The sequence below is a fragment of the Treponema sp. OMZ 803 genome (assembly GCF_024181165.1).
In the GTDB taxonomy this organism is placed as follows: domain Bacteria; phylum Spirochaetota; class Spirochaetia; order Treponematales; family Treponemataceae; genus Treponema.
Genome location: NZ_CP051195.1, coordinates 1,268,771 through 1,326,441 on the forward strand (window position 1 = coordinate 1,268,771; position 57,671 = coordinate 1,326,441).

The following is a 57,671-nucleotide window of genomic DNA, read 5'->3' on the forward strand; positions in this document are numbered from 1 at the left end:
TATGTACTTTTTCGGTTGCTTGCAATAAGCTGGTAAAACTTTCATTGATTTTGTTTCTTAGTTCAGATACCTCGGTTTGTTCCTCTTGAACATCAACGGATTGATCAGCCAGCGATTGCATAGCGCTGTTCATTTTTTCTGCCTGTATATCGACGTCTTTTAAAAATGATGAAATATCTCCTAATATCGTCTGGAAGTTATTGACCTGTGTATTGATATTGTCAAAGCTTTTTCGCAACACATCCGAAGCTTCTGCAGAGTCTTTAATGCTTTTATTGATATGCTTTAAAATCTTACCGGTATTATCAGCTTCATACGCAGAGTTTTCTGCAAGTTTTCGTATCTCATCGGCAACGACGGCAAATCCTTTTCCCGCTTCTCCGGCATGGGCAGATTCTATTGCCGCATTCATAGCCAATAAATTCGTTTGCTCTGCGATAGCGGTAATAATTTGGTTTGTTTCCAGCAGGCTTTCCGAACTTTCGTAAATCGCATTGATAATATCCGTAACCGTTATTAAATGATGTTTACCGGCATCACTTGCTTCACGGATGTAAGAAAAGTTATGATTTATTTCGTTGAACTTTTCCGTTAGTCCGTTAGTAGCATTATTCAACTGTTTAATTTGTGTTACCGTTTCTTCCGCCGCATCGGATTGCCGTTCAATTCCTTGGCGCATCGTATTCAAGAAAGCGTTAAAGCTGTCGGTTGCATTTTGCGTACTGCGGAGCTGATTGCTTTGTTCGGACATTTCAGATTTTAAGGTTTGCACTTGAACCGATAATGCCTGCATTGCCTGTTCTGCTCCGTCCATGTTTTGTGACAGAACCGTTTCTTGTTGTTGTAGTTTATCGCTGGTGTGTCTTATTTCATTAAATAAAAGTGTTTTCTGTTTATCCGAATCCGACAGTTGTATTTTTATCTCCTCGCTTTGACGATTGTAAATATGTGTTTTCCATGCAAAACCGAATGCCTGCGCTAATAAAAATGCGGAAAAACCGAAAGGCAGAAGGTTGCCTGTAGAAATAATCAGCATACTATAAAGTAAATCATTGACAGTAAATAATATTAACGCAACGATACCGACGATAATAAATATCGCCCCTTCCCGTTTACGCATAAGCAGCTTGATGATCAAATAAATGACATACACGATAATCATGACAATCACGAATTGGTGAACTTGTATGAGTTTTCCGTATATATAAGACGGTGTTACACAAATAAAGGCGGTGTATGTCAACGCTTCGATCATAATGATACGGTTAATAATTTTATGAGTATCTTTAGGATAGAGCGTAGCAAAATAACCGACTACGGAAAAACCGAGCAGGGCAAAGGTAAGGTAGTCGATTTTAGTATCAATACTCCACGGTAAAGAAGAAAAAAGGATTCTAAAGACCGGACCCTTTACCATGTTGCGGAGAACAACAAGGATGCTGAAGAATACGAACCATAGGATACTTTTATTATCCGGTTGAAATAGATAGAGCGCAAGGTGATACAGAATAATTGCTGCACCAAAACCGAAAACAAAAATCTCAATAAAGAGAAATGCAAAATTGGCGCTGTCGGCTTTTGCCTTTGTCGAAAATCTAATGGTTTGGTAAATACCGCCGCGCGAATGAAAAAAGTTTGAAACTTGAATGGCAAGGAATACTTCAGTGATGTCTTTTGGAATATAATAGAGAATATCTGCTTCGCCGCGGATCGATGCTTCTCGTGAAGCTCCAACTCGTCCTGAATGGTCTTGTAATTCTCCATTCACATAGAGACTCCATGCTGAAACCGGAGAAGGAATTTGTATTGCCAATTCTGGGTGTCGTTCCGGTAATAAAATCTGCAGCGTATAGGTACCGTATCCGAAAGCGGACATCTTTGTTCCGTCGGATAAAACGGTTGCGCTCCATTCTTTAGGACATTCGATAAATACTGCAGGGTTACGCACATCTTCCGGTGAAGAAAGTAGCTGACGATTATAGAATCCCATCTTACCGCTTATCGCAATAGTTTTAGCGCTGTTGAAGTTATTCCCGCGGAGATCGAGTACCCCGTTCTGAATGGTTTGGGAAAACACGGGGGCAAAGCATATACTCAAGATTAAAAACGCTGTAAGTCTTTTTATATGTTTCATTGTCTCTCTCCTTTTAAATTTACCGAGGCTGCATAGAGTGAGCAGCCTTGGTAATCCTTTGTTTCTATTCTTTGATACGGGCAGCAAGCGCTTGGGCGGTAAATCCGAGATGCTCTGCAACTTTTTTTGCGGGTCCCGATTCGCCGAAACGTTCTATCGAGAAAATATCTTTTTCCGGTGACTGTACCCAACCTGCCCAGCCCTGTTTAACTCCGGCTTCTGCAACCATTACACGGGTGGTGCTGCTTCCCACCAACTGCTCTTTATATGAAGATGTTTGCGCTTCCAGAAGTTCTTTTGACGGAACGGAAACCACCCGTACTTTTTTCGGGGCTGCAAGCTGAGCAGCTTCGCAGGCGAGGCTAACCTCGGAACCGGTTGCAAGTATCGTTACATCGGGCGTACCGATCGTGTCTTTTACGATATAGCTGCCGGCGGCTCTCATCAGAGCTTTCCACTGAGGTTCGGCTTTTTCCTGTATGGGCAAATTCTGGCGGCTCAGTATTAAACAGACCGGCCGGTCTTTCTGCTCAAGCGCAATTCTCCATGCGACGGCGGTTTCTTCCGCATCGGCAGGGCGGAGTACCAACAGATTAGGAATGGCGCGGAGGCTTGCGAGTGTTTCCACCGGTTGATGGGTCGGGCCGTCTTCGCCGACAAAGATGGAGTCGTGGGTCAATACAAAAATAGAAGGGATGCGCATCAGAGCCGCGAGCCGGAGCGCCGGACGCAGATAGTCGGAGAACACGGCAAAGGTTGCGCAGAAGGCGCGGAAGCCGCCGTGCAGCTGAATACCGTTGGTAATCGTTGCCATCGCGAATTCTCTGATACCGAAGTGGATGTATCGTCCCTGCGGCGTTGCTGCGGTAAAGGATTGGGCATCCTGCAAGGCAACCGCATTCGGCCCCTGCAAGTCCGCCGAACCGCCGACGAGATTCGGGAATGCCTTTGCAAAAGCGTTCAGTGCGGTTTTAGAAGCCGCCCGCGTCGCAATCATTTCATCTTTTTTAAAGACAGGATCGGTAACACCGTCGAGTACGGCTTGATCGATGCCGCCTTGTACAAAGCTGCGATCCCATTCTTTGCGCTGTTCGGGATAGGCGGCGCTCCATGCGGCAAAGCGGCTATTCCAGTCCGCTTCCGCTTGAGCAAACTCCTTTTGCCGCTCTTCAAAATAACGGTAGGCTTCGGGGGCAACAAAGAACTGCTTTGCAGGATCAAGCCCCAACGTCTTCTTTGCCTGCGCCAGCTTCTCTTGACCGAGCGGCGCTCCGTGTGCGGCGGCGGTTCCCTCAACGGCGGGTGCTCCCTTTCCGATCACCGAATCGAGTATGATAAGCGAGGGGCGAGGATCTTTTTTTGCCTCCGCAGTGAGCTTTTCTATATCGCTGTAGGAATACATCGAACCGTGCAGCACCTGCCAACCGTAAGCCTCGTACCGCTTTGTAACATCTTCGGTAAAGGCGATATCGGTGGAGCCGTCTATCGTAATATTGTTTTTATCATAGTATACAATGAGCTTACCGAGTTTCAGCGTACCGGCAAGGCTCGATGCTTCGGAAGAAACGCCTTCCATTAAACAACCTTCTCCCACCAGCGCGTAGGTATAGTGATCGACAATGCGATACTCTTCGGTGTTGAACCGCGCTGCCAGCATCGCTTCGGCAATCGCCATCCCGACTGCGGTAGAAATGCCCTGACCGAGCGGCCCGGTGGTGGCTTCGACGCCGGGGGTGAGGCCGTATTCGGGATGTCCGGCGCAACGGGAACCGATCTGCCGGAACGAGCGGATATCGTCAAGCGAAAGATCGTAACCGGCAAGATGCAGCGCGGCATACAGGAGCATAGACCCGTGCCCCGCCGACAAGATGAACCGGTCGCGGTCTACCCATTGGGGATTTTTCGGATTATGCCGTAAAATTTTTGCGTACAGCACCGCTGCGAGTTCGGCGGCTCCGAGCGGAAGCCCGGGATGGCCGGAATTAGCTTTTTCGATTGCATCGATTGAAAGGCTCCGTATCGAAAGCGCTACGGCGTCAAGTTCTTTATTCATAGTTCCTCCAATATGTTACGGCTGCGGAATAAGTTCGAGCAGCTCGGCGATAATTTCATCTGCACTGATATTTTCCGCGCTCGCTTCATACGAAAGTTTTAAGCGGTGGCGCAGAATAGGGTAGGCAAGGGCTTTTATGTCTTCGGGAAGAACGTAGTCGCGTCCGTTTAAAAATGCCCGTATCTTTGAGCACCGGTAGAGGGCGATGCTCGCGCGGGGAGAGGCTCCGACGGTGATATAGCTAAGATAACTGCCGCGGGGCAGTTCTTCGCGTTTTTCGATAATGGGACGGGTCGCCGTAACCAGCGAGATAATATATTCGTGTAAACCTTCGGTACAGCGGACGGCTTCGGCGCTTTTGCGGATGGTATGGAGCATATCGACGGAAAGAATCGATTCGGTTTCGGATGCTTGCGTTTTTTTTACCGAAGCGGTGATGTTCTCGCTTTTCAGCATGATGACGAGTTCATCGGCCGGTTTAGGGTAGGGGACAAAAAGTTTAAACAGGAAGCGGTCGAGCTCCGCTTCGGGAAGGGGGTAGGTGCCTTCCTGTTCAATCGGATTCTGGGTTGCAAGTACGAAAAACGGTGTGGGGAGCGGATAGCTCGTTTCGCCGATGGTAACCTGTCCTTCCGCCATCGCTTCGAGCAATGCGGATTGAACCTTTGCGGGAGCGCGGTTTATTTCGTCAGCCAGCACTACGTGCGCAAAAAGCGGCCCCTTTCGTACCGCAAAGCGATGCGCGGTAGAATCAAAGATGAGCGTTCCGGTAAGATCGGCAGGCAGCAAGTCGGGCGTGAACTGGATGCGTTTGAAACTTAATTGAGAAAGTTCCGCAAAAGTCCGTACCGTTAAAGTTTTGGCAAGACCGGGCGCCCCCTCCAATAACACGTGTCCGCCTGCAATATAAGCGACGAGAATGTCATCAATCAGCTGCTCCTGCCCAATGACGGATACGGCCATTTGTTGTTTAAATGCAGCAACTCGCTGCAGCACTTCGGTTGGTAAGCTCTCCATAATAACGAAAGTGTACGCATATTTTTCATTCTATGCAAGATAAAGTAATTCTGTAACTTCTTATAATCTTATTCCTTGTATGTAGGCTGCATTTTACTTTTAATCATATTGATAGTGTTAAAAAGATCGATTTTAAAGGAGCCGCGTGTGAAAAGATTTTTTTCCCTTGTTTTTATTCTTGCCGGTGTGTTTATAATTAGCGGGTGTCCTCACTCTCCGAGAATATATAGTGTAACCTTTGATACGCGTGGACTTACCACCCCACCGGCTCCGGTAACTGTTATTAAAAATCATACTATTTCTGCAACTGATATACCGAATCCTACGCATCCGACATGGAATTTTTCCGGCTGGTATAAAGATAAAAATTGCAATGCTCAATGGAATACGGCCTCCGATATCGCTATGGGGAATATGACGCTGTACGCAAAATGGACTCCTAAAACTTTTTTAGAAAAGGAGTTATGGGAAAGTAAGAAAACTGAAGGAGCGACAAACTATTTTCGAATTCCGGCATTGGCACAGACAAAAGACGGGACGCTGATTGCCGTTACGGATTTACGGTACAATCATACTGCCGATATAGGCAGGTTCGGGCCTAATGGGGAGTGGAATCAACACTCCGATATCCATCGTGTGGATGTAATAGTTAAACGCTCTACCGATAACGGCTTGACGTGGGATAACAGCAGTACAAAAATTACAAATACACCGGATAATCCCGTGAAATACGGTTATGGAGATGCCGCTATCGTGGCAGATAGAGAGTCGGATAATGTACTGATTATTTGTGCTCACGGGGACACTCGCTACGGAGATTATACAGCAGGAAATGCAAGTACACGACTTAAAGTTGTTAAGCTCCGTTCCTTAGACAGAGGTAAAACATTTACATCGCCTGAGGAAATTACGACTTCCATTTACGGTTTAAACGACAATTGGGGAACGCTCTTTTTCGGTTCCGGGAAGATTATGCAGTCTCGCAAGATAAAAAAGGGTAGTTATTATCGTATTTATTCAGCAATTTTGATTACAGATACGGCAAAGCACCTCTTCGGAAATGCCGTATTGTACTCTGACGATTTCGGTGAAGCATGGCATGTTCTCGGTGGTGCAACAGTGTCGCCGATACCGACCGGCAATGAAGCCAAGGTTGAAGAGCTTCCCGACGGCAGAGTACTGCTTTCAAGCCGCACTGAGAACGGACGTCTTTTTAATATCTTCACTTATACAAATGAAGGAACTGCAAGCGGGCATTGGGAAAGCGTTCAAACTGCGCCGCTCGGAACGGAACGGGGTACGAACGGTGAAATATGTATTATAAAGGTTCGTAAAGCTGATACGAAAGCGCCGGTATATCTTGCATTACAGTCTATTCCCTTATCCTCAAAACCGCACCCTAAGAGCGGTGAGCCGAACATCCGCAAGGATGTAGGCATCTACTGGCGCGTAATAGAAGAGAACATCGGTCTTTCGGCATTGGCAGACACTACCAAGTGGAAAAAATATCAAGTATTTACCGGAGAGAGCGGGTATTCGACAATGGTGATGCAGCAGGATCACCGGATTGGTTTCTTATATGAAAAATATGATCATGTTACCAACCTTGGCGATATGAATGACGTATACGATATCCGCTATGAGAGTTTACCTATCAGCACTATTACTAACGGCGAATACGAAGCGGCGTTTTTAACGGAGTAGCAACATAGTTTCCGTAAGCCTTTTGAAAATAGACTGTTAAGCAGTTGTACATCCGTGTACAACTGCTTAACGACGAGATTTGTGCATAACACAAATCTCGCTCCTGTATAAACCCACTGCCATCCTTGGCAGTTCTGAAGATGCTAGGAGCGTACAAAAAACACCCGCAGGCACGGTAAAAAATGTACGTCCTGTACATTTTTTACCTACGTGTTTGCTGCGCAAACACGCTGCTGCGTAGAACCACCGCCGTCCATGGCGGTACTGAATAGCCTTTCCGTAAGCCTTTTGAAATAGACTGTTAAGCAGTTGTACATCCGTGTACAACTGCTTAACGACGAGATTTGTGCATAACACAAATCTCGCTCCTGTATAAACCCACTGCCATCCTTGGCAGTTCTGAAGATGCTAGGAGCGTACAAAAAACACCCGCAGGCGTATCTTTGATACGTTGAGGATTTTCAGTAGCGGCACGGATGCCGCTGGTTTATACCAGAAGTGATGTTTCGGCTCTTGCCGAAACTCACAGTCAAAACTATACACGGATGTATAGTTTTGACGATGCGACAACGCAGATGTGCCGTATATTTCAAAAGGTCTAGTAGGTCTTATTATGCGGCAATATAATCGGGAACAGTTTTACATCCTTTGCTTTTGCCGCTTCGATAACTCCCTCTTTCGTAATTGAACCTTGAGGGCGGGGATGGGGCGGGGCATCGCCGATAAGGATCAGTTTACGGTCGGTATCCGCATCGGTGCGCCATTCAAGGTCGAGTCCCGCGTCGATGCCTTCGTAAACCGCTTCGGGGATGTCGCGGCCGCCGAATACGCTAAAACTCCTGAGCGCAGCGGAAAAACGATCGATATCCGAGGTAAAATCGGTTGCGGTTTTAGTCAGAAAATCATCATAGTAGTCCTTATAAAGGACAAGCCCTATCCGGTATGAATCATATTTGGGAAGTACTTTTTTTAACGAAGCCGCAAGTAGCTCTCTGACTTTTTTTATATCATCCTTCATACTTTCGGTCGCATCGATGACAAACACCACATCGAGTTTTTTGTGTTTCTTCGGCGTCAGAATTACTTCAATTGAGGGCATAATACCGTCGACGTTTTCAGAGTAGATCAGTTTATTGCCGCTCAAACGGGCAAGTTCCGAAAAAGAAGCGGCAGCCGGTTCGCTAAAAGCCGGATCATGTACTTCCTTAATCGATTTTTGTGTTACACGGAGGACGAAGGGGTTATCGCTAAAGGAGCCGGTATAATCGGCATACGGCTTCTCAAATGCGCGGATATTAAAAAATGTGCCGTCCAATACCTGCACTTCGCCGTGTCTGTCCCATTCATAGCCGTAACAGATAATGTACGGTACCCAAATATGAAATGCTTCGCCGAGCGGCGTGTCTTTTTCGGGACTGGAGTCTATCAGGCTGTAAAGCCGCTTTCCGCGGGTATCCAGCTCTTTGCCGTTTAGGATACGTTTTTCATCGCCGTTAATGCTGTTGTATTGGAAATCACGGTATGCAAAGTTATCGAGCCGATTTTGAGGATCCTTTGTCGTCTCTGTCATCAAGATGGAAGCGATATCGGGCTTCTTTCGAATATAAAAGTGATATCCGGCGCCCTTGGGGTCTTGAATAACCGCAAGATCGCTTTGGTCAAGCTCTAAATCCGCCCCAAATACGGGAAACAGGAATCCGATAAGCGCAATAACCGTAATAATACCGTTCTTTTTCATATCTTTAATATCGAACGGATTACTTACGCGGCTTAATCTTTTTCTGCGCTTTTTCGAGATTTTTCTGTTTGCTTTCCTTTATATCCCACTCAACGTCGATGAGGCGGGCTTCCAAGTCGGGGATCCTTTTGAGGTTGATACAGTTTTTCCGATGAATGATAACTCCTCTACCGTTGGCGACATAGCCGCAGATGGCAGAATCGGAGGTCGGTTTACAGCACCCTGCAAAACGTACGGGAAAGTTGGTAGAACCGCCGATGCGTATCCGCAATGCGGGGTTCTTCTTGGGATCCTTTTGAGCTGATTCAAGTTCCCGTTTTGCCGTTTCAGCTTCTTCCGGTGTTTCTTTGGGCGGACGCAACGCTTCTTTTGCCGAATCTTCCGTAAGATCCGTTCGCTGTCCTTTTTCTTCTTTTTCACTGCGGAGCAGGTTTTCGTTCAACTGAAGCCAAGCACGGATTTTTTGACGAGCCCGCGTCGTATGGGCGTTTTCGTACTGGTTGTGCGTGGGGTGCGCGTTCGGGTGCGTGATAACCTCTACCACTTGTGTGTTTTTGAGCGGGCGAGAAAGCGGGATGATGGCGCCGTCTGCTTTCGCGGATACGAGCTTTTCTCCTATCGACGAATGGATACGGTATGCAAAATCGACGGCGGTTGCACCGGCCGGCAACTCGATAATATCACCCTTAGGAGTAAACACAAAAATCGAATCGCTTAATAAATCACTCTTGAGTTCCGCGAGGAATTCTTCATTATTAAAACGCTGTTGCGCGAGCGATTTAACCTGCTGCACAAAAGATAATTCCTGCTCGTTCGCCGTTTTGTTCTTGCTGTGTTTTTTATACACCCAGTGGCTTGCAACACCGCGCTCGGCTATTTCGTGCATTTCGTGCGTGCGGATTTGGATTTCTAAGGTTTGCCCGCCTTTGCAGATAACGGTGGTGTGGAGACTTTGATAGCCATTCGCCTTCGGCATCGCGATGTAGTCCTTGAAGCGGCCTTCAAGCGGCTTCCATACCGTATGCATCAGGCCGAGAATGGTATAGCATTCGTTCACTGTGGTGCATAAAATCCGCACGGCGAGGAGGTCGTACAATTCATCCGCCGCCTTGTTCCGCTTTTTCATTTTTTGATAGATAGACCAAAAATGTTTGGCGCGGCTTTGTACCTTAACCTTGATTCCCGCTTTTTCCATCGTTTGATAGATGGTTTTTTCGGCGCTTTGCAAAAAGGCTTCCCGTTCTTTCTTCTTCGCTGCGACAACGGTTTTTATCTGATCGAAGGCTTCGCGGTTGATGTATTTGAGGCTTAAATCTTCAAGCTCATTTTGAACGGTGGAAATACCCATCCGTTGGGCAAGCGGCGCCCAGATTTCACTGATTTCACCGGCGATACTGCGCTGCCGCTCCGCAGGATATTCTGAAATATACCGAATCTTATCGAGCCGGTCGGCAAGTTGGACAATCATAACCCGTAAGTCGCTTACGAGGGAAAAGAACATCTTGCACACAGTGTCGGTATGTTCTTTGCTTTTGCCGTACAGCTTTACGTCGGAAAACTTTGCCGCCGCATTCAGGATGTCCGCTACCGTATCTCCGAATTGTGCGCGCAGTTGATCATCCGGTAAAGTAAAGCTCCCGTCTTCGCTGTACAGCAGTGCACAGATGATACTTTCGGAATCCATTTCAAGCTCGGCAAGACTGTGCGCCATGCGTAGCGAATGAGCGGCGTCATGCGGAATGGGGGCGTCTGCAGCCGTATCGGGTATACGGTTTGCAAGCAAAAGATTCCACGCCGCGGTAATCCGTGCGGCGTCTTCCGCGTTTTCCGCTTCCGCATAACAGGGATACTGCGCAAAAAAATGTTCAAGACTGCTTAAGTTTTCAACTTTTTGTATCATCGTGTCATCCTCAGGGCAATCACAGCAGCCATTTTTTTGATTTTCCCGCAGAATAATGAGGCTGTTCAACCAGAGTTGAACCTCTTCGCGGTTCAAATGGTCTCACAGCCTCATTATTCTGCGATTCTGATCTATATATTGGCTGCTGTGATTGCCCTTCGTTTAAAATAAACTGTGTGAAATTTTTGACAAAATTTCGCACAGAAGGGAACAACCGTTACACTAACCTTAGTGCGGTTGTTCCGATACGCCTTCGATTAGTCTGTCTTGGCCTGCTAAGTCCTGATGGATACGGATGTCCGAAAAGCCTGCGGTTTCAAAGAGCTCGCTTGCGGCTTGGGCATGGTATTGGGGCTGTCTAAAAGCTTCAGCTTTTGGACAGTTTCCTTAGCTTTAGATTCTACATGAAACTATTGATATCCCGTCAGAAAAGCGATATTTCGACGTTGTCGAAATATGCTGGCAAAAACGTATAAGGAGATATACCTTTGGCAATGCGACGCAATAGATGCGCAGTATATTTTCAAAAGAATTTTAACATTCCAAGATAACAAGTCCATCAGGTAGCTCATTGGAATTTTCTGCGTCGCTAGGAAAGTTCTGTTGTAGAATCCTGCCGCATTCCTTTACGGCGGTAACAAAGGCTTGGGCTGCGCGGTGTTCTTTTAATCCTGTGGTCATAATTTCGCAAATGCCGTCCCATTTAGTTTGCGCTACTTTTGCAGCAATTCCCGAATCGGCGATGACAAAGAACTTCCGTTCCAGTACGGATGCAAAGATGAGAACGCCGGAATGTTCCGCTGTTTTATATACGCCGCTTTCGACAAAGTGTTGCAGTGCACGCGCATATACACGACGATTTTTTAAAGTATTCGGAATAATCAACCGGTCGATTGCGGGAATATTTACCAGTAAATAAACAATAAATACAGCAGTAGCTGCACCACCTCCGATGACCGCTGTCAGCTGGGCAGGGGATGGAAACCAAACGGTACGTTCTAAAAGACTCCAGATAGGAGCGGAACATAAAAACAGAATGAAAAAAGAAAGAAACGCCGCGCAACATGCAATGAACAACTCTACAAAGGCATATGAATCGCTTTGGTATACAACCGCAAGGGCAATCTCTCCGGTAGTCTTTTTTTCAACCTCCGCGACCGTATCGGCAATTTCTCTCATTTGAATAGGAGAAATATTCATTAGCTTTAATAGCCTATTTTTTTTCATCGTATCCCTTCCTCATTTAAAGCAATCTGGGGTATCTTCTAAAAACGTCCCGTTTTAAAAAGTACCTATTATGGCATATTTTATGAAAAACGGCATATCACATATTATCCTTTCCGATGCGATTACCCTGCTTTTCTTATCGGCTTTTACGAAAGTTTATATACTGCATAATTGATTAAGTGATATTCCTTCTTGTGCTGTCTGCAATGCCGGTTTTTTACCGGTACTATGCAGTGTTCGTTGTAATAAGGAATTAATGAATCGTGAGTTAGAAAAAGCATGTTTTCAACTTTTGCCTGACATATCAACCTTTACAGTATAGCTCATAGTATGTCTTCCTCTGTATTTATAGTATATGAGAGACATACCTACTGTCAACAACACCGAAACCACAACCTCAATTATTTTGCGGGTTTGATCAATTTAGCTGCTTTGATTACCCTTCGTTAAAATACGCCCTCGATTAGTCTGTCTTGGCTTGCTAAATCTTGGTGGATACGGACATCCGAAAAACCTGCGGTTTCAAAGAGCTTGCTTGCGGCTTGGGCATGGTATTCTCCTACCTCGCTTAAAAGGACACCGTTGCAGTTCAGGACAGTACAGGTATTATTTGTCAAAATCCGTATGAAATCAAGACCGTCGGAGCCGCCGTCGAGGGCTAATGCCGGTTCATTCCGCCCGTCTTTGAGTAGTTCCTGCGTCAGCGTAGAGGGTACATACGGCGGATTGGCAGCGATAAGGTCGAAGCGGATAGGCTTGGAGATCAAGGAAGATGAAGATAGTGATTCTTCAAAACGGGCGATGGTTTCCGGCAATGCGTGCATATCGCCTTCGATGATGTGCAGCCGAGTTTGTGTTTCAGCCGACAGGAGCCGCTCCGCATTGAGGCGGGCTATGGCGAGAGCTGCGGGAGAAATATCGGCGGCAATGCAGCAGAGATTTCGTATGTTTTCAGCTTCAAGCGTATGTAAGATGGAAATTGCAACGCAGCCCGATCCTGTGCAGGGGTCGAGTATGAACAGATTTTGTTCGGGTAGGAGAGCCGCCGCTTTTTCTCTTATGATAGCAAGGCTCCGCTCTACCAGCAGTTCGGTGTCGGGCTTAGGGATCAGCACATCGGGACTCACGTGGAAGGGAAGCCCCCAAAAGTCTTTTTCGCCGGTGATATAGGCAACGGGTAAACCGGTACAGCGCCGCTCTACTGCCGCGCAAAAGGCTTTTCGTATCGAGGAAATATCGGTGTCATCATGGGCAAAAAGCCATGCCCGCGGCTTATTGAGGAAGTGCTGCAGCAGGACGTCCGCATCGAGCGTTAAAGACGAGCGGGGCTGCGTTTTCAGTATTGCCGACTGCATAAACAAATCGACGGCGCAGCGGCGGGCATCGGCGACGGTAAACATCCGGTTATGCTTGGGCTTTCATCATTTGCTCGCGGGCGGCGATGCAGAGCGCTTCGACGATTTCGTTGAGGTCTCCCTGCATAATCGCATCAAGCTTGTAGAGGGTCAGGTTAATCCGGTGGTCTGTTACGCGGTTTTGCGGATAGTTGTAGGTGCGGATTCGTTCCGAACGGTCGCCCGAACCGACTTGATTCTTCCGGTCTTCCGCCCGCTCGGACTGCTTCTTCGCTTCTTCCATATCGTAGAGGCGGCTCCGCAATACGCGCATTGCCTTCGCCTTGTTTTTAATCTGGCTTTTTTCGTCCTGACAGATAACGACAAGCCCTGTCGGGATATGGGTAATACGCACGGCGGAGTCGGTTGTGTTGACGCACTGACCGCCGGGACCGCCTGCGCGCATAACGTCGATGCGCAGGTCTTCCTGTTTGATAACGATTTCCGTTTCCTCAGCTTCGGGTAAAACCGCGACGGTTACCGCACTTGTGTGAATACGCCCCGATCCTTCCGTTTCCGGTACGCGCTGTACGCGGTGTACTCCCGATTCATAGCGGAGGCTTCCGTACACATACTTGCCCGAAATGGACAGCGTTACTTCTTTAAACCCGCCCAGCTCGGTTTCGTTAGAGGAAAGGATTTCGTATTTCCAGTTTTTCAATTCCGCATAGTGCGTGTACATTTTTAACAAATCTGCTGCAAAGAGCGCCGCTTCTTCTCCGCCGGTACCACCGCGTATTTCCATAATGATGTTTTTTTCTTCGAGCGGATCGGGCGGAATGAGCAACACTTTAAGATTGTTCTCGCTTTGCTCCAGCTGCGCTTCGAGGTTATGCAGTTCTTCTCGAGCCATCTCTTTCAGCTCATGGTCGGTTTCCTCCTGCATCATTGTGCGGGTTTGCCCAATGTCTTTTTCCAATCGAAGGTACTGCGCATATTCTTCCATCAGCTTCGAAAGATAGGCATGTTCCCGCATCGCCTCCTTATAGTGGTTTTGATTTTTAATCAACGCAGGGTCTTGTATTTCTTCTTCCAGTTCTTTCCAGCGAATCGATAAACTTTCAAGTTTTTCTTTCATAATTATTCACCTTATAATGCTTTAGCATAATACTTTAGCCGAATAAACGGCTGATACTATTGAAGGACGTTAATGCCGATAAATTGAAACACAGCTAAGGCTGCTGCATGGCTTCTAAAATCTCTTTATTGTTGAACAGTTTTGCGTAACCAAGCGCGGACATGCCCAGTCGGTCGGTGATGTTCCAATCGGCATGATGTTTTATGAGCAATTTTACCATTTTGGCATCCTTTCTGCCGACAGCGAGAATTAATGCCGTTTGTCCGTCTTTGCTTTGAATGTTTGTGTCTGCATTCTTTGAAAGCAGTAATTCTGCAGTTTTTAAATTGCCGATTTGAGCAGCTTCCATTAATGCCGAATAGGAACGATCTTCGGCACAGAGGTTTATCTCTGCTCCATAGTCAAGCAGCAGTGACGCAATTTCATAATGCGAATTTCTAATCGCAAGCGAAAGTACTGGAGTACCGCGTGTGTCGCGCTGCGAAGCATTATAACCCGCCTCTAAAAAGAGCCGAACAATCTCGTATTTTCCTTCTTCTACTGCTGCAGCAAAATTAGACTCACAACAAGGAAAGCCGCTATTCAACAACTTTTCTCGGGCGAGCTGTTTTCGTTCTAGTGCAAGAAAATTCTGTTGTTCTTTAATAAAATAATCTTCGAAAATATCAAGCGCAAGTGGAATGATAAATTGTTTACAGTTTTCCGGCAAAGGCAAGGCGCTTTCCTGTCCAAGTGTTAAAATAGGTAGATTTTTTCCGACGCCGAATCCTAAAAAGAAAATAAACGCAAGGTCTAGCGCTGATGTATTTTTACCGAGCACAAATAGAATATGTGACGCATCCTGCAGCAGTGCGATAGGAGAGCATACACCTTTCTCCCATATTGTATCGACTTGATAGTGTACGACATCGCATTGATGTGATGCAATAATATGAGCGGCAGCTTCGGAAATTTTCTTTTCAGTTTTTTCGTACAGGATAACAATTTTCATGATATTATACGGTAATATATCGTAAAATAGAAATCATTTCAATGATTTTTGATATCCTGAGTCTTAATCGCACCCGACCGTATCAGCGCTATTTTTGCAGTCACCGGTCCCATCAATTCATATAACACCGAAGATGCTAGAATGATATTAAATAGGATAAGGCCGTCCTTTTCCGGCAACATTGCTTTACCCATAAACGCGAGTCCGATTGCAACACCTGCTTGCGGCATTAGCGCAAACCCCATATTTTCCGTTATCTTCTTATCGATTGATAATATTTTACATGATGTGTATGCACCGATATATTTTCCGATTATGCGGATGAAGAAATATGCAACGCCGATAATCCCTGCCGTTACGATAATGCTTAGATCCATATTCATACCGGAGATGATAAAAAAACTGCTCATCACCGGGGGAGAAAAATTATTCATTTGGTCGAATAGGGTTTTATCGTTTGTTCGGTTGTAATACACGGCGCCACACACCATACAGGCAAGCAGTGGGCTTACCTCAAAATATGAGCAGATACCGGAAATCAAAAAAAGAAACGCGACAGCTAAAATCAGCCTGTTATCGAAACTCCGCTTTTCCGTAATGAGAAACTCCATACACAGGGCGGTAAAGAAGCCTAACATCAGCATGGCCGCATTAAGGCCGACCGGGGTTATAATACTCATGATATTAAAGACATCACTTTCTTGCGCATTGACGACGGCAACCATAATACTGAACACAAAAAGGCAGACAACATCATCAAAGGCGGTGATACGCAGCAGCAAATCGACAAACGGCCCTTTGCCGTTGTATTCCTTGATAGTCATAATAGTGCTGGCAGGGGCTGTTGCGGTTGCAATCGCGCCGAGTAAAAGCGAGAAAGAAAGCCTCATCTTAAAGACAAAGAGCATAACGACGGTAACTAAGCATCCCGCTAACAGGGATTCGCAGAGCGTGATAAAGACGACATTCCGGAATTCCTTTCTGCCGTCGCTTCGTTTAAAATATCTTCCCATATCGAAGGCGATAAAGCTGAGCGCGATAACCGAGATAACGTCCAAATTGACAATAAAATGGCGATGAATTAAATGTAATCCGCTCGGGCCGATCAGTATTCCGGCAAGAATATAGCCGCTCACTTTCGGTAGCTGGAGCCTTTTGGTGAATCGAGTGACTAAAAAGCCACTTATCAATATCAGAGAAAAGGATATCAGAATCGTAGTAGGTAAATTGAGGTCTTTAACAATGCTGTAAATAAAATCGATCATATTCATTTTTGCTCATCTCTGATACGCGCAGGTGCGTCGCCGAAAGGGCGATTGTGAATTCAGAGGTGTTTTATACTATAGTATATGGTTAAAAGACGCAACCTCCTTTTGAAAATATACGACGCATCTACTGCGTTTCTCTTATACTGCTGATTTCACTATTCTCTTTATCTTTTTTCCCCATAAAACCGATACATAATTTATATCCATAATGCTCGAGATATCCTCCGCTGTTATATCATATTTAGACCCCCTTTCTCACAATGAGCTTATAAAATTACTCCATTCTTTTGCGATGACGCATGAAGTGGAGTGATACAATAAAAGTGCAGTACTAAAATTGCCGAAAAAAAGAGAAGGAAGGACAATGAAACGGTACGATCAGAATGGAAAACGATAGGGTAATTCGGGACAAAATGTATAAATTATCAATACATTTCCTTGACAATATGTCGAAAGCATTGTAGAATAATTAAAACCGTGCTCGAGCACGGTTTGATATTTTCGATTAGATGTTTTATTAGGAGGAATGTATGAAACGGAAAATCGGTATAGCTCTTATGGTCTTTATGATCGGAATAGGAGCCTTATTTGCGGGGGGCACAACAGAAACGTCAGAAGCACCCAGAATAGGCGTTTCCATGCCTACAAAGGATCTGCAGAGATGGACTCAGGACGGCGACAATATTAAAATGTTGTTGGAAAAATCGGGCTACAAAGTCGATTTGCAATATGCAAACAACGATATAGCCGTACAGGCATCTCAAATTGAAAATATGCTGACTAAAAACTGCAAAGTAATAGTTATAGCAGCAATCGACGGTTCATCGCTCACGGAAGTTCTTAAAACCGCCAAAGAAAACGGCGTTCCCGTTATTGCTTATGACAGACTTATTATGAACAGCGATGCGGTACGCTATTATGCAACATTCGACAACTACAAGGTCGGTCAATTTCAGGGAGCTTACCTGCGCGACACGCTTAAATTGGACACGGCAAAAGAACCTGTATACATCGAATTATTTACCGGCCCCACAGACGATAACAATGTGAACTTCTTTTTCCCGGGTGCAATGGATATTCTAAATCCTTACATCAAAAAAGGCGTCTTGGTCGTCCGTTCAGGACAAACCGAAAAAGCTCAGGTTGCAACACCCAACTGGTCAACTGAAGAAGCACAAAAAAGAATGGAGAATTTGATCAGTGCCTACGGTTACGGTCCGACAGGCACAAAACTGCACGCGGTATTATCATCAAACGATTCCGTTGCGCAGGGGATTACCAATGCACTTGTTGCGGCCGGATACACGAAGGAAAACTTCCCGCTGCTTACGGGACAGGACTGTGATATTACTTCGGTAAAAAATATGTTGAAAGGCCGTCAGAGTATGTCGGTATTTAAAGATACCAGAACACTGGCAGGTAAAGTATCGGAGATGATTGACGCTCTCGTAAAAGGAACAAAACCTCCGATTAACGACACAAAAACATATAACAACGGTACCGGAGTTATTCCTTCATTTTTGTGCGAACCTGTTTTTGCAACAATCGATAACTATAAAAAGTTATTGGTTGAAAGCGGCTATTATACCGAAGCGCAGTTGAAAAACTAAAACCGATTCGTGTTGAGGTCTTAAACAGTGCCGATAAACTGTCGGCACTGTTTTTAGATTGCGATTAAGTACGAAAACAAAATGGAGACTGTTTTGACGGAAACGCTGTTGGAAATAAAAAATGTTACAAAAACATTTGCAGGTATAAAAGCTCTAAATGACGTCAGTCTGAAAATTGCCCGGGGTGAAATCCATGCTCTCGTAGGTGAAAATGGTGCCGGTAAATCAACACTGATGAATATTTTAAGTGGCATTTACCCCTACGGTACCTATACCGGTGATATACTATATGAATCCGAACGGTGTATGTTCCATTCGGTAAAAGACAGTGAACGTAAAGGTATCGCCATTATTCATCAGGAATTGGCTCTTGTTCCCCACCTCAGTATTGCTGAAAATATTTTTTTGGGAAACGAGCAAGGAAAATCATTTAAAATTGATTGGGAAAAAACCTTTGCAAAAGCCGATGCGCTGCTTCGGACGGTAGGGCTGCATGAATCGTCACGGACGCTGATTAAAGATATCGGGATAGGCAAACAGCAATTGGTTGAAATTGCAAAAGCTTTGGCAAAAAATATTACGTTTCTCATTCTTGACGAGCCGACAGCTTCGTTAAATGAAACGGATTCTCAAAAATTATTACATTTATTACTTGAATTTAAAAAGAAAAATATAACGTCAATTATTATCTCACATAAATTGAATGAGGTATCCTTTGTTGCGGACAAAATAACCGTTATCAGAGACGGCTCTGTAATAAAAACTTTTGATAAAAAAACGGATGATTGCAGCGAAGATCTAATAATCAACGCAATGGTCGGTAGAAATCTGTCGGAACGTTTTCCGCCGCGCACACCTTGTATAGGGGATATTCGGTTTGAAGTAAAAGACTGGACGGTTGAACATCCCCTGTATGCGGAACGGGAAGTATGTAAAAATATCAATATCAATTTACGCAAAGGTGAAGTTGTCGGCATAAGCGGTCTTATGGGAGCGGGGCGGACGGAATTTGCAATGAGTGTATTCGGACATTCCTACGGCGCGAATATCCGCGGACGGATTTTTATAAACGGGAAGGAAGTCCGGCTTAAAACCGTAAAAGATGCAATAAAACACGGGGTGGCATACGTAACGGAAGACAGAAAGGGCAACGGCTTAATTTTACATACAAGCATTTGCAAAAACACAACTTTAGCAAATATACGGAAAGTAAGCCGCCGCAATGTTATCCAAATCGATAAAGAACATGAGGCTGCACGGGAATGTGTTGAACAACTCAAAACAAAATGTACGGGAATAGAACAATCCGTAGTAAATTTATCGGGAGGGAACCAACAAAAGGTTTTACTCGGCAAATGGATTTTTGCCGAACCCGAAGTGCTGATACTCGATGAACCCACGCGCGGTATAGATGTGGGAGCAAAATATGAAATTTACTGCATAATAAACCGCTTGGCCGCAGAAGGAAAATCCATATTGATGATTTCTTCGGAACTGCCGGAAATTTTAGGTATGTGCGACAGGATTTATGTTATGAATGAGGGTAAAATTGTGGGAGAAATTCCGCGGGAAGAAGCTTCACAAGAAGCAATAATGGCTTGTATCGTCCAAACGAAAAAGGAGAACACAAATCATGCTTAATACTCTTTCGATTAAAAGTATATTGAAAAAAAACACAATGTTTATAGCGCTTATTGCATTGATGATTTTATTTCATGCCCTGATCAGTTTTGCAGACAGCGGCTCCTTATTTGCCCCGACAAATATTTCAAATATTATAAGTCAAAACTCTTATGTTGTTATTTTAGCAACCGGAATGCTGCTCTGTATCCTCAGTGGCGGCAATATCGATTTATCGATCGGTTCAATTGTCGCACTTATCGGAGCATTAGCTGCCCATTTAATTATTCTTTTACATTGGAATATATATGTCGTGATGATTTTATGTTTATTGGCCGGTACGGCAATCGGAGCATGGCACGGCTTTTGGATTGCATACATACGCATCCCGGCATTTATTGTAACATTGGCAGGTATGCTTTTATGGAGGGGCGTTGCCTTAATTATTCTTAACGGTTTAACCTTGTCACCGTTTCCGGAAAATTATTTACGTTATTTTACCGGCTTTATTCCGATAACAAAGGATAAAGGGTTGATATTTTCCGTAACAGTCGGAACGGCAATTTTATGCTGTCTCATTTTCATTGCAAAGGAAATTGTGCAGCGTATACAAAAAAAACAAAAAGCATATTCAACTGAAAGCTTCGGAATATTTCTTATACGCATTATTCTTATTCCTGCAATTGTATTGTTTTTAGCAACACTGCTCGGCCGCCATAAAGGAATACCGGTGATTTTAATTCTTTTAACCGTTGTTGTTCTTGTCTATACCTACATTACTCAAAATACGGTGCCGGGCCGGTATTTGTATGCAATGGGCGGTAACGAGCGAGCGGCTAAGCTGTCGGGCATTGATACAAATAAAGCGTTGTTTTTTGTATATGTAAATATGGGATTTCTTTCAGCCCTTGCCGCTCTGGTTTGTGTCGGCCGCTTTAATTCGGCAGCGCCTACGGCTGGTATGAATTATGAACTCGATGCAATCGGTTCATGTTTTATTGGAGGAGCATCGGCATACGGCGGAACGGGAACGGTCGGAGGAGCGGTTGTCGGAGCTATTTTTATGGGTGTTTTGAACAACGGAATGTCCATTTTAGGTATAGACTCGAACTGGCAGAAAGCGGTAAAGGGACTGGTGCTTTTAGCGGCGGTTGCTTTTGATGTCCTTTCAAAACGTCGTGAAAAAAGCTCAGTCTAATCCGTAAAAACAGACTGCAAATGAGTACCAAAGAGGACAGGGGAAATATGAACATAGTTGCCGGTATTGATTTAGGAACGCAAAGTTTAAAAGCGGTTTTATACGATTACGAACAAAAACGTATTGTCGCACAAGCATCCTGTCCTTTGGATTTGATTTCCAAAGAGGACGGAACCCGCGAACAAAAAACCGAATGGTACGATGCGGCATTAAAAAGCGTCTTTGAAAAACTTCCGTGTGAATTGCGTTCGCAGATACAGGCCGTCGGCGTCTCCGGTCAGCAGCATGGCTTTGTCCCTCTTGATAAAGACGGACAAGCTCTTTATAACGTAAAACTGTGGAACGATACGTCAACCGCCGAAGAATGCCGCATCTTAACCGATAAAGCAGGAGGTAATGCCGAAGTTATAAAAGAAGTCGGCAACCTCATGTTACCCGGCTTTACTGCTCCCAAGATATTGTGGTTAAAAAAACATTTTCCCGACGGATGGAAAAACGTGCGCTATATTTTGCTTCCGCATGATTACATCAATTACGTACTAACCGGAAGCTATGTTATGGAAGCTGGAGACGCCTCGGGGACAGCGCTGTTTAACCCTGTAAAACGCAGATGGTCGCGTACACTCTGTTCTCTTATCGATGAAGGCTTATACGATTTACTTGCGCCTCTTATCGCTTCGGATACAAAAGCCGGAACGGTATCGCAGAAAGCCGCCGGTCTTTTAGGGATTCCTGAAGGTATCCCGGTTTCTTCCGGCGGCGGGGATAATATGATGGGGGCAATCGGGACGGGGACGGTCAGCGACGGCTTTTTAACGATGAGTATGGGGACGTCGGGAACACTCTACGGTTATTCGGACAAGCCCATCGCCGACCCCGAACACGGTCTATCGGGCTTTTGTTCCTCAACGGGCGGATGGCTTCCGCTTTTGTGTACGATGAACTGCACGGTTGCAACCGAACAAATCCGTTCTCTCTTCGGTTTACCGGTAGCCGACTTCAATCGTCTTGCCGCAGCAGCTGAGCCGGGCGCTCAAGGAGTACGGGTTCTTCCCTTTTTTAACGGAGAGCGTACACCGAATTTACCGAAAGGAAGGGCAAGCATCACCGGTCTTACGATGACAAATTCGAATAAGGAAAACATCTGCCGTGCTGCAATGGAAAGCGCTGTATTCGCCCTGAAAGGAGGCTTGGACGCCTTTAAAAAATTGGGTTTTGAACCGAAAGAAATACGGCTTATAGGAGGCGGCGCAAAAAGTCCCTTATGGAGGCAAATCGCCGCGGATATTATGAATGTGCCGGTCAGCGTTCCCGTATCGGAAGAAGCTGCCGCAATGGGCGCAGCCGTACAAGCGCTGTGGTGTCTTGAAGGTGGTACACCTGAGCGGATAAAGAGCCTTTGCGCCGAACACATTCAGTTGAGTAAAGAAAAATCGGCGGAACCGGGCAGCGCAGTTTGCGAATACGAACAGGCGTACCGCGATTATAATGAGATTTTGGGGCAGCTGACGCCCCTTTATATACACGGCTAAATTTTTTGAAAGCTGACGCTTTCTGCAGAATTTCTATTTGGAGGTTATATGTCATATTTTAAAGGAAGTACCGAATACTTTCCCGGTATCGGTAAAATAAGGTTTGAGGGGAAACAATCGAAAAACCCGCTCGCATTTAAATACTACGATGAAAATAAAATCGTTTTAGGTAAGCCGATGAAAGAGCATTTGCGTTTTGCAATAGCCTACTGGCATTCTTTTTGCGCTGCAGGAGAAGATCCCTTTGGGGCGGGAACAATGAAGTTTCCGTGGAACAGCAGCACGGATGCGATGACAAACGCCGAAAACAAAGCGGATGCGGCTTTTGAGTTTATTACTAAAATCGGAGCGCCCTATTATTGCTGGCATGACCGGGATATAAGCCCTGAAGGGAAAAGTCCTGCCGAAAGTGAAAAAAATCTTATAAAAATTACCGACGGTCTGTATGAGCGGCAAAAAGAAACCGGTGTAAAACTCTTGTGGGGGACGGCCAATGTATTCAGTAATCCGCGCTATATGAACGGGGCTGCGACAAACCCGCAGTTCGATATTGTAGCCCACGCTGCAGCTCAGGTGAAATGCGCAATAGATGCAACGATAAAGCTCGGCGGGCAAGGCTATACCTTTTGGGGCGGACGTGAAGGCTATATGTCGCTGTTGAATACCGACATGCAGGCTGAAAAAGAACACCTCGCCCGTTTTTTAACGATGGCACGCGATTATGCGCGTAAGCAGGGCTTTACCGGCTGTTTTTATATCGAGCCGAAACCGATGGAGCCGACAAAACATCAATATGACTTCGATGCGGAAACAGTGATAGGCTTTTTGCGTACCTACGGTTTGGAAAAGGATTTTAAACTGAATATTGAAGCAAATCATGCAGAGCTTGCAGGGCACGACTTTTACCATGAATTATCGGTATGTGTTGATGCGGGGATGCTCGGTTCCATCGATGCAAATCGCGGTGATAGCCGAAACGGCTGGGATACCGACCAATTCCCTTCGAGCATATATGAAACGACCTTGGCTATGCGGGCGGTGCTGCGTATGGGTGGCTTTAAAACGGGCGGCTTAAACTTTGATGCAAAGCGTAGAAGAAATTCGACCGCACCGGAAGACTTATTTATCGCACATATCGGCGGTATGGATATGTTTGCACTGGGCTTGGAAAAAGCTGCCGCCCTTATTGAAGACGGGCGAATCGATGCATTGGTTAAAGAACGCTATGCATCTTTTGCAGAGGGAAAGGGCGCCGAATTTGCGGCGGGCAAAATGACTCTGGAAAGTCTTGCAGCCATGGCCGAATCCTATGATACGGTGCACCCCGCTTCGGGCAAACAGGAATTATACGAAAACATTTTCAACGAAGTTATTTTTAACGGATAAACGGTGTCGGTTACCATAAAAGATATTGCGGCGGCGGCGGGTGTGTCACGGGGGACAGTAGACCGTGTACTGCATAAACGTATGGGAGTAAATCCCGAAGTCGCGCAAAGAGTCCGCCTCATTGCCGATGAAATGGGCTTTGCACCGAATATGGCAGGAAAAATTCTTGCCGCCCGTAAACAGCCGATAAAATTCGGCTGTTTACTTCCCGATGTGGGAAATCCTTTTTTTGACGGTATTATTGCCGGTTTTCACCGCGCAGAAAAAGAATTAAGCGATTTCGGAGTGTCCCTTCACATAGAACATATAAAAGGGTTTGATATCGCTACGCATATTCATACGATTGAGAAATTAGCTTCTATGAATCTTTCCGGTGCATGTATTGCCACTATGGATATCCCCGAAGTTCAATATACCGTACAAACGCTTATCGAAAAAGGAACACCGGTTATCAGTGTCAATACCGATATTCCTGATACCGATCGTCTATGCTATGTGGGCCCTGATTATACGAACGGAGGAAACACCGCCGCCGGTTTATTGTCGTTGTTAACAAAGAGCGAATTGAACATTTTAATAGTTACCGGCTCTTTTCATATTCGCGGCCATAATGAACGCATTCAAGGCTTTATCCAAGGTTTAATTGAAAGAAAATCTTCTTATACGGTTTTAAGTACCTTTGAATCACTTGATGACGATACGTATGCATACGAAACGACAATGAGCGCATTGGAAAAATATCCGGAAACAAACTGCATATTTATTGCCGCCGCTGGGGTTGAAGGGGTCTGTAAGGCAGTCGATCGATGGCATAAAGATTCAGAAAACAGAAAAAAGCCCTCTATTTTATCATTTGACGATATTCCGGCAACAAAGCGTTTGGTGAAAGACGGATTTATTGATTTTACCATTTGCCAGGAACCTGAACAGCAAGGATATATGGCTGTTTCAAAATTGTTCTCGTATTTAATGGCCGAAAAAAAATGCACCCCGCAGGATTATATAACGTCTACAATTATAAAAATCAAAGAAAATATATAGGGCACATCTCGTCATTTAATGCTGCTGAGCAAAATATTGAGCACTTGTACTCCAATGCTCTGCGCCGTATATTTTCAAAAGACTTGAGTCTTGACATAACGATGAATATTTTAGATGATGCCGCAATGGAGAGTGGGAGTGCGGTGAAATTTACCAGATCCTATTTGCAGACGCTGTCTACGGATGCTCTTTTTGCACTGGCCGACCGATATGGGTTGTTTTTGTCATCCGATTTGACTCGGTACCTTTTGATCAGTGAATTACTTGATCTTGATGACGGTTTCGCGAATGATGATGATAGTGTTGACCCTATTTTGGCATCAACACGACCTCAAGAAGCAGCATACGGCTATAACATGACCGAGATAAGGGTTGTCTTAAAGAATCCGCTGTGGTTTTTTGTCTTTTGGGATTTTCATAAACGTCTTTTTACCGAATTGACGGAAGCAAAAGATTTTTCTTTTTTTTCACTTCGCGTGCATTCTCTCGACCTTGAAAACCCTTTAAAATCTTCAGACTTTTTTGATATACAGGTACCAAAGGAAGACCGCAGGCGCTATGTGCATGTTTCTTTTGATGAATACTTGCACCGTATCGACTTAATGGCTCATTTTACGAACGGTCGTGAGCAAATATTGTCGCAATCGAATGTTGTCGGTATGCGGCGAAAGAATATTCCGCAACGGCTTTGCATTTCGCAAAATGCAGTGAATAAGATAATCGGTTTATCAGGATTGACCTCTTTAAAAAAGTCTCACTTTCGGCATTACCGGCAGGCTTTTAGATAGAAAAGCAAAGAAACTATTCCAAAACTGAAGTTTTTGGATAACCCTACGCAGCCCTATGTTCGGAGAACAGTATATTCGAGGTACTCGATGATTAAAAAGACATTACTTTTTATTTTTCATGCTCACGTACCATATATCCGCCAATCGGATGAGAACGAACCGCTCGAAGCGGCACAGTTGTATGAGATGTTGTCATACGGTCTTTTGCCGTTCTTACGAATGTGCAGACGTTTGGATTCCGATGCCGTTTCGTTTAAATGCGCGCTGGTAATTTCTCCGCTTTTGTGTGAAATGCTAAAATCTTCCTTGTGGCAAGAGCGGTACGGCGTGTATTTGGATCGGCATATAACATTTGCACAACAGGAATTAAAACGGACATCCGGAACTGCCCGTGAAGATATTGTCAGGATGTACCTTGAATTTTTAACGCTTAATCGGGAAGATTTTCATACCCGTTATAAAAAAGATATTTTGAGCGGAATAAATTTCTTTGTTGCCAAGGGATGCATTGAACTGCTTGCGACATCGGCAACACCATGCTTTTTCCCGTTTTATCAGGATATGCCGGAAGCGCTTACCGCACAGATTGAACAAGGCCTCAGTAGTTTTCGGGAGGATTTTGAGGCGGTGCCTGCAGGGTTTTGGCTTCCGTCAATGGGATATGATACGGGATTAGACAGCATTATCAAGTCTTATGGTATCGATTATACCGTATTGGAAGGTCAGAGTTTCTTATTTGCCGATCGACCGCCGGTAAATGGTGTCTTTTCCGCCGCCATAGGCGAAAGCGGTTTGGCCTTCTTGGGGAAAGACAGTACAGCGTGCGCTGATGTTGCCAATCCCGAAACAGGGTTTTATCTGCACCCCGATTACCTCGACACCGATAAAGACGTCGGCTTCGAATTTGATGAACAAGCGCTTTCACCTCTGTTCGATGTGAAAAAAGGGCGGCGTGCAACGGGATTTTGCTATCACCGGCGAGGTGGCGGCGAATATAACGCAGCGGCAGGCGCACTGCAAGCGGAAAAGGATGCCGAACGGTTTATTGCAAACCGTAATGCGGTATTAACGGAAGCTATGGAATTGCTCGGTACCGATACCGATCCGCTGTGCTCGGTTTCCGTATTGCCGCTCAGGTTTCTCGGCAAAACGTGGATGGAAGGAATGCGATGGCTGGAAGCAGTGTTTTGCAAAGTTGCGCAGCGGCGTGATATGCAGTGCGCATTACCGACCGAATACCTTAAAAAAGTGCGGCGGATACAGAGTATTAATCCTTTTTATGCTTCCAACCTGCCGAGCGGGTATGCTGATGAACTGATTAACAGCTCTAACGATTGGATGTTTCCTCGTATTCAAAAGGCGACCGAACGGATGATCGACCTCGCAGGACGTTTCCGGAACGATCAAGGCCTTAAAGAGCGGATGCTGAATATGGCAGCGAGAGAACTGCTACTTGCGCAGTCGACCGATTGGCCGCTGATGGCGGATGCCCAAATCTCCGCCGACTATGCCGCCGCGGAGTGTGAGGAGCATCTTGCCGCCTTTACCGATGTATATGATTCGCTCGGTTCGGGCTCGATCGGTACCGACCGGTTGATTAAGAGAGAAAAAGAATATCCGATATTTTCGGATATGAATTATCGTTTTTTCATATCATAGGAAAGTTTTTATGGAGGTAGAAAATGAAATTAGTGCTTATACGGCATGGCGAAAGTGAATGGAACAAGTTGAACCTGTTTACCGGTTGGACTGATGTGGAATTGTCGGAAAAGGGTGTAGAGGAAGCAAAGGAAGGCGGAAAGGCGCTTGCCGCAGCCGGTTTTGACTTTGATATCTGCTATACCTCATACTTAAAGCGAGCAATCCATACGCTGCAATTCGTATTGGATGAGCTTGACCGCAATTGGCTCCCTGTCGTTAAAACATGGAAACTGAACGAACGGCATTACGGCGATCTGCAAGGATTGAACAAGGCTGAAACGGCTGAAAAATACGGGGAGGCGCAGGTAAAAATTTGGCGCCGTTCCTTCGATATTGCGCCGCCTGTTCTTTCGGAAGACGATGCGCGCTGCCCGTATCTCCAAACCGCATACCGTGGCGTCGATAAGGCGGAGTTGCCCCGTACCGAAAGCTTGAAAGATACCATTGCACGAGCTGTTCCGTATTTTGAATCGGTCATTAAAAAGGATATGCTGGCAGGTAAGCGCGTATTGATTGCCGCGCACGGTAATTCGCTGCGGGCGCTCATTAAATACTTTGAACATTTGAGCGACGAGGAGATTGTGCAGGTAAATCTGCCGACGGGCGTTCCCCTCGTCTATGAATTTGATGTTAATTTTAATGTGGTGAGCAAGGCCTATTTGGGAGATCAGGAAAAAATCAATGCCAAGATCAACGCCGTTGCGAACCAAGGCAAGGCGAAGTAAACGTTAATTTAATCTTTATCATGCAAGAAAATGAAACACAAAACAGCGCACACGTGAATAAACTCATCGTTAAAGGTGCGCGCGAGCACAATCTCAAAAATATCGATGTGGAGCTGCCCCGCGACAAGCTCATTGTGGTGTCGGGGCTTTCCGGTTCGGGAAAAAGCTCCCTTGCCTTTGATACCATCTTTGCCGAGGGGCAGCGGCGGTATGTGGAATCCCTTTCGGCGTATGCGCGGCAGTTCTTAGACCGTATGGATAAGCCCGATGTCGATTATATCGAAGGCTTGTCTCCTGCTATTTCCATAGAACAAAAGACTACGCACCGTAATCCGCGCTCGACGGTCGGTACGGTAACGGAAATTTACGACTACTACCGCCTCCTGTATGCCAGAACGGGGCATCCGCATTGTCCGCAGTGCGGGAAAGAAATTCAGGAGCAAACAGTCGATCAAATTATCGATGCGATTATGAGCTGGGAAGACCGTACCCGCGTTCAAATCCTCGCGCCGATTATCAAAGGCAAGAAGGGCGAACACCAGAAGATTATCGAAGACGCCCAAAAGGCGGGTTTTCTCCGTGCGCGCATCGACGGACTGACGGTTAATTTGGAAGACGGCGTTAAGCTCGATAAACAAAAGAAACACACTATAGAGATTATCGTAGACCGTATTCAGCTGTCCGCCGATGCCCGCAAACGCCTTTCGGAGTCGGTGGAAACTGCGTTGGAAAGTTCCGGCGGGACGCTGATAGCCTTGCGACAAAAGACAGCGGATGACCCGATAACGGAAGTGTTCTTTTCGCAAAAAAATGCCTGTCCCGACTGCGGTATTTCGATGCCGGATTTGCAGCCGCGCCTTTTTTCGTTTAATAACCCTTACGGCGCTTGCCCCGAATGTACCGGATTGGGGCTTAAACAGCATTTCGACTTTAAGCTGATAGTGCCGGACACCTCGCTTTCCTTTAACGAGGGGGCGTTCTTGCCCTATAATCCCGATTCCGCATGGAACCGCGCCCGTTTTGAAGCGCTTGCCCGCCGCTTCGGCTTTTCGCTCGACACGCCGGTAAAGGAACTATCAAAAAAAGAGCTAAAGATCATTATGGACGGCTCCGGCCTTGAACCGATTGAATTTGTGTACGAACGGCAGGACGGGTCGGGTAAGTCAAAGTATCGCCGTCCGTGGCTCGGCATCTATGCCGATATGCAGCGCCGGTATAATGAAGCGTATTCGGCAGCGCAGCGGGAATCGTACGAAAAATATATGGCGGTTACAACGTGCGAACACTGCGGCGGTAAGCGTTTAAAGCCGGAAGCCTTAGCCGTTACCGTCGGCGGTAAAAATATTTACGAGTTAAGCAGCCTTTCCGTCGGCGATTCAATTACGTTTTTTGAAAAGCTCAAGCTGACCGCTACGGAAAAAACCATCGCGCATCAAATTCTAAAAGAGATAACCTCCCGCCTCCAGTTTATGAAAAACGTGGGGCTTGACTATATCACCCTTGAACGGAAGGCGGCGACGCTGTCCGGCGGAGAATCGCAGCGGATACGGCTTGCAACCCAAATCGGCTCCAGCTTAATCGGAGTGCTGTACATCCTCGACGAACCATCCATCGGATTGCACCAGCGGGATAATCAGCGGCTGATCGATACACTGCTGTACCTGCGTAACCTCGGCAATACGCTCATCGTAGTAGAACACGACGAGCAAACCCTCCGCGTCGCCGACTACATCGTAGACCTAGGCCCGGGTGCAGGGGTGCACGGCGGCGCTGTCGTAGCGGCGGGGACTCCCGACGAGGTGATGCATGTAAAGGAAAGCCTTACCGGTCAGTACCTTGCGGGAACCCTCTGCATGGAACTCCCCGCAGAACGGCGGAAAGGAAACGGCGCCTTTTTAACCTTACAGGGAGTAACCGAGCATAATTTAAAGAATGTTTCGGTTTCCATCCCGCTCGGAGCCTTTACCTGCATCACCGGCGTTTCCGGTTCGGGAAAGTCCACGCTCCTTTCGGATGTACTGTATCCCGCCGTATCCAACGCGCTGATGCGCAGCGGTCTGCCGGAGGGCGCATACAAAAAGATAAAAGGGCTTGAGCATATCGATAAGGTTATCAATATCGACCAAAGCCCGATCGGCAGAACGCCCCGCTCGAATCCTGCGACCTATGTAGAGGTGTTTACCGCGATTCGCGACCTGTTTGCAAACTTGCCGGAAGCCAAAGCGCGGGGCTATAAGCCGGGACGTTTTTCGTTTAATGTGCGGGGCGGCCGCTGCGAGCACTGTCAGGGTGACGGCGCAATCGCAATCGAAATGAACTTTTTACCCGACGTGTATATCACCTGCGATGTGTGCCGCGGTAAACGGTTTAACAAAGAAACGCTCGATGTCCGGTACAAGGGGAAGAATATCTCCGACGTGCTCGAGATGACCATCGAAGAAGCCGCCGAGTTCTTTGCTCCCGTGCCGCAAATTGCCCGCAAAATGCAAACCCTCCTTTCGGTAGGGCTCGGCTATATCCGCCTCGGGCAATCGGCGCTTACCTTGTCGGGCGGCGAAGCGCAGCGGGTTAAACTGGCGCACGAGCTTTCCAAGCGTTCGACGGGGAAAACGCTCTATATTTTGGACGAGCCGACAACGGGACTGCATTTTGCAGATGTCAAACAGCTGATGGAGGTTATTCAACGGCTGGTGGATCAGGGGAATACCGCCCTTATGATCGAGCACAATCTCGATGTCATCCTACAAGCCGATCATATCATTGACCTCGGCCCTGAAGGAGGTTCCCGCGGCGGTACCGTTATTGCGGAAGGCACGCCGGAAGAAGTTGCCGAAGTGAAAAATTCCTACACGGGGTTTTACATTAAAGAGATGCTTGACCGACAGCGGCAAAAAAGCTCATAGGTTTTTATAGACAGCCGTATAATGAAAAAGCCGCTTGTTTCCGTTTTTTGCCTTTTTTTATTCATTCTCTCTTCTCCATACGCGCAGATTGCGAAAGAGCCGAAAGTTATTACCATCAATTCAGTGCGCGTGATGGAGGTATTCAAAAAAGAGAATAAGGCGCAATACAGTACCAAACCGGATAAAACCGATAAGAAAAAAGATACAAATAGCAGTGAAGATAAAACGGAATCTCCGACAGAACAAACCGCCGGTACGGAAAATATCTCCGACACTCAGACATCGGTAACAACCGAAGAGGCGCAAAAAGCCGTTGAGGAAAAAAAAGACGACATTATTGTGTTTACCGGCGGTGTTTCTCTTTCGGTAAAAGACGGCTCTACCGTTTCAACAATCGAATCGGATAAATTAGTGTATAATCGCTCCGAAAATACCATTGAGGCGGAAGGGAATGTTCACTACAGTAGAAAGAGCGGCGGTTCCGATGGGGCGGAAGAATTCATCGGCGAATTACTGCTATTCAATATCGACGAGATGGAAGGTATATTCCTTGACGGTACGATCAAACAGGCACCTCGGAAACAAGGGCAATCCCCTTTTACAATTCAGTCGGCAACGGTCGGTCGTGATTCGAGCGGTGTAATCGGATTTAAAGATGCCGTGCTAAGTACCAACCCCGATCCGGGCGAAGAACCGTTGTGGTCTATCCGTGCAAGTCGGATTTGGATGTTACCGGGTAATGAACTGGCATTTGCTAACGGTTATTTCTCCATCGGAATTGTGCCGATATTGTATCTACCGTTTTTTTATCATCCTGCCGATGAAATGCTTTTCCATCCCGTATTCGGCTTTCGGAATCGTGAGGGATACTTCCTTCAAACAACAACATATCTTCTTGGGCGTAAACCGCTTGATACCGATTCCAAAAAATCCGGTTCTTTTTCTAATTTTATGAAAAGTGATCGGCTTAAAAAACAAGAACGAATCGGTTTGTTTTTTAAGAACATGGAAGAAGATGAAACCGATATAAGTTCTGCATATATTAAATTAATTGCAGATACCTATTCACAACTCGGCGGTTTAGTCGGCATAGAAGGAAAGACAATTCCTAAAAATACACCGATTAGACAGCTCGATTTTTCAGTTTTTTTCGGAATGTCTCGGACACTTTTTCCTCTGAATAGAATCGGTACCGGCGGTATCTCACATACTACTTATGATACACATGGAAAAAGGCACTACAATAAAGGTTTTTTTCTGGGAATGCAGCTGCCGTTTCGATACAGAGCGCATATTAATTTTGGAATTTCGCAGGCGCCGTTTCAACTTTCGATAAGTGTGCCCCTTATTTCCGACCCTTATTTCAAGAAAGATTTTTTTGACCGATCGGAGGATATGAATTGGTTTAATTATCTTTTGAATAAAGAAAAATTAGCAAAAGGCGCCGATAGTATCGGACGTGAAAGCTCTTATTCTTGGAAAATAGACGGATCAATACGGCCATCATTTAGGAAAATCAGTCCATGGATCTCTTCATTTAATCTGGATACCGCATCTTTGACCGTTGATTTTTCTTCAAAAACTAAGCAATCAGTCACTGCTGAAGAGTTGTATGCTCCGCAGAGGGATTTCTTTTATCCTTCGCTTTTTAAACCGGAAGGAAAAATTTCAATTGCGGGAACCCTCCTATCCAATACTATGTTTAATCGAACACCGGCAAAAAAAATTCCTGATGTGGAAGGCATTGTACATCCGTTTATCACGCAGGATAAAGCACCGTCGGATAGCGAATCGGAAACTAAAACCGCCAATTCAAAACGGGATTTTTTTGATACTTTTATTCCTCCATTTAAACCGGTGTATGACAAAGAGTTCGATCATAGTATTGCATATTCGCTTAGTTATTCAGGTGATTTTTCTGCATTACAGGAAACAACCTTTGCTTCTTCGCAGTGGAATAATCCTGAAGATATAAGATGGAAAGACTATGAATCGCGATATTACCAATTGAAGGGGAGTGCAGGTTTAAAAGGTTCACTATCCTATTCGCAAAATCTTATTTCTCTCTCGAGTAACCTTGTCATTTCGGGAAATTATCAACGTCATCCATGGACACGGGATGTGAGTAAAAAGCCGATTTTAGAACTAAACAACTTTAAAGCAAACGTGTATACATTAAAGAACGAAAACTCAGTAACCGTCAATCCATTCGTGTACACTGATTTATTTAAACCTGTGTCATTCAGCTGGAATATCACAGAAATTTTAGCAAAAAATACATTTATCGGTACTTATAGTAATCCTAAATGGGAAACACAGAGAGTAAAGTGGAATAAAGATTTTATTACTGCGCATACGGGGACAGCAGTATTCGGCGTTATACTCGCAGAAAAATATACGCAAAAAATTACTTTTTCTATGAATTTGCCGCCCCTCTTGCAAGCCTATACTACGTCGCTTAATGTGTCGTTTCCTTATGGCACATTTGCGGCCTCTACAAAGTTGTCCGAAAAAGAGCATTCAGCAAAAAAATGGGCTTGGGAGCCTTTCAAGGCAGACTTAACATGGGTGCTTCCTTATGATATACGGATTGCCCAAACCTATATCTATAATATCCAAGATAAGAGCAACGAGCGGCTGCATATCACCTTTGGGTGGAAATATATTTCCGCCTTTTATACCCAAAGCAGAGAAGTACCACAAAAGCTCGTACCGGGAAGCGGATGGGTATTGGACGGTACGGAAAAACGGTTTATCCCCTTTGCCTTGGGTTTTTCGTTTTCCAACACTTCCAATCCGTTTACTATTTATGCATGGAAAAACCGTATCAAAATACAGCTTGGATTGTCGTCAACTTTACAGTTTAATTTAGTCCGTATTACTGACAGCTATTTTACGTTTGCTCCTAAGATTATTTTTAATATCCATGAATTTTGGGATTTTTCTTTCGGTTCATCAAGCAGGAATGATGTCATTGCACGATATTTTCAAAAAGCGCTCAATTTGCCGGTTGTTATTCCCGGTAATACTAATATACTTACCGATTTGGCTCAGTCTTTTTATTTTTGGAACAGATCGAAACGGGAAGCCTCGGGATTTAAACTGCAATCACTGGATATCGGTTTTACCCACTACCTCAAGGATTGGAAATTAAAACTCAATTGTGAAATCAAACCTCAGTTAAAGAATGAAGGTTCCCGTAAATATTATGAATTTAGTCCGACCATCACTTTTGCGGTGGAATGGAATCCTATCGGCGATATAAAAGTTGAGGCAAAAAAGAAAGAAGGAAAATTCTCTGTCGAGCGTGGCGAACTACAATAGAGCATCTTCTAAAAACTCAGTAGCGATGTTTCGGCCAAAGCCGAAACTCGCGTTCAAAAATTGACAAGGAGGTCAATTTTTGAACTTGGCACGGATGGCGGTGGTTCCATGCAGCAACGATGTTTTTGCGTGAGCAAAAACTGTAAGCAAAGACTGTACAAGGAGGTACAGTCTTTGCGATGGCATATTCTCGTTTATTGTCGATTGATGTTCTGCCAATACAATAATCTTATCGTCTACAAGGCAGGAAATATCATTAACAATGTTCATGTACATTATATTATCAAACCTTATATTTTCTACAGGACAGGAAAGCGGTAAATTAGTATGATGCAAGGCATTATACAGCGACAAAAAATTCTCTTTTGCAAATATGCGGGCATCTGCTGCGTCGCACGGCAAAAAAGTGTCCTCGACGTATACCCGATACGCCTGCGGTACTTTTTTGCCTAACTCCTTGCATCTGCTCCGCCTATTTGCAAAAGTGCTCATACTATATAACCGCCACGGATGGCGGGGGTTCCAGCATTACGATGTTTTGAGCTTTGCTCAAAACTCGAAGTCAACGACTGTACACGGATGTACAGTCGTTGACGGTCGACAAAAACCGAATCTTTGTATTTTCTGTTTGCTGTAGTCATAGCGGTTTACTCTTACAAGCGGTATTATAGCACAGATTATAGGATTTTGAAATGGAATTGTTGAGTTAAAACGGTTGCTATGGCGTTTTTTTATAACAACCATAGCATAAAAATCCCTCTGGTGTGGTATTCATAATTACCCATTACCAATTAAAGGGATTACCAATTAATTGTTTACCTATCACCAATTGATTACTGCGCACATCTAAAGCTTTTCGATTTCTTCAACGGAAAGACCTGTTCCTTCGGCTATTTTAGCAATGTCGATTCCAAGGCGCTTAAATGCTACGGCCGTTTCACGCTTTGTTTGGTATGAGCCTTCTGAAAAACCTTGTTCAATACCTTGCTCAATGCCTCGTTCAATGCCTCGTTCAATGCCTTCGGCAAAGGCGATTTCTCGTTCTTCGGCACGCTGTACGGCTATATCGGTTTCATAATCATATTCGGCTAGCAGCATATTTATTACCTCCTTAGTCTTGCGCTTTAGATACTCACGCAAAATATTGTTCTCTATACATTCTTCGACGGCTTTTTCAAAACCGTTTTGCGGGTCTATCTCTTTCCACTTTCTTACCGTTTCCACAAATATACTGTATTCCTGTATCGTTTGGCAGTTTTCCAATACCGGATGGCGGTTTTGCCGATTTATATTTATTACTTTAACGGTTAATTCAAGATTAGCTTGTGTTGTGTTTTCTATAAAAGCCTCCGATAGTTTCAGAGTTTTATCAGAAGGATAGGATTCTTCACCATTATAAAAAACATAAAACTCAGGAGTAGGAATATTTAAGAGCTTACGGCTATATTTTTCTTTTGATTCAAAGAGTGTTTCATACAGGCGGCCGATGTATTCAAGACAACGCAGCGGCATATTGGGATTTATCGTAGACTGGTGTTCTGCAAGGACTATTATTCTATTATCTACAAGATAGGATACGTCATTATAGAATGCCATATAAAGAACTTGCTCAAGCCTGATATTTTTTAACTTTCCTACAGCCGTAAGTTTTGTTCCATGCAAAGCATTATAGAGTGATAAAAAGTTTTCTTTAGCCTTTTCATCTTCACTGAATAGATCAACAAATACCGAATCTTTGTATTTTCTGTTTGCCGTACTCATAGCGGTTTCCCTCGCTTATTGCAGTATAGCATAACTTACTCGGATGTTCAAAGAGATCGAATAGGGGAAGCCTTTTCTTTTTTTCGATAAAAAGAAAACTCTTCCCCTCTGACCTCGTAATCCACAATTATCAATTACACATTACAAATTATGAATTACCCATTAAATCAATTCCCCATTCTCTTAAATGTCTTCCTCAATATAGCCCTTCATTTTTTGCATCTTCCAGTGCTTTACGTTTTTTGCGTCCTCAAAGGCTTTTTTAAGGCTTTCAGGCTGGCTGAAGTTTTTGCAGTTCTCTTCGGAAGCTGTTTGGTCGGCATAAAGCAGAGCCTTTGCCTTGTCGCTTACCTCACGTGCCGGCAAATCGTTAAAGAGCTTTGTGAAGGCATCGGCATTAAGCTTATTTTGGAAGCATTCCAGCTTTTTCAAAGCGGTGCAACTTTGCACGTTGAGGGCAGTGAGCTGATTATTGGAGCAGTACAGCTGTTGTAATTTAGTTAAGCCTTGCACGTTAAGAGTGGTAAGCTTATTACCTTCGCAGTCCAGCTTTTGCAATTTGGTTAAGCCTTGCACGTTAAGCTCAGGTATCTTATTGCTGTCGCAAATAAGCTCTTGCAAGGCAGTGCAGTCTGACACGTTAAGAGTTTTGAGCTGATTGTATCCACAGTTAAGCTTTTGCAAGGCGGTACAGCCCTGCACGTCGAGGGTTGCGAGCTGAGTGTTGTTATTGCAGTCAAGCTCTTGCAAAGCAGTTAAGCCCTGCACGTTAAGGGTGGTAAGCTCATTGCCTATGCAGTTCAGCTTTTGCAATTTGGTTAAGCCTTGCACGTTAAGCTCAGGTATCTGATTGGTTCTGCAGTCAAGCTCTTGCAATGCGGTTAAGCCTTGCACGTCAAGCTCGGTAATATTATTGTACTGGCAGTTAAGCTTTTGCAAGGCGGTACAGCCTGAGGCGTCAAGGGCAATGAGCGGTCTGTTACCTCCTGGCGTTTCTTCACCGCTGCAGTTAAGCTCGGTGATGTCTCCTATGAGGGTAATTTGTGTTCCCGCTTCTTTTGCTGTGAGTGTGGTTTCTACATTGCTTGCAAGCTCGGTTTCGTTGCAGCCTTCCACTTTTATGGCAGAGCCGTCAGCTGTTTTTGCCTTTACTTTTACGGTATTCTTGCCTGCCTCAAGGGTGAGGATGGCTTTTTTTGGCTCAAAGCTCACGGTGATTGTTGCAGGCTGGGTTACAGTCAGTGTGTAGGTCTCAGCTGTGCCGTTTACGGCGTTGCCGTCGAGCGTCCAGCCCTTTACTTTGTAACCCTTGTCAGGCGTTGCGGTAAAGGTCACGGTTTTGCCTTGTTCGACGGTAGTATCAGTTTTTATTTCCGTTTCACCTATCTTTGCGGTAAGGGTCCCCCCCCCCCCATCTACACTAAAGGTTACCGTGTACTTGGGCGTTGCCGGCTTATTTCCGTGTGCATTGGGGCAGCCGGTAAAAAGCAGTGTTAAAAATACAGCTATGATGAGCGCCGCGGCTCCTCTCAAGGTGTGCGCCTTTTTGCCGATTCTACACTTTGTCATATAAACCTCCTATATTCAATGTGTAATGGGTAATTGGTGATGTGTAATTACAAATCACCCATTACGCATTATTAATTAACGATTATTCATTATGATAGAAAAAATCTTCTTAATAAAGTAATTTTAATGAAAAAAGAACTCTGGTTGCTTAAAAAGAACCATGGTTACAGTAAAAGAGGGAATCAATTTTTAATTGGTACTGTTTAATGTGTAATAGGTAATCGAATTGTCCGATTACCCATTACCCATTACCCATTACTTTACAGGTTCTTATCCATTTTGAAGCTGAGCTTTGAATAGTTAAATGATTCCAGCATCAGCTGCGCGATCAGGTCTTTGGTCTTTTTGATGACATAAGCGGCGGTCTTTTCGTTTTCTGCGGTAAGGAATTCGGTCAGCTTTTCTCCGGTCAGGGCTTTGCCTGCTTCGGTGATTTCGTGAACGCGTTTGAATCCGTAGGTTTGCATCTCGTGCAAATAGGTTATATTTGATTCGCGGAACGCCGGATAGCGGCTTTCGGTTAAAAACCCGAGGATTTTAAACAGCCAATAGGCGTTTTCGAGCGAAACGGTCGCCGTCTTTTTTTTGTAGATTTTCGGTGTGTCGTTGATGTTGGTAAAAAACGGCACATAGGGGGTAAAGGCGGTGGTGCCGAATGCGAGCCACTGAATAGCAGCCATACCTTCCGGTACGCCGGAACGCAGCTGGAGAATATGGGATTCCGCCGTGCGGGAAAGGGAGATTCCTCTGAACCGTGTTTTTTCATAGTCGGTTCCCGCCTTGCCGAGCGGATCGTAAACGGTTTCGTTGTAATGCGAACTCAAGATATACTGAACATCCTCTACCGAAATCAGTCTGCTCGCCTTTCGTATAAACGGGATATCGTTGGATACGGGGCTTTGCTCTATTTCGGGGTTCAGGTATTTTTGCGCGAACCATGCGCGCGGCGTGTTGTACACACGGTCTTTCTCGGTTGAGGTACCGAAAATATGGCGGAAGTTAAAGCCTTCGCGGTCGGGATTGAGCTTATGCGCATCGACAAATGCCTGAATGCCGTCCGCCCACATAAAATCACGCTCGTTTGAAAAATCGATGGTTTCGATACAGACCTGATTAGGTGCGACAGCATAGCAGTCATCGGGGATGCGCTGCGCGACCCAGTAATGTCCGCACGGGATTTCCATATACCATGCTTCGTCCGCATCGGCAAACAGGATACCGTTGCCTTCCGCCGAACCGTACTGCGCAATGAGCTTACCTAAAAAGGCGACCCCTTCCCGCGCGGAATTGATAAACGGCGCTATGATGTTGTGAATTGCGTCCTCCCCGATACCGTCCGGCACGAGCGGATCGAATGCAAGCACGCGCGGGTTGCCGTATACGCTTTCAGTGGAGCTGACGGCAATATTCTTTTCGTTGATTCCTGCTTCTCCGTATTCGCCTTCATCTCCCTTCAGCAGCTGAAATGCCTGAGGCGTAGAAGTACAGCGCAGCGCCTTCTCCGGCAGCGCAACGGTAACGCCGGTGTTCTTCGACGTATAGGTACGGTTTTTGATCTCGCTTGCAGGCATCACGGTAAAAAGCTTAACCGAAACCGCTTCATGAAAGTCCTCGTTGCGGGCAATCATCACCGAACCGTCAACTGAGGCCTTTTTACCCACCAGCACGGTGGTACAAGCCTGATGATGTGTGTTTTTCATATAATCGAATCTCCTATAAACCTTTTAGATTTAATGTGCGGGAAGTGCTTTCACTGCGCATCCCTAAGCGACTGACAAGCATCGCAAAGGATACGTGTCAGGTATTCTTTATTCCGATAAAGCTCCGTCTCTCCCGAAGGACAGCATACGGGGTGTAGTGCGGTAAGCAGTTTGCTAAGGGTATCGCGGCCGTATTCTTCATGGTTTTGGAGACGGAGAATTTTAGGATAATCGGTCGGCTCGGTGTACTCCGTTTCCGAAGTGAGCGGCTCTTCCAGCCGTTCTCCCGGGCGTACCCCGATAATTTCTATCGGTATGTCCTTCTCGGGTTCGTAGCCCATGTAGCGTATCAGTTGACGGGCGGTTTCCAGAATATTCACCGGTTCGCCCATATCCAGTAAATATGACTGCCCGTTGATGCCAACCCCGCCCGTTTGCAGTACCAGCGAACAGGCCTCCGGTATGGTCATAAAAAAGCGCATCATATCGGGGGAGGTTACCGTTACGGGGCCGCCTTTTTTTACCTGCTCCACAAAGAGCGGAAAAATCGAGCCGCGCGAACCGAGTACGTTTCCGAACCGGACAAACATATAGGCATAGTCCGGACTACCGTATTTTTCTTTGACCCGCGCGGCGGCTTCAAGTACCATCTTCTCGTTGAGCATCTTCGAAACCCCGTAAATCGATACGGGATTAACCGCCTTATCCGTCGAGATAAGCACAAAGCGTTTGACACCGTTTTCGATACAGGCGTCGAGCAGGTTCTTGGTGCCGAACACGTTGTTTTCGATGACGGCGACGGGGTTTGCTTCCATCAGCGGTACGTGCTTGTAAGCCGCCGTATGGAAAACCGCATCGCAGCGGAGCTTCTCAATGATATACTGCATATAATCACGGTCTTTCAGCTCGCCTACGATGGGCACGATCGTCGCCTTGTCGCCGACCCCTTCTTCCTGTAAGAGGCGCAGCTCCTTATCGATTTGGTAAATTGAATTTTCCCCATGCCCGAACAGATAAAGCCGCTCGGCGCCGCCTGAAAGGAGCTGCCGTGCAAGCTCGCTGCCGATAGAGCCGCCTGCACCGGTTATCAATACCCGCTTTCCGCGCAGATAGGCGAGGCTGTTCTTTAGGCTGATTTTTATCGGTGTGCGTCCAAGCAGGTCTTGCGGGTTTATCTCCCGTGCTTGTACAAGGTGCGCATTGCCGTCCACAATCTGCGAAATGCCGGGCAGTAATTTGATGGTGGTAAATCCCGCTTCTTTCACGATTGCATAGATTTCGCGTAATCGCTCTGCCTTTATGCTTGGAATGGCAATCAACAGTTCATCGCGCGCCTCTACTCTGATAAGACGGGCAACATCTTGAATCGGCCCAAGTACCGGTATCCCTTCAATCTTACTGCCGATTTTCTGCGGATCGTCATCAAGGAACGCTGCGACGCGGCCGAATACGCCCTTTCGTTTTATCTCATGGGCAATCATGGTGCCCGCCAGCCCCGCCCCGATAATATACACGGTTGGCTGCACTTTATTATTTGGAACTGTCATCTCTCCCCTCCAATTTATATGAACCGGAAGCTGCCGGTTCTATCACATCAAAAGCCAAATCGATGGGAAAGCTGTCGGTGTACATGTCGAGTAGTACCTTAGCCCGTTGCTTTCTTCTATCAACTTTGATAATTTTTCCTTCAAGCCCTTTGAGCGCTCCTTCGATAACGCATATCCGTGCATTCGCGTCAAAAAATACTTTAGACGGAGCGGTGATTTCTCCGAACGAAAGAAAATGGCGCAAAAGCGAGAGGTCGTTATCGGCAAGCGGCAGCGGATTTTGATTATTCGGCAAAAAATGATAAAAATTCGGTGTCTTACGGAGTCGCCAGCAAAGAGGAAGCGATAAGTCATCGATTTCTAAAAAGATATAGCCGGGAAATACCGGCGCATCAACTTTATGCCGTATACCTTTTTTTTTAATATACAGTACGCGGCGCGGAAAATAGGCTTCTATTTCATGATTTTCTTCATTTAATTTCCGTATTATTTTTAACAGCTCCGGTTCCTTGCCCGTTTTTACCTGCACTGCGTAATAATCCATACAATTTTCATTTTAACATAAAAAGAAAAAAAGCTCCACGGGATATAAGTCAGGTGGTGTGTGGACTCTAGGACAAGAGCCGGAAAATCTGCTATAATCCGCTATGCAGTTACAGCTTGATTGTGGGAAAGGGCATATAATAGAAACCGATTTACCGGCTTTTATCATGGGGATTGTCAATACAACCCCCGATTCGTTTTATGAACCGAGCCGTTCAACAAGTTTGGAAAAAAGCTTGATACGGGCATTAGCTTTAGAAGCGGAAGGCGCCGATATTATCGATATCGGAGGTGAATCGACTCGTCCCGGCGTTTCCTATATCAGTGAAGAAGAAGAACTTGAACGGGTCATACCGTTAATTGAAGCTGTACGGGGGCGCAGTACTGTTGCCATTTCGGTAGATACCCGGAAAGCAGCGGTTATGAAGGCCGCTTTTAAGGCTGGAGCAACACTGTGTAACGATATTTCGGCTTTAATCGATGATCCGGCACTCGGTACGCTGATTGCGGAAGAAGCCGGTGCGGTGGTTCTTATGCACAAACGGGGAACACCGCCGACCATGCAGCAAAATGTTCCGCAATACCGCAATGTAGTAACGGAAGTGCGGGACTATCTTGAAGCACGGGTGGCGCATGCTTTAAACTGCGGAATAGCGCATGAGCGTATCATTATCGACTATGGTATCGGCTTTGGGAAAACGGCTGAAGATAATTACCGGCTGATTGCGGCAAGCGCATACTTTACCGGCTTAGGATACCCGCTGCTAGTAGGCCTTTCGCGGAAGTCGTTTATCGGCTACGTTACCGGAGAACCTCCCGAAAAGCGCCTTGCAGGAACGCTTGCCGCAACGATGTATGCGGTGCAGCAAGGAGCTTCTATCGTACGGGCACACGATGTTGCCGAAACACGAGAACTATTACTGGTGTTAAAGGAATTGCAAAAATATGGAACTACTTAGGGATATGTTGTCATTCTATCTTTCCTATATCGGGCCGGCACTGGATATACTCCTTCTCGCGTTCCTGATGTATAAGTCATATCAGATACTGATTAAAACGCAGGCAGCACAGCTCGGGAAGGGTGCCTTATTGATGCTCCTTATTTACGCAGTTGCATTCCTACTGCACCTTACGACGCTGCTTTGGATATTGAACATGCTCGCAACCGGAGTTGTTATCGGTGCAGCGATTATCTTTCAACCCGAACTGCGGAGAATGTTCCTGACGATGGGACAAAACGATTGGTTCAGACGTTCCCGATCTCAACACAGCCATATCGACTACGTGTTAACCGCCGCCGAACGCCTTTCTGCAGAGCGCCGCGGAATGCTGGTCATATTTTTAAGGCAGAATAATTTAAAAGAGATTATCGAAAACCCCTCTGCAACCCGAATCAATGCGGAGATTAGCTCAAATCTTCTGGTTACCATTTTTGAATTTGACACTCCGTTGCATGACGGAGCAGTCGTTATCGATAACGGGCGGATTATTGCGGCTGGCTGCTATCTGCCGCTTACCAAGCAAGAGGATATCAACAAGAGCTTTGGGACACGGCACCGTGCGGCGCTTGGTATTGCCGAAGAAACCGATGCGGTTGTGCTCATCGTGTCCGAAGAATCGGGGGCAATCAGCCTCGCGTACGATTCAAAGCTGTATTACGACCTTACCACGGACAATATCGAATCGGAGCTGACCTATCTGCTCAAAGTCAAGGCAAAGACCCAAAACATCGAAACATCCGAAGGAAGCGCTTCATGAATATAAAACAAATATTACTCCGGCTTACCGAAAATTGGCCGGCTAAAATTATCTGTCTTGTCTTTGCCGTTTTCCTTTCGGAATTTTATCGCGGAACTCTATTGGATAAACGATATCTCATTGTACCGCTTACGATTGAAAATAACGGCCTCCTCACACCTGCGGAACAATATCCCGCAAAGATAAAGGTTAGCATTTGGGGCGATGCAATCGGAATCGGTTCCATCGATGAAAATGATATTATTGCTTTTATCAATATATCCGATTTTAAAACCGAAGGGACGTATCGAATACCGATCAAAACTCGGTTGGCGGGGACGGTAACGCCGCTCGGCAATATGGAAATTAGTACGGAACCGGCAATTTTAACGCTTCGATTGGCGACAAGTATACGCAAACAGGTACCCGTTACGCTTTCTTTAAAAGGGATCCCAGCCGACGGATATGAGGTAACCGAAAGTTCGCTGGAACCGGCAGCTGTTGAAATTGAAGGTCCTGCCGAACTCGTTGAAAAAATCAACGAACTCGTGACTGAGCCGCTTTCGATAGAAGCGCGTACGAGCGGTTTTTCGGGAACAGCCGCCATCATCAACAACAACCCGTTAATTTCTATCGTCGGTAAGGCACAGGTACAACATACGGTAAAAATAAACGAAACAACTATCCAAAAAAAATTTGATAACATCCCTCTTTATTTTGAAAAACAAAACAAAGGACTATCGATAACTGCTGATACAAAAACCGGTAGCTTGGAAGTACAGGGACCAAAAAAACTGCTGGAAACATGGAGCCCTTCCGAAAATATATTAACAGTGTCGTGTGAAAGTATTACCGAGCGGGGTGTGTATACGCTGCCTGTTTTTCCGGTATTATCGACAGAATATTCAAAACTGCATGTACTGCAAGTAAGTCCTAAATCGGTGCAGGTAACAGCGGAATTTCCGGAGGTATCGGAAGGGGATGAAATGCATAGATGATTGTCGGTTTCGGAATAGATGCCGTTGCTATCAGTCGTATACGGCGGTGGATGGAAGATGAAGGACTGCTTGCTCGCTTTTTTCATCCGCAAGAATTGAGGGAAACTAAAAGCAGAGGCTTGACCGCTGCCTACTCTTTGGCAGCCCGCTTTGCCGCGAAAGAAGCGTATGGAAAAGCGCTCGGTACAGGATTAAAAGGGATAACACTAAAAAATATTCTCGTTACCAATAATCCGAACGGAAAACCTGAATTGACACTCTTAGGAGATGCAGCAACGCCATTCAAGCGTATCTGCGGTACCCGTATCCATCTTTCACTGACCCATGAAAGTAATATGGCTATTGCAGCTGTAATATTGGAAAGTTAGTAGTCAGACACGGGGAACGCCAAAAAAGCAACCGACTATTGAGATATTCCCGAATACCCGGTATGTTTACAAGGAGATCTGTAGTATGAAACGTGAAGAAGATCAGCAAAGCAAAAAAGAAGTAGCTATTTCTTATTATTCCAAGGATCAGATTGAATGTCCCGTATGCGGGGCAAAGTTTAAACGAGAAGAAATGTATTCCGGTGGCGGCCGCGTTATCGCCGGTGATTTAACGGAGGAATTGCGCCGCTTATATGAACCGTCGGCGAAATACGGAGAGGTCTATCCACTTATCTACAGTATGACCGTTTGTCCGCAATGTTTATACACAGGATTTACCCAGGACTTTAGAGTTATTGAAAAGCCGATTGCCGAAAGATTACTCGAAGCTATGAATGAGCGCTACAGTGCGGTAAAAGGCCTTTTTGGGTATATTGATTTTAATACTGCCAGAACACTTCATGCAGGAGCGGCGTCCTATTATCTGGCCTTACTCTGCTATGACCATTTCGATTCAAAATATTCTCCTACTATTAAGCAGGCAATATGTGCGCTTCGCGCCGCGTGGCTCTTTTCAACGCTCGGAGAAAAAGAACCGGAGGAGAATTACACCTATATTTCAAAACTCTTTTATCAGAAAGCGCTGTTCTTATATCGACGAGCGCTTGAATTGGAAACAACCGGTAAAGAGATGATAGCAGGTTTAAAATCCTTCGGGCCTGATGTAGATAAAAATTATGGGTACGACGGCGTTATTTATCTGGGAGCATTATTGGAGTACCGGTACGGTCAGAGGCAAGATGCCGAAACGCGGCTAAAACGGCTTGAAATGCATAAAATTGCGTTGGCAAAACTATTCGGCCTCGGAAAATCCTCCAAAGCTAAGCCCGGCCCTATTTTGGAACATGCCCGCACTCTCTATGATGCATTAAAACTCGAATTAAAAGAAACCGATGACGACGACTGATCCCGATCCGGCTATCCCGCAACGGAATATTCTGCTCCGTATTTCATACGACGGAACACATTTCCACGGATGGCAGAAACAGCTGCGGCACGGACAAGAATCGTTCCGCACCGTGCAGGGCGAAATAGAGCAGGCATTGGCGCTGCTGCATAAGCACCCCGTCGAGGTTTTCGGTTCGGGGAGAACCGATGCGGGCGTCCATGCGTGCGGGCAGGCTGCTCATTTTTTTACCGATATAGCGCGGATTAAACCGGAAAGTTTTATTCCGGCGCTCAATTCCGCACTGCCCAAGGATGTCCGGATTATGGAAGCAGTTCACGTTTCCGATAACCTGCATGCCCGTTTCAGCGCCCGATCCCGTACATACCGGTATTTCATCCACTGTGGGAAAACCGCTTTTGCGCATCAATTACCCTATTGCTGGCACATACGACGAGAACCGAATATTAACCTGCTCAACAAGATGGCAAGCGTCCTATCAGGCGAGTTGGATTGTACGACGTTCTCTGCCGCAGGCGATCAAAGTAAAAGTAAATCGCGCTATATCTATAGTGCTCATTTTTTTACCGATCGGGAGTTTCTGGTGTTTGAAATTTCCGCCAATGCCTTTTTGTGGCGCATGGTACGCTCGATAACCGGTACTTTACTGCACTATGAGCAGCAGAACGGCACAAAAGAGGATTTTGAGGCTGTGCTTCGCTCAAAAGACCGCCGGAATGCGGGAGAAACCGCTCCTCCGCAAGGGCTTTTTTTGTGGTCGATTGAGTATCCGCAAAATTTACTGACACCACTGGCGGAAGCCGTGATAATCGGATAAAAGTACATCCGGAAATACCATTTACCGTTAGCCTTTTGAAATAGACGGCGCAGGTGCTAGGAGCGCACAAAAAACACTTCGCCAGCGCCTTTTGAAATAGACGGCACAGATACGAGGAGCGCACAAAAAACACCTCGCCAGCGCCTTTTGAAATAGACGGCACAGATGCTAGGAGCGTACAAAAAACATCCGCAGGCACGGTAAAAAATGTACATCCTGTACATCCTTTGGCTGCGAGTTCGCAATGCGAACTCGATTCTACGTGGAACCACCGCCATCCGTGGCGGTTCTGAAATACCATTTGCCGTTAGCCTTTTGAAATAGACGGCGCAGGTGCTAGGAGCGCACAAAAAACACCTCGCCAGCGCCTTTTGAAATAGACGGCACAGATGCTAGGAGCGTACAAAAAACATCCGCAGGCGTACTTTTTGTACGTCGAGGACTGTTTTTTGTTAAGCGACAACGCAGATGTACCGTATATTTCAAAAGGTTAAAAGTCCTTCCATTTTATGTTGTTTTACAGTATATTCATGTTTTATCGTTTTTAGATAGGAGAAATTAATTAGATAGGAGAAACTATATGAAAAAACCAGTAGTACCGATTACCCTGCTCTGCGGATACTTAGGCGCGGGCAAAACAACCTTGATGAATATGATCCTTGCGAACCAAAAGGGGTACAAGGTGGCAGTCATTGTCAACGATATCGGCGAAATCAACGTCGATGCCAGTTTGATAGAGAAGGACGCCAATATCACGGATAAAAGCAGCCTTGTGCCGCTTACCAACGGCTGTATCTGCTGTACGCTTAAAACCGATCTTGTGATGCAGATTGAAAACCTCATTGCGTCGGGAAAGTATGACTATCTGCTGATTGAATCGAGCGGCGTATGCGAGCCAATGCCGATTGCGCAGGCTATTGAAACAATCGAAAACGGCTACTTGGATAATGTCGTCAGCGTTGTCGATGCAAAGCGGCTGGTGGATGAATTTTCCGAGGGGGCGCAGCTGTTAAAAAAGGATATGGGAGAAGAAGATATCGAATCACTCCTTGTCCAACAGATTGAGTTTTGCTCCACACTCATTATCAATAAAAAAGATTTGGTAACGGAAGATCAGATGAAAAAGGTGCGGGCGGTTGTCACTAAGCTCCAGCCCCATGTGAAGGTGATAGAGACAACGCGGTGTCAGGTGCCGCTCGAGGATTTGCTTGCGACAAAGCGGTTTGACTTTGAGAAAGTCTTTGAAAGTGCCGGTTGGGTTGCCGAGTTGGAAAAACGTGCGGAAGAAGACGATGATGATGAAGAGTGCGACCACGACCATGAGCACTGCGATCACGATCACCATGACGAGCACGAACACCATGGACATGAACATCACGAACATGATGAGCATGGAGAACACGGGCATCACCATCATCATCATCACGAACATAAACATGAAGGTGCGGATGAGGATGAGTACGGTATCGGCTCTTTTGTGTACTACCGCCGCCGCCCGTTTAATAGAGGAAAGCTTGAAAAATACGCTGGGGTATGGCCGCGTAATATTATCCGCTGTAAGGGTGTCGTCTGGTTCAGCGATGAACAAGATATGGCCTACGTCTTTGAAACTTCGGGGCGGCAAATCCAAGCGGGGGCTTCCGGCAGATGGCTTGCAACCGCCTCTAAGCGAGAGCAGGAAAAAATTCTCGCCCGAGAACCTCGGATGAGGGAAGAATGGGATGAAAAAGTCGGCGACCGGATGATTAAGCTCTGCATTATCGGGCAAAAGCTTGATAAAAAGAAGATTTGCGCGGACTTGGATGCCCTGCTCGATTAGCAAAATGCTGAACAAAAACCGTTTTTAATAGATTAAACCTGTTCGACAACGCAGTTATCGAACAGGTCTGTTTTGTAAGGTGAGATAAATGGAAGAAATAAAGGCAAGACCTATCGGCCCGGCTGAAAACAAGATGGGCGTTATGCCGATTATGAAGCTCGTCCTCAATATGTCGCTGCCGATGATGTTTTCGATGTTCATTATGGCGTTGTATAATATCGTCGACAGTATCTTTGTGGCAAAAATCAACGAGGATGCGTTGACAGCCGTATCGCTTGCCTTTCCCATCCAAAACCTGATGATTTCCTTTGCCGTAGGGACGGGGGTCGGCGTTAATGCCCTACTGTCCAAACGGCTCGGTCAGCGGAATCAAGCGGATGTCAATAAAACCGCAATGAACGCCGTTTTTTTGGCAGCCTGTAATTTTATCGTTTTTTTTATTGCGGGGATTGTACTGGTACGCCCCTATCTTGCCTCGCAGGGAGTAGACGCCGGAATTGTTACCTACGGGGAAGCGTATTTGGATATTGTGCTCCGTATGTCGTTTGCGCTCTTTTTCGGTATTACGTTCGACCGGCTGCTCCAATCGACGGGACTTACGCTGTATACAATGTATTCACAGCTTTCCGGTGCGATTTTCAATGTGATATTCGACCCGCTGCTGATTTTCGGGATTGGGCCGTTTCCGAAAATGGGTATACGAGGGGCGGCGCTTGCAACCGTATTGGGGCAGATCCTCGGCCTTTGTGTTTCGGTTTTCTTTAACCTAACAAAAAACCATGAAATTCAGTTTAAGCTTAAAAACCTACTTCCCGAACCGCGCATCGTTGCGGAAATTTATAAGGTTGGTGTGCCCTCTATTCTCCTCAGCTCGATAACATCGATTACCACCTACTTTCTCAATATCATCTTGAGCGCTTTTTCGAGCACTGCGATTGCGGTGTACGGCGTGTACTTTAAACTGAACAGCTTTATCTTCATGCCGGTGTTCGGGTTGAATAACGGTATGGTGCCCATTATCGCGTACAACTACGGAGCACAGAACAGAAAGCGGATTACGGCGACGATACGGAACGGCCTTTTGCTTGCGATGGGGATTATGCTTTTCGGAATGGCACTTTTTGAACTGTTCCCTGCGCAGCTTTTGGGGCTATTCGACGCCTCCCCCGCGATGCTCGCGATCGGTGTTCCTGCAATCCGCATCATCGCATGCAGCTTCCTCGGGGCGGCACTCGGCATCACCTTTTCTTCGGTGTTTCAAGCATTCGGCAACGCGGTCTACAGCATGATTGCGACCTTTGTGCGTCAAATTGTCGCGCTGCTTCCGGCGGCATATTTGCTTTCGCTGTCCGGCGATGTCAATGCTATCTGGTGGTCGTACCTCATAGCCGAAGTTGTCTCCATCATCGCATGTATCTTTTTTATGCATCGCATTTACAAAGAAAAGATCGAGCCGCTGCCGGTGTAAGGGCGATGTATTTTATGAAGCCTTTAAGAACATTGTTATAAAAGAAAGGAGCTGGTATGCAGGAAATCATTGATTTACTGGAAAACGATGCGCGGCTGAGTCCGCAGGATATTGCCGCAATGACGGGTAAGTCCGAGGAAGAGGTTCGCGCTGCCATTAAAAAATTAGAGGATGAGGGCATCATCTTAAAATATGCTGCGGTTATCAACCGTGAACGGCTGACGAGTAGCGATACGGTATCTGCGATGATCGAAATTCAGGTTGCTCCGGCACGGGAACACGGATTTGACCGCATTGCAGAGCGGATATATCGGTATCCGCAGGTAAAGACGGTACAGCTAATGTCCGGCGGATATGATCTGCATGTGCTGGTCGAAGGAAAAGACTTAAAAGAGGTTGCCTTTTTTGTGTCGGAAAAGCTCGCATCGCTGGAAGGGGTGATCAGTACGCGCACGCATTTTGTACTCAAGACCTACAAAGAAAACGGAACCTATTATATCGACCCGAAAAAAGATTCCCGTGAAGAGATTACCGCATAATGGACAGACCCGATCAATTTTCCAACCGGATTGTGACTATTGCTCCTTCCGGTATCCGCCGCTTTTTTGAGCTTGCTGCAGGAAAAGATGATATTATCTCGTTGGGGGTAGGGGAGCCTGATTTCGCAACGCCGTGGGCCATGCGCGAGGAGGCGTGGTATCACCTCGAATGCGGGCATACTTCGTATACTTCAAACTGGGGGCTTGAACCGCTCCGCAAGGCGATTGCAAGCTATTTAAACCGTTATGGCATGTCGTATTCGCCTAAAAACGAGGTACTGATTACCTTTGGCGTTTCGGAAGCAATAGATATTGTGTTCCGTTCCATTCTGAATCCGGGGGATGAGGTGATTGTTGCGGAACCGTGCTATGTTTCGTATCAGCCCTTGGTGGCGCTCTGCGGGGCGAAACCGGTCGGACTGGATACTTCGGCGGATAACTTTATCCCGACGGCGGCGGCGATCGAAGCGCTTATTACGCCGAAAACCAAGGCGCTGATTATCTGCAGCCCGAACAATCCCACCGGTACGATGATTCCTGCTGATGAGATGGAAAAGATCGCCGCCGTCGTTAAAAAGCATAAGATTTGGGTGCTGTCCGACGAGGTGTATTGCGAACTTCGATATGAAGCGCCGCATGTGTCTATCGGTTCTTTCCCTGGAATGAAGGATTACTGCATTATCCTCAACGGGTTTTCAAAGTCCTTTGCGATGACCGGCTGGCGTATCGGGTTTATCGCCTGTCCGCAGGAGCTGATGGCGCAAATTCATAAAATTCACCAGTATGCGGCAATCTGCGCCCCCATTATGAGCCAATATGCGGCGCTGGAAGGTTTGGAGCGCGGCTGGGACGAGGTTGAGCGGATGCGGATTTCCTACCGGCAGCGGCGCAATTTGATGATGAAGAGCTTTGACTCGATGGATATTCCGTATATAATGCCCGACGGCGCATTTTACCTCTTTGTCGATATCCGCAGTACCGGTTTAAGTTCGGAAGATTTTGCGGTTAAGCTGATTACCGACTACAAAGTCGCGGTTGTTCCCGGGCACGTGTTCGGAAGCGGCGGCGAAGGCTTTGTCCGCTGCTGCTACGCTACCGACATCAGCAAAATACAGATTGCGCTTGAACGTATCGGCAGATTCTTGAAAGGTGAACCACTATAATGGCAAAGTTGAAAAATATAGAAATTATCGCAATGGATTTGGACGACACCCTTTTGCGGGATGATCTGACGATCTCCGATTATACGGTATCGGTGTTGCAGGCATTAATGAAAAAGGGTGTGTTGACGCTGCTCGCTTCGGGGAGAAGTCCCCGTTCGGTGCATTCGTATGCGCAGCGGATCGGTTCGGATAAAACGGAAAGCTATATCCTGTGCAACAACGGAACACAGATATTGACCTCCGATATGAAGCTGGAAATCATCAGCCGCTGCCTCGGTGCCGATCTTGCGCTTGAGATTTACGATTATATTGAGTCGCAAAATCTCTCTTGTCATCTCTACTTTGACGATACCATTTATATCGTTAAACGGACGGTTTTTTCGGATAGGGATGCGCATCTGACAAAAATGAAGATTGTCGTACCGAAGGACTATCGGGAAATTTTGCGCACCAAGCCGGTGTATAAGCTCCTCATTCCTGCAGAGCCGGAAATTATCGCTGCCGTCGAACCTGAGTTTAGAAAACGGTTCGGTACGCGAGCTATCCTGTTTACCAGTAAGCCGTATTTTTTGGAAATCATTCCGTTGGATACCGGTAAGGGGGAATTCCTACAGGAGCTGGCATGGCTGCTCGGTGTCAGAAGTGAGGCTGTGATGGCATTCGGCGACAGCATGAATGATGAAACAATGATTCGCTATGCGGGATACGGCATCGCTATGAAAAACGGTCTCGGCGCTATCAAAGATATTGCGTATGCAGTAACAGACTATACCAATAACGAAGACGGCATCGCCCGCTTTTTAGAGAAGTACGTGCTGTAGTGTATAAGATGCGGTACCTTCTTTCTGTGCGAAATTTTGGATAAAATTTCGCACATTTTTTCTAGCAGACGGATAACCGCATCAGGAAAAATTGATAAACATCGCAGAATAATTGAGGTCGCGAGACCATTTGAACCATCTTCAACTGTTGTACATCCGTGTACAACAGTTGAAGGCGAGTTTTGTGCACGCACAAAACATCGCTGCTGTATGGAACCTCTGCCATCCTTGGCAGTTCTGGTTGAACGGCCTCAATTATTCTGCGGGGATAACAAAAGAGCCTGATGCAGTTACCCGGATTTTTTTATAGGTGTACGGTTGCAAAATTTCCATATCCGTGATACCGTGTTACATAGCTATTAAAAAAGGTTATAAATACAGTAAACTACCATGGAACAAAACAATTTATTGACCGTTAAAAATTTGCACACGGCTTTCCGTATCGACGGCAACTACTATGATGCCGTTGATGGGGTATCGTTTGACGTTCATCCCAACGAGATGCTTGCTATTGTTGGGGAATCCGGCTGCGGGAAAAGCACTATCGCAATGTCTATTATGGGATTGCACGATATGCGTTTTACCCGGGTTTCGGGCGAAATCCTCCTGAACGGCAGGGATTTGCTGACACTACCCGAAGACGAGATGAACAAAATCCGCGGAAAGGATATCGGATTTATCTTTCAGGATCCACTTGCTTCACTTAATCCGTTGCAGCGGGTAGGGAAGCAGATTGAAGAAGCCCTGCTGTACCACACCAGCCTCAACGAAAAAGAGCGACAGGAGCGGGTTTTACAGCTTTTAAATGATGTCGGTATTCAGAACCCCAAGCGGACGGCGCAGCGGTTCCCGCATGAGCTTTCCGGCGGAATGAGGCAGCGGGTACTTATCGCAACTGCACTGTCTTGTAATCCGTCGCTTATCATTGCCGATGAGCCGACAACCGCGCTCGACGTAACAATCCAAGCGCAGATTCTCGATCTTATTAAAGACCTACAGGAAGAACATAAGGCGGGTATCATCCTTATCACCCATGACCTCGGCGTCGTCGCACAGGTTGCCGACCGTGTCGCGGTTATGTATGCGGGGCAGATCGTCGAACTGACTACCGTGCAGGAATTGTTTACTCATCCCTTGCACCCGTATACCCGTTCTTTGCTTAAATCGATTCCGCAGGCGGATAAAGACGATGATATGCTGCACGTTATTAAAGGTATGGTGCCGTCGCTTAAAAAACTCAAGCATACGGGCTGTCGGTTTGCCGACCGTATACCGTGGATTCCGGCTGAGGAACACGAAGAGTCTCCGGTCTTGCACGAAGTAAGTCCCGGACATTTTGTCCGCTGCTCCTGCTGGAAAAATTTCCGGTTCGAGGGTGAGGTTTAGAGGAGGCGGATATGGCATTATTGGAAGTAAAAGATTTAAAAGTACATTTCCCTATCCGCGGCGGCTTTTTTAACACGATACAGGATTATGTGCGGGCGGTAGACGGCGTTTCTTTTCAGATTGAAGAAGGAAAAACCTACGGCCTTATCGGGGAGTCCGGTTCCGGAAAAACCACCATCGGCAAAGCAATTGTCGGCTTGGAGCAGCCTACCGGCGGAGAAATCCGCTACGAAGGAAACCTTGTAAATACCAAGGCGCAGCGGAGAAAAATTAAGTATAACCAAAACGTACAAATGGTGTTTCAGGACGTTATGTCGAGCCTCGACCCAAAAAAACGTATCCGTGACATCATTGCAGAGCCTATCAGAAACTTTGAACGGCTTTCAAAGCATGAAGAATTAAAAAAGATACTTTCGCTCTTGCAGATTGTCGGAATACCGCCCGACGGCTTATATAAATACCCGTATGAGTTTTCAGGCGGGCAGCGGCAGCGTATCGGCGTTGCGCGTTCAATCGCCGTTAATCCGCAGCTCATCGTGGCGGACGAACCGGTTTCCGCGCTTGACCTTTCGGTGCAGGCGCAAATTCTCAACTTTCTTAAAGAAATTCAGCGTGAATTTATGCTAAGCTATCTGTTCATTTCGCATGACTTAGGCGTTGTCAAGCACATGTGCGATTACATCTACATTATGTACCGAGGCCGGTTCGTAGAGGCGGGAACGCGAGAAGATATTTACCGCAATCCGATGCATATCTACACCAAACGGCTTATCGCAGCAATTCCCGAAATGAATGTCGAAATACGCAGCGAATATAAAAAGCGCCGTGCCGAAATTGAAGAAATATATGAGCGTGAATCGGAGCGTTACTTTAGTCCCGAAGGGCGAGTGTACGATTTAAAGAAAATCAGCGATACCCATTACGCTGCGTTGAAGGATTAGGGGGAAGAGTATGTGGAAGACAGTAATACGCCGTATCCTTATTATGATACCGCAGCTATTTATATTGAGTGTTTTGGTTTTCTTAATCGGGAAGATGATGCCCGGTGATCCGTTTACGGGACTTGTCGGTAATCCGAACATCAAGGCAAGCCGTATCGAAGAGCTGCGGGAGAAAGCCGGTTTAAACGATCCGTGGCCGGTTCAGTATAAGAATTGGATGGAGCGGATTTTGCTGCACGGTGATTTCGGTGTATCCTATACCTATAAAATCCCGGTAACCGATAAAATCAAATTGCCTGCACAGAACACCCTGTGGCTTTCACTTTTAACGGTTGTGTTAACGTATGCAATCGCCGTTCCGCTCGGTATCCGTGCCGGCCGCTATAACGGGTCGAAATTTGATAAGGCGGTGCTGGTCTATAACTTTATCACGTACGCAATTCCGACGTTTATCCTCGGTCTTTTGAGCCTTTTGCTGTTCGGCTATCGGCTGAGGATTTTCCCCACGTCGGGATTTGTCGGGTTGGAAGCTATGGGAAATACCGGCCGTTATATTGCGAGCAGAATATATCACATGCTACTACCGGCCATTACGGCAGCAGTATTGCGCACGACGGGTATTGTGCAGTACCTGCGTAACGAGGTTATTGATGCAAAAAGCCAAGATTACGTTAAAACGGCGCGGAGTAAGGGCGTACCGATCGACAAGGTGTATACGCACCATATTTTTCGGAACTCCCTATTACCGATAGCGGCTTTTTTCGGCTTTACGGTAACAGGTCTGCTCGCCGGTTCGATCTTTATCGAAACGATTTTTATGTATCAAGGGATGGGCTTGCTGTTTATCGAAGCGATTATGTCGCGCGATTATTCGATTATCAATGCGCTTACTTTGTTGTACGGTACGCTCGCCCTGTTCGGTAGTTTGATTTCGGACATTATTATGATAATCGTTGATCCGCGGATCAGAATTGAATAAGATCATCAACTGATGTACCTCCTTGTACATCAGTTGATTTTGAGAGGGTATTATGGAAAAAACGGCATTTGATATTGATACTATAGATGAAGCGACGTTAAAAGAAATGTCTTCCGTGCCATCGTTTTGGAAGATTGTAAAGACAGAATTTAAACATGATAAAGCGGCAATCGTTGCGCTTGGCATATTGGTTATTATCTTTGCGGTGATTATCATCGGTGGTTTTGTGCTTGATACGGAAACGGTCATGAAGGTAAGCTTACGGGATAAGTTCTCGGTACCCGGCAAAAAATTCTTGCTCGGTGCAGATCTCGGCGGTCGGCCGATTTTACCTCAGCTGATTATCGGAGCGCGCAATTCCATTCTCATCGCATTCAGCGTAACCATTATTACCGAAATCGTCGGCGTCTTTTTCGGCTTGATTACCGGTTTTTACGGCGGAAGGGTTGATAACATCATTATGCGTATTTGCGACTTTATTCTTATCCTGCCGGTTGTTATGCTGATTATCGTCTTTGTAACTATCGTACCGACCTATAATATTTGGACGTTTATTTTTATTATGTCCGCTTTTTATTGGACGGGAGTTACTCGGCTCGTGCGCAGTAAAGCCTTGTCTGAAAACCATCGCGATTATGTGAATGCCTCGCGGATCATGGGTACCGGAGATTTTAAGATTATGTACGGGGGAATCTTACCGAATATTGCTTCCATCATTATCGTTGACTTTACACTCGGTATGGCAGGCAATATCGGTATAGAAACGGGAATGAGCTTTTTAGGCTTCGGACTTCCGCCGACATCACCGTCGCTCGGTACGCTGATCGGCTATGCGCGTGACCCGGGAACCATTTCCGGCAAGTTGTGGGTATGGCTGCCTGCGTCCATTCTTATTATGGTGTTAATGCTGTGTATCAACTACGTCGGACAAACGATAAAACGTGCCTCCGATGCAAAGCAGCGTTATAAATAAAGAGAGCATCTTTAAAAACCTAACCGGTTTTTTGAGAGTTTTAAGAGGAGGAAAACAATGTCAAAAGATTTAAAACGCGCTGCGTTTTTATGTGCGGTAATGTTGGCGCTTGTCAGCTGTGGCGGTAAGGCGGAACAAAAGCAGACTGCACAGAATGGCGGGGATGATGCAGGGGATAAGACATTAAAACTGATGTTTCCGCAAATGATTGAGCGGGAAGGATCGGCTATTAATGGTGGCACCTTTGTATACGGTTTTGTATATGATACGCCGTGGAAAGGAGTGTTTAATACCTTCCTGTATCAGGATAATCCTACGTATGAGGTGATGCGTCCGCGGATCGGTAAGTTTATGACCGACGGTCCGAATCATGAAATTAAAGACGGTTACTGTACCATGACATTCGATCGCGAGGCAAAAACGGCAACATACCACATAAACGAAAAACTTACCTGGTCGGATGGAGTGCCGGTTACGGCTGAGGATATTATTTTTGTCTATGAATGTGTCGGACATCCTGACTATACGGGCATTCGCTATGACAGCGAGTATGAAAATGTTGTAGGTATGGTCGAGTACCACAAAGGTGAGGCAAAAACCATCTCCGGTGTAAAAAAGATAGATGATAAAACGGTAGAAGTTACCTTTAAAAATTTTTTCCCGGGCATTTTATGGGGTTCGGGAATTACTTATGATGCGGAACCCTATCATTACCTCAAAGATATTCCGTTAGCGGAAATGGCTTCTCACGACCGTGTACGGAAAACGCCGCTCTCCTGCGGCCCGTTTGTGATCAATTCTATGGTAGAAGGTGATATAATTGAATATGTGCCCAATCCCTATTGGTACGGTAGAAAAATTGCGATCGATAAGCTCATTGTAAAACGGATTGCTCCGACCTCTGCTGCCGCGGCAATAAAAGCGGGTGAAGTTGACGCCATTCAATTCAAAGCCGATTTATACGATCAATTCGTTGAGCTTGATGATGAGGGTAAAACAATTCTTGACGAAAACGGAAAACCGAAAATGAAAATCGATAATATCGATATTGTCGGTAATATCGAAAACACTTATACATACGTCGGATTTAAATTCGGGACGTGGAATAAAGAAAAAGAAATGTGCGAAATGTTCCCCGACGGTGGTAAATTTAAAGATAAGGCTCTGCGTCAGGCTATCGGTTATGCAATGGATAACGATGGTATCAATGCCATCTACTACCACGGTTTGCGTGTTACGGCAA

43 protein-coding genes and 1 pseudogene (2 of these 44 running past the window's edge) are annotated in these 57,671 nt (G+C 45.9%); 28 read left to right on the forward strand and 16 right to left on the reverse strand.

The genetic code is table 11. From position 1 onward, the window contains the following. From ABH09_RS05830 to ABH09_RS05840, 3 genes are all read right to left on the reverse strand, one after another. Positions 1-2,134, reverse strand: partial view of a methyl-accepting chemotaxis protein gene (locus ABH09_RS05830; RefSeq protein WP_253715578.1) — the 5' portion only. Its footprint begins 155 nt before the window's first position; the window shows 2,134 of its 2,289 coding nt (coding positions 1-2,134); it begins with the start codon at positions 2,132-2,134; the stop codon falls past the left edge of the window. A gap of 64 nt (positions 2,135-2,198) precedes the next feature. Next, entirely contained in the window at positions 2,199-4,187 is a 1,989-nt protein-coding gene (tkt, locus tag ABH09_RS05835; protein WP_253715579.1) for a transketolase, read from the reverse strand. 15 nt (positions 4,188-4,202) lie between these two features. Then, on the reverse strand, positions 4,203-5,204 hold the full coding sequence (locus ABH09_RS05840; RefSeq protein WP_253715581.1) for an AAA family ATPase: 1,002 nt from the start codon (positions 5,202-5,204) through the stop codon (positions 4,203-4,205). Positions 5,205-5,351: 147 nt separating this feature from the next. Between ABH09_RS05840 and ABH09_RS05845 the strand changes: the two genes are divergently transcribed. Further along, positions 5,352-6,908: an InlB B-repeat-containing protein gene (locus ABH09_RS05845; RefSeq protein ID WP_253715582.1), complete on the forward strand. Its 1,557-nt coding sequence runs from the start codon at positions 5,352-5,354 to the stop codon at positions 6,906-6,908. Between the two features lie 598 nt (positions 6,909-7,506). On the opposite strand, the gene ABH09_RS05850 is transcribed toward ABH09_RS05845, so the two are convergent. The 7 genes from ABH09_RS05850 to ABH09_RS05880 all read right to left on the reverse strand — a co-directional run bounded on the left by ABH09_RS05850 (position 7,507) and on the right by ABH09_RS05880 (position 16,507). After that, entirely contained in the window at positions 7,507-8,646 is a 1,140-nt protein-coding gene (locus tag ABH09_RS05850; RefSeq protein ID WP_162663426.1) for a vWA domain-containing protein, read from the reverse strand. Positions 8,647-8,665: 19 nt separating this feature from the next. Then, positions 8,666-10,546 carry a RelA/SpoT family protein gene (locus ABH09_RS05855; RefSeq protein ID WP_253715584.1) on the reverse strand — a complete coding sequence of 627 codons (1,881 nt, stop codon included), beginning with the start codon at positions 10,544-10,546 and terminating at the stop codon, positions 8,666-8,668. 534 nt (positions 10,547-11,080) lie between these two features. Continuing rightward, positions 11,081-11,773 carry a TPM domain-containing protein gene (locus ABH09_RS05860; RefSeq protein WP_162663428.1) on the reverse strand — a complete coding sequence of 231 codons (693 nt, stop codon included), beginning with the start codon at positions 11,771-11,773 and terminating at the stop codon, positions 11,081-11,083. Positions 11,774-12,219: 446 nt separating this feature from the next. Continuing rightward, positions 12,220-13,173 carry a peptide chain release factor N(5)-glutamine methyltransferase gene (gene prmC / locus ABH09_RS05865; protein WP_253715585.1) on the reverse strand — a complete coding sequence of 318 codons (954 nt, stop codon included), beginning with the start codon at positions 13,171-13,173 and terminating at the stop codon, positions 12,220-12,222. Between the two features lie 4 nt (positions 13,174-13,177). Continuing rightward, positions 13,178-14,245: a peptide chain release factor 1 gene (gene prfA, locus ABH09_RS05870; protein WP_253715587.1), complete on the reverse strand. Its 1,068-nt coding sequence runs from the start codon at positions 14,243-14,245 to the stop codon at positions 13,178-13,180. Positions 14,246-14,339: 94 nt separating this feature from the next. Continuing rightward, positions 14,340-15,236 (reverse strand): ankyrin repeat domain-containing protein, encoded by an 897-nt coding sequence (locus ABH09_RS05875; protein ID WP_253715588.1) that lies wholly within the window; start codon positions 15,234-15,236, stop codon positions 14,340-14,342. 38 nt (positions 15,237-15,274) lie between these two features. Continuing rightward, positions 15,275-16,507 carry a cation:proton antiporter gene (locus ABH09_RS05880; protein ID WP_253715589.1) on the reverse strand — a complete coding sequence of 411 codons (1,233 nt, stop codon included), beginning with the start codon at positions 16,505-16,507 and terminating at the stop codon, positions 15,275-15,277. A gap of 527 nt (positions 16,508-17,034) precedes the next feature. On the opposite strand from ABH09_RS05880, the gene chvE reads away from it, so the two are divergent. The 11 genes from chvE to ABH09_RS05935 all read left to right on the forward strand — a co-directional run bounded on the left by chvE (position 17,035) and on the right by ABH09_RS05935 (position 34,332). Continuing rightward, positions 17,035-18,114 carry a multiple monosaccharide ABC transporter substrate-binding protein gene (chvE, locus tag ABH09_RS05885; protein WP_253715590.1) on the forward strand — a complete coding sequence of 360 codons (1,080 nt, stop codon included), beginning with the start codon at positions 17,035-17,037 and terminating at the stop codon, positions 18,112-18,114. Between the two features lie 81 nt (positions 18,115-18,195). Then, positions 18,196-19,755, forward strand: a complete 1,560-nt coding sequence (mmsA, locus tag ABH09_RS05890) for a multiple monosaccharide ABC transporter ATP-binding protein (RefSeq protein ID WP_305880073.1) — start codon at positions 18,196-18,198, stop codon at positions 19,753-19,755. Continuing rightward, positions 19,748-20,932, forward strand: a complete 1,185-nt coding sequence (gene mmsB, locus ABH09_RS05895) for a multiple monosaccharide ABC transporter permease (protein WP_253715591.1) — start codon at positions 19,748-19,750, stop codon at positions 20,930-20,932. The genes mmsA and mmsB overlap by 8 nt, the downstream gene beginning before the upstream one ends. A 47-nt stretch (positions 20,933-20,979) precedes the next feature. Then, on the forward strand, positions 20,980-22,464 hold the full coding sequence (xylB, locus tag ABH09_RS05900) for a xylulokinase (protein WP_253715592.1): 1,485 nt from the start codon (positions 20,980-20,982) through the stop codon (positions 22,462-22,464). Positions 22,465-22,512: 48 nt separating this feature from the next. Then, a complete protein-coding gene (gene xylA / locus ABH09_RS05905) occupies positions 22,513-23,850 on the forward strand; it encodes a xylose isomerase (RefSeq protein ID WP_253715593.1) in 1,338 nt (445 codons plus the stop codon). A gap of 3 nt (positions 23,851-23,853) precedes the next feature. Then, the gene (locus ABH09_RS05910; protein WP_253715594.1) at positions 23,854-24,891 is read left to right on the forward strand and encodes a LacI family DNA-binding transcriptional regulator; all 1,038 of its coding nucleotides are present in this window, start codon (positions 23,854-23,856) and stop codon (positions 24,889-24,891) included. Positions 24,892-25,034: 143 nt separating this feature from the next. Continuing rightward, on the forward strand, positions 25,035-25,679 hold the full coding sequence (locus ABH09_RS05915) for a DUF4912 domain-containing protein (RefSeq protein WP_230978107.1): 645 nt from the start codon (positions 25,035-25,037) through the stop codon (positions 25,677-25,679). Between the two features lie 87 nt (positions 25,680-25,766). Further along, the gene (locus ABH09_RS05920; RefSeq protein WP_253715595.1) at positions 25,767-27,338 is read left to right on the forward strand and encodes a 1,4-alpha-glucan branching protein domain-containing protein; all 1,572 of its coding nucleotides are present in this window, start codon (positions 25,767-25,769) and stop codon (positions 27,336-27,338) included. A gap of 23 nt (positions 27,339-27,361) precedes the next feature. Then, a complete protein-coding gene (gene gpmA, locus ABH09_RS05925) occupies positions 27,362-28,105 on the forward strand; it encodes a 2,3-diphosphoglycerate-dependent phosphoglycerate mutase (RefSeq protein ID WP_253715597.1) in 744 nt (247 codons plus the stop codon). A 20-nt stretch (positions 28,106-28,125) separates the two neighbouring features. Beyond that, the gene (gene uvrA, locus ABH09_RS05930; RefSeq protein ID WP_253715598.1) at positions 28,126-31,008 is read left to right on the forward strand and encodes an excinuclease ABC subunit UvrA; all 2,883 of its coding nucleotides are present in this window, start codon (positions 28,126-28,128) and stop codon (positions 31,006-31,008) included. 21 nt (positions 31,009-31,029) lie between these two features. Beyond that, positions 31,030-34,332 (forward strand): LPS-assembly protein LptD, encoded by a 3,303-nt coding sequence (locus tag ABH09_RS05935; RefSeq protein WP_253715600.1) that lies wholly within the window; start codon positions 31,030-31,032, stop codon positions 34,330-34,332. A 180-nt stretch (positions 34,333-34,512) separates the two neighbouring features. Here the strand turns inward: ABH09_RS05935 and ABH09_RS05940 are convergent. The 6 genes and pseudogenes from ABH09_RS05940 to loaP all read right to left on the reverse strand — a co-directional run. Continuing rightward, positions 34,513-34,734: pseudogene (locus ABH09_RS05940) on the reverse strand (hypothetical protein); the annotation flags it as partial. Between the two features lie 444 nt (positions 34,735-35,178). Then, the gene (locus ABH09_RS05945; protein WP_253715602.1) at positions 35,179-36,093 is read right to left on the reverse strand and encodes an Rpn family recombination-promoting nuclease/putative transposase; all 915 of its coding nucleotides are present in this window, start codon (positions 36,091-36,093) and stop codon (positions 35,179-35,181) included. 183 nt (positions 36,094-36,276) lie between these two features. After that, the gene (locus ABH09_RS05950) at positions 36,277-37,662 is read right to left on the reverse strand and encodes a leucine-rich repeat domain-containing protein (protein WP_253715604.1); all 1,386 of its coding nucleotides are present in this window, start codon (positions 37,660-37,662) and stop codon (positions 36,277-36,279) included. Positions 37,663-37,922: 260 nt separating this feature from the next. Then, a complete protein-coding gene (locus ABH09_RS05955; RefSeq protein ID WP_253715606.1) occupies positions 37,923-39,362 on the reverse strand; it encodes a C69 family dipeptidase in 1,440 nt (479 codons plus the stop codon). A gap of 50 nt (positions 39,363-39,412) precedes the next feature. Next, entirely contained in the window at positions 39,413-40,909 is a 1,497-nt protein-coding gene (locus tag ABH09_RS05960; RefSeq protein ID WP_253715607.1) for a polysaccharide biosynthesis protein, read from the reverse strand. Beyond that, complete coding sequence (gene loaP, locus ABH09_RS05965; RefSeq protein WP_253715609.1) at positions 40,893-41,453, reverse strand: antiterminator LoaP; 561 nt, start codon at positions 41,451-41,453, stop codon at positions 40,893-40,895. The genes ABH09_RS05960 and loaP overlap by 17 nt, the downstream gene beginning before the upstream one ends. A gap of 103 nt (positions 41,454-41,556) precedes the next feature. Here loaP and folP point away from each other — a divergent pair, with 103 nt between their 5' ends. The 16 genes from folP to ABH09_RS06045 all read left to right on the forward strand — a co-directional run. Next, a complete protein-coding gene (gene folP, locus ABH09_RS05970; protein ID WP_253715611.1) occupies positions 41,557-42,411 on the forward strand; it encodes a dihydropteroate synthase in 855 nt (284 codons plus the stop codon). Further along, entirely contained in the window at positions 42,398-43,210 is an 813-nt protein-coding gene (gene cdaA / locus ABH09_RS05975) for a diadenylate cyclase CdaA (RefSeq protein WP_162663450.1), read from the forward strand. Before folP ends, cdaA begins: the two co-directional genes overlap by 14 nt. Continuing rightward, positions 43,207-44,187: a CdaR family protein gene (locus tag ABH09_RS05980; protein WP_253715612.1), complete on the forward strand. Its 981-nt coding sequence runs from the start codon at positions 43,207-43,209 to the stop codon at positions 44,185-44,187. Before cdaA ends, ABH09_RS05980 begins: the two co-directional genes overlap by 4 nt. Then, positions 44,184-44,555, forward strand: coding sequence for a holo-ACP synthase (gene acpS, locus ABH09_RS05985; protein WP_162663451.1), 372 nt, complete (start codon positions 44,184-44,186; stop codon positions 44,553-44,555). The genes ABH09_RS05980 and acpS overlap by 4 nt, the downstream gene beginning before the upstream one ends. Before the next feature lie 85 nt (positions 44,556-44,640). Then, a complete protein-coding gene (locus ABH09_RS05990; RefSeq protein WP_162663452.1) occupies positions 44,641-45,522 on the forward strand; it encodes a DUF2225 domain-containing protein in 882 nt (293 codons plus the stop codon). Continuing rightward, the gene (gene truA, locus ABH09_RS05995; RefSeq protein ID WP_253715613.1) at positions 45,509-46,339 is read left to right on the forward strand and encodes a tRNA pseudouridine(38-40) synthase TruA; all 831 of its coding nucleotides are present in this window, start codon (positions 45,509-45,511) and stop codon (positions 46,337-46,339) included. Before ABH09_RS05990 ends, truA begins: the two co-directional genes overlap by 14 nt. A gap of 580 nt (positions 46,340-46,919) precedes the next feature. After that, a complete protein-coding gene (locus ABH09_RS06000) occupies positions 46,920-48,158 on the forward strand; it encodes a CobW family GTP-binding protein (protein WP_253715614.1) in 1,239 nt (412 codons plus the stop codon). 88 nt (positions 48,159-48,246) lie between these two features. Further along, positions 48,247-49,626, forward strand: a complete 1,380-nt coding sequence (locus ABH09_RS06005; RefSeq protein ID WP_253715615.1) for an MATE family efflux transporter — start codon at positions 48,247-48,249, stop codon at positions 49,624-49,626. 56 nt (positions 49,627-49,682) lie between these two features. Further along, the gene (locus ABH09_RS06010) at positions 49,683-50,165 is read left to right on the forward strand and encodes an Lrp/AsnC family transcriptional regulator (protein ID WP_253715616.1); all 483 of its coding nucleotides are present in this window, start codon (positions 49,683-49,685) and stop codon (positions 50,163-50,165) included. After that, a complete protein-coding gene (locus ABH09_RS06015; protein WP_305880074.1) occupies positions 50,162-51,328 on the forward strand; it encodes an aminotransferase class I/II-fold pyridoxal phosphate-dependent enzyme in 1,167 nt (388 codons plus the stop codon). The genes ABH09_RS06010 and ABH09_RS06015 overlap by 4 nt, the downstream gene beginning before the upstream one ends. After that, positions 51,328-52,149, forward strand: coding sequence for a Cof-type HAD-IIB family hydrolase (locus ABH09_RS06020; protein ID WP_253715618.1), 822 nt, complete (start codon positions 51,328-51,330; stop codon positions 52,147-52,149). Before ABH09_RS06015 ends, ABH09_RS06020 begins: the two co-directional genes overlap by 1 nt. A 390-nt stretch (positions 52,150-52,539) precedes the next feature. Next, positions 52,540-53,535: an ABC transporter ATP-binding protein gene (locus tag ABH09_RS06025; protein WP_253715619.1), complete on the forward strand. Its 996-nt coding sequence runs from the start codon at positions 52,540-52,542 to the stop codon at positions 53,533-53,535. Between the two features lie 11 nt (positions 53,536-53,546). Continuing rightward, positions 53,547-54,476, forward strand: a complete 930-nt coding sequence (locus ABH09_RS06030) for an ATP-binding cassette domain-containing protein (protein ID WP_253715621.1) — start codon at positions 53,547-53,549, stop codon at positions 54,474-54,476. Between the two features lie 10 nt (positions 54,477-54,486). Then, the gene (locus tag ABH09_RS06035) at positions 54,487-55,455 is read left to right on the forward strand and encodes an ABC transporter permease (protein ID WP_253715622.1); all 969 of its coding nucleotides are present in this window, start codon (positions 54,487-54,489) and stop codon (positions 55,453-55,455) included. 52 nt (positions 55,456-55,507) lie between these two features. Then, positions 55,508-56,428, forward strand: coding sequence for an ABC transporter permease (locus ABH09_RS06040; protein ID WP_162663460.1), 921 nt, complete (start codon positions 55,508-55,510; stop codon positions 56,426-56,428). Positions 56,429-56,485: 57 nt separating this feature from the next. Then, positions 56,486-57,671, forward strand: partial view of an oligopeptide ABC transporter substrate-binding protein gene (locus ABH09_RS06045; RefSeq protein ID WP_253715624.1) — the 5' portion only. The gene runs 668 nt beyond the window's last position; only the first 1,186 of its 1,854 coding nucleotides appear in the window; its start codon is at positions 56,486-56,488; the stop codon falls past the right edge of the window.

Coding starts and splice junctions, on each gene's coding strand:
- ABH09_RS06010 (WP_253715616.1), top strand. CDS start 49,683: ATGCAGGAAATCATTGATTTACTGGAAAACGATGCGCGGCTGAGTCCG.
- ABH09_RS06030 (WP_253715621.1), top strand. CDS start 53,547: ATGGCATTATTGGAAGTAAAAGATTTAAAAGTACATTTCCCTATCCGC.
- ABH09_RS05875 (WP_253715588.1), bottom strand. CDS start 15,236: ATGAAAATTGTTATCCTGTACGAAAAAACTGAAAAGAAAATTTCCGAA.
- ABH09_RS05850 (WP_162663426.1), bottom strand. CDS start 8,646: ATGAAAAAGAACGGTATTATTACGGTTATTGCGCTTATCGGATTCCTG.
- gpmA (WP_253715597.1), top strand. CDS start 27,362: ATGAAATTAGTGCTTATACGGCATGGCGAAAGTGAATGGAACAAGTTG.
- ABH09_RS06035 (WP_253715622.1), top strand. CDS start 54,487: ATGTGGAAGACAGTAATACGCCGTATCCTTATTATGATACCGCAGCTA.
- ABH09_RS06020 (WP_253715618.1), top strand. CDS start 51,328: ATGGCAAAGTTGAAAAATATAGAAATTATCGCAATGGATTTGGACGAC.
- uvrA (WP_253715598.1), top strand. CDS start 28,126: ATGCAAGAAAATGAAACACAAAACAGCGCACACGTGAATAAACTCATC.
- ABH09_RS05920 (WP_253715595.1), top strand. CDS start 25,767: ATGATTAAAAAGACATTACTTTTTATTTTTCATGCTCACGTACCATAT.
- ABH09_RS05945 (WP_253715602.1), bottom strand. CDS start 36,093: ATGAGTACGGCAAACAGAAAATACAAAGATTCGGTATTTGTTGATCTA.
- ABH09_RS05855 (WP_253715584.1), bottom strand. CDS start 10,546: ATGATACAAAAAGTTGAAAACTTAAGCAGTCTTGAACATTTTTTTGCG.
- ABH09_RS05840 (WP_253715581.1), bottom strand. CDS start 5,204: ATGGAGAGCTTACCAACCGAAGTGCTGCAGCGAGTTGCTGCATTTAAA.
- ABH09_RS05950 (WP_253715604.1), bottom strand. CDS start 37,662: ATGACAAAGTGTAGAATCGGCAAAAAGGCGCACACCTTGAGAGGAGCC.
- ABH09_RS05980 (WP_253715612.1), top strand. CDS start 43,207: ATGAATATAAAACAAATATTACTCCGGCTTACCGAAAATTGGCCGGCT.
- cdaA (WP_162663450.1), top strand. CDS start 42,398: ATGGAACTACTTAGGGATATGTTGTCATTCTATCTTTCCTATATCGGG.
- ABH09_RS05880 (WP_253715589.1), bottom strand. CDS start 16,507: ATGAATATGATCGATTTTATTTACAGCATTGTTAAAGACCTCAATTTA.
- ABH09_RS06040 (WP_162663460.1), top strand. CDS start 55,508: ATGGAAAAAACGGCATTTGATATTGATACTATAGATGAAGCGACGTTA.
- truA (WP_253715613.1), top strand. CDS start 45,509: ATGACGACGACTGATCCCGATCCGGCTATCCCGCAACGGAATATTCTG.
- ABH09_RS05960 (WP_253715607.1), bottom strand. CDS start 40,909: ATGACAGTTCCAAATAATAAAGTGCAGCCAACCGTGTATATTATCGGG.
- ABH09_RS05955 (WP_253715606.1), bottom strand. CDS start 39,362: ATGAAAAACACACATCATCAGGCTTGTACCACCGTGCTGGTGGGTAAA.
- ABH09_RS05860 (WP_162663428.1), bottom strand. CDS start 11,773: ATGAAAAAAAATAGGCTATTAAAGCTAATGAATATTTCTCCTATTCAA.
- acpS (WP_162663451.1), top strand. CDS start 44,184: ATGATTGTCGGTTTCGGAATAGATGCCGTTGCTATCAGTCGTATACGG.
- ABH09_RS06005 (WP_253715615.1), top strand. CDS start 48,247: ATGGAAGAAATAAAGGCAAGACCTATCGGCCCGGCTGAAAACAAGATG.
- loaP (WP_253715609.1), bottom strand. CDS start 41,453: ATGGATTATTACGCAGTGCAGGTAAAAACGGGCAAGGAACCGGAGCTG.
- prmC (WP_253715585.1), bottom strand. CDS start 13,173: ATGTTTACCGTCGCCGATGCCCGCCGCTGCGCCGTCGATTTGTTTATG.
- chvE (WP_253715590.1), top strand. CDS start 17,035: ATGAAACGGAAAATCGGTATAGCTCTTATGGTCTTTATGATCGGAATA.
- mmsA (WP_305880073.1), top strand. CDS start 18,196: ATGGAGACTGTTTTGACGGAAACGCTGTTGGAAATAAAAAATGTTACA.
- xylB (WP_253715592.1), top strand. CDS start 20,980: ATGAACATAGTTGCCGGTATTGATTTAGGAACGCAAAGTTTAAAAGCG.
- folP (WP_253715611.1), top strand. CDS start 41,557: ATGCAGTTACAGCTTGATTGTGGGAAAGGGCATATAATAGAAACCGAT.
- mmsB (WP_253715591.1), top strand. CDS start 19,748: ATGCTTAATACTCTTTCGATTAAAAGTATATTGAAAAAAAACACAATG.
- ABH09_RS06000 (WP_253715614.1), top strand. CDS start 46,920: ATGAAAAAACCAGTAGTACCGATTACCCTGCTCTGCGGATACTTAGGC.
- ABH09_RS06025 (WP_253715619.1), top strand. CDS start 52,540: ATGGAACAAAACAATTTATTGACCGTTAAAAATTTGCACACGGCTTTC.
- prfA (WP_253715587.1), bottom strand. CDS start 14,245: ATGAAAGAAAAACTTGAAAGTTTATCGATTCGCTGGAAAGAACTGGAA.
- ABH09_RS05935 (WP_253715600.1), top strand. CDS start 31,030: ATGAAAAAGCCGCTTGTTTCCGTTTTTTGCCTTTTTTTATTCATTCTC.
- ABH09_RS05990 (WP_162663452.1), top strand. CDS start 44,641: ATGAAACGTGAAGAAGATCAGCAAAGCAAAAAAGAAGTAGCTATTTCT.
- tkt (WP_253715579.1), bottom strand. CDS start 4,187: ATGAATAAAGAACTTGACGCCGTAGCGCTTTCGATACGGAGCCTTTCA.
- xylA (WP_253715593.1), top strand. CDS start 22,513: ATGTCATATTTTAAAGGAAGTACCGAATACTTTCCCGGTATCGGTAAA.